Here is a 55,562-nt window from a genome sequence, read left to right as displayed (position 1 = left end):
CCTGCTCCGGCACCCTCACGAGCGCACCAGCCCCCACCCGTCCGAAGGGGACGAACTCGGGCCGCTGGCTCCAGCCGGGGGTGGATGCCCGGCGGGCGGCTCGGCGGCGAGTAGCGCCCGGTACGCCGGAACGGTGGCCAGCAGGTCGGAGTGCCGGCCGGTCGCGGTGATCCGGCCGTCCTCCAGCAGGGCGACCCGGTCGGCCAACGCGATCGTCGACGGCCGGTGCACCACCAGCAGTGCGGTGCTGTCGCGCAGGACCCGCCGTAGCGCCGCTTCGACAAGGGCCTCGGTGTGCACGTCGAGAGCGGAGAGCGGGTCGTCCAGCACCAACACCGCCGGTCTGCCGAGCACGGCCCGCGCCAACGCGAGCCGTTGCCGTTGCCCGCCGGAGAGGGACAACCCCTGCTCGCCCACCCGGGTCGCCAACCCCCAGGGCAGGTCGTACGCGAAGTCGGCCTGGGCCAGCGCGAGGGCCGCGCGGATCTCGTCGTCGCCGGCGTCCGGGCGACCCAGTGTGAGGTTCTCCCGTACCGACATGGAGAAGAGCGTCGGCTCCTCGAACGCCACCCCGACCAACCGGCGCAGCGAGGCCAGCCGCAGCTCGCGCAGGTCGTGCCCGTCCAGCGTGATCCGGCCGGTGGTCACGTCGTGCAGCCGGGGCACCAGGGAGAGCAACGTGCTCTTGCCGGAGCCGGTGGCGCCGACCAGGGCCAACGTCTCGCCCGGCTCGATGGTCAGATCGATCTCGCGCAGCACCCCACTGGTGGCACCCGGGTAGCTGAACGCGACCCGCTCGAAGCGCAGCCGACCGCGCACCGCGCCGCGTGACAGCGCGACCGCGTCGGGAGAGTCGACGATCTGCGGTGGAGTGTCCAGCACTTCCTGGATCCGGTCGGCGGCGGTGGCCGCCTCCTGACCGTTGGCGATGATCCAACCCAGCGACTGCACCGGCCAGATGAGCATCAGTTGGAGGCTGACGAACGCGACCAGTTCACCGATGGTGAGCGTGCCCTGCGCGGCGGCGGCCGCCCCTGCCGCGAGCACCACGCCCAGTGTCACGTTGGGCACCAGGTCGAGCAGCGCCGAGGTGTTCGCCAGCAGCCGCCCCTTGCCGACGCCGGTGTCGTGCAGGCGCCGGGCCGCACCGGCGAAGCGAGCGGCCAGTTCGGGCCCCCGCCCGTACGCCTTCATGGTGCGCAGGCCCTGCGCGGTCTCCTCGACCAGCGTCGCCACGTCGCCCTGCTGATCCTGCATCCGGCGGGACGCGGCGTGGTAGTGCCTGCCGAAGCGGCGGCTGATCAGCAGCAGCGGCACCGCGCTGGCCGCGACCAGCACCCCGAGCGCCGGATGCAGGTTGATCAGCAGCGCCACCACGACCACGTACGTGGTCAGGTTGAGCACCAGGAAGAACACGCCGAAGGAGAGGAACCGGCGGATCACCGACAGGTCGCTGGTGATCCGGGAGAGCAACTGGCCGGACTGCCAGCGGTCGTGGAAGCCGGTCGGCAGCCGTTGCAGGTGGGCGTAGACGTCGGCGCGCAGTGCCGCCTCCATGCCCACCGCCGAGGACGACTGCACCCACCGGCGGATGAAGATGAGCACCGCCTCGACCACGCCGAGCAGCAGCGCCAAGCCACCGAGCTGGAGTAGCCCGGCCGGTTCGTGTCGGGCCACCGGCCCGTCCACTACCCGCTGCACGACCAGTGGCACGGCGATCCCGGCCGCGGTGCCGGCGAGGCCCGCGACGAGCAGCCAGGCGAACTCGGCGGCGTACGGGCGCAGGTAGGGGCGCAGCCGCCAGAGGTTGTGCACGGGGTGGGTGCCCGCGGCGGCCCGGGCGGCCGGGTCGCCGTCGCTCTCCACAGGCACTACCAGACGGTAGCGTCAATGAGTGTCGATGCTCCTGTCAGCTTGTTGTCAAGCGTCGCTCATGACCGAGAAGCCACTTCTTCACGTCCAGCCCCCAGCGGTAGCCACCGAGCGTGCCGTCGGTGCGAAGAACCCGGTGGCAGGGCACGAAGAGAGCCGCCGCATTCCGGGCGCAGGCTGCCGCTGCGGCTCGGACCGCCGGTGGTCGACCGGCCAGCGCGGCGTACCCGGTGTAGGTGACCGGGGTGCCCGGCGGCACCTCGCGCAGCACCTGCCAGGCGTGCGCCATGAACTCTCCACCGGTGCGTTGACGGACCGGCACGGTGTCGATGGCGGCGAGGTCACCGTCCAGGTAGGAGTGGACCGCCGCGCTGACCGGGCCGAGGTCTGCCCGCTCCCGTAGCGGTGCCCGCAGGGCCGGGTGGACCAGGGGCAGCAGCGCCGCCGGGTCCGGTGTGAAGCCGGCCGCCCGTACGTCACCGTCGGGGCCGGCGAGGATGCTCAGTGGGCCGGCCGGTGTGCTCAGTACGGTGCTGTCGATGTTCATGCCGCTCTCCAGAGTCTGATCGTGGCGTAGGACCGCCAGGGCCGCCAGCGCTCGGCGTACCTGTCGAGGGTTGGTGGGGTGTCGGGCAGGCCGAGCGCGGCAGCGCCGCGTCGGACCGCGAGGTCGGAGCTGAGCAGGATGTCGGGGTCGCCGAAGGCGCGCATGGCCAGGTAGTTGGCGGTCCACGGGCCGATGCCGGGCAGCGCGAGCAGCCGCCGAACGGCTTCCTCCCGATCCACTCCAGCGGCGAGGTCGACAGACCCGTCCACAACGGCGCGAGCCAACCCCCGCAGAGCCTCCCGCCGCCCCACCGGCATCCCGAACCCCGAGTCCGGCAGCCCCAAAAGTTCCTCCGCGCTCAAGAACCCCCGCAGCCCACCCGGCGCCCCACCCCGTTGATCATGAAGTTGTTGTCCCGACACGCCGTCGTCAGTGGCAACAACTTCATGATCAACGTGGGCGTGGGCGTGGGCGTGGGCGTGGGCGTGGGCGTGGGCGTGGGTGGTGAGGAGGCGGGTGAGGGTTGTTCTTGCGGACGTTACCGAGACCTGTTGGCCGATGATGGCGCGGACGGCCTGCTCGAAGCCGTCGACGGCGCGGGGGACGCGGATGCCGGGTTCGGCGGCGACCGCCGGGGCCAGCGCCGGATCGGTGGCCAACGTGGCGTCGATGGCCGCCGGGTCCGCGTCCAGGTCGAGCAACCGGCGGCAGCGGGCCACCGCCGGTGCCAGGTCGCGCAGGTCGGCGAGGCGCAACGTCGCCGCCACGTGCCCGTCCACCGGGGTCAGGGCCACCTGGCCGGTGCCGTGCGGCAACCGCAGACCCCTGTGGTACGTCCCGTCGCGGACCGCCTCCACGCCGGGCAACGCCCGCACCGCGAGGAAGTCCAGCAGCGCCCGGGCGTGCAGCGGCGGGCGGTACGCCAGCCGGAGCGCGATGGTCCCCGCCCCGGTCGGCGCCTGCTGGCGACCACGGGCCGTGCGCAGGTCGGACGGGGCGCTCGCGTACACCTCGCGAAGCGTGTCGTTGAACTGCCGCACGCTGCCGAAGCCGGCGGCGAACGCGATCTCGGCCATCGCCAGGTCGGTCGTCTCGATCAGAATCCGGGCGGTCTGGGCGCGTTGGGCCCGGGCCAGCGCGAGCGGCCCGGCACCCATCTCGGCGCTCAGCATCCGGTGCAGGTGCCGCTCGGTGTAGCCCAGCCGGGAGGCCAACCCCGGTACGCCGTCCCGGTCGACCACCCCGTCGGCGATGAGCCGCATCGCCCGACCGACCACGTCCGCGCGGACGTCCCAGAGCGGTGAGCCGGGCGCGGCGTCCGGCCGGCAGCGGCGGCAGGCACGCAGCCCGGCGCCCTGTGCGGCGGCGGCGGACGGAAAGAACCGGACGTTCTGCCGCTTCGGTGTGATCGCCGGGCAGGACGGCCGGCAGTAGATCCCGGTGGACGTCACACCGGTGTAGAACCAGCCGTCGAACCGCTGGTCACGGCTGTCCACGGCCCGGTAACACCGCTCGAAGTCCATCTCCATGCCACCGATGATGCCCCGCCCGACCGGTCGTCGGCTGGCGGGAATCGGACCTGGGTGTGCGCGGGCGCGGGACCGGCCCCGGCGTCAGCGGCGGCGGCGGTGCGGCTGACCGGACCGGCCGGCGCGGGAGCCCTGACCGGTTCGGTCGACCTGGCCGGCACCGTTGGACCGGTTGCCCTGACCGGCGCGGTTGGCCTGGCCGGTCAGCAGGGCCGATCGGAACACCCCGTCCGGGTCGTACCGCTTCCACAGCCGCCGGACCCGCGCTCCGGTCTCGCCCGGGTAGATCCGGGCGAACGCGGCCGGGTCCAGCCGGCTCTCGAAGTTGACGTACGCGCCGTCGGCGCGTGCCCCGGCGGCCCGCCAGGCGGCGTTCAAGGCGGCGTCGGCCTGCGGCGGAAACACCGAGGCCACGATCAGCGTGTCCTGGTGACGATGCGGGTACGCGGTCGCGTCGGAGGCGACGTCGTTGACCGCCCCACCCAACGAGCGGAGCTGGATCACCGCCCGCCCCGGCCCGGTCACCGCTCGCGTCACGGCCCGCGCCCCGGCGTCGTCCAGCGCGGTGAACAGACCGTTCGTGGTCGTGCCGCGCTGCTGCCCGACGTTGGGGTTGAGGTGCGCTGTCGGCACCAGCGTCGGGTAGGGCAGCAGGTCGGTCCGGTGTTCGAGCACCTTGCCGATGGCGAGCAGCGGTTCCACCGCCGGTCGGGCCCGGCGCAGGCTCTCGGCGGCGACCACCGCGGTGATGGACATGAGGACCGATCGACCCTCCGCGTACACCACGGCGGCCGCTGACAACTCCCGTGGCGCCTGCGCGAGGTAGCTCGTCCACTCCCGGACGGTGCGGCCGTCCGGATGCGCCTCGACGACCAGCTGCGCGACACCGACGTTGCGCTGCTCGGCCGCCTCGATCTCGAAGGCCACCACGATGCCCGTGCCAGCCCCGGCCCCGCGGACCAGCCAGAACAGCTCCGGCTCGTGTTCGGCGTCCGCGCGTACCAGCGTCCCGTCCGCCAGCACCACCTCGACGGCGCGGACCCGGTCGATGGTGAGGCCGTGGGCGCGGACCAGCCAGCCGACACCACCGCCGGTGGCCAGGCCGCCGACGCCGACACCGCCGTAGTCACCCGAGCTGATCACCAGCCCGTACGGGGCCAGCGCCTTCGCCACGTTCGCCCAGCGCGCGCCGGCCTCGACCCGGACCAGCCCGGCCCGCTCGTCGATCACCTGAACCCGGTTGAGCATGGAGAGGTCGATGACCACCCCACCGTTGTTGGACGAGGTTCCGGACAGGCCGTGCCCGCCGCTGCGGACCGCGATCGGCAGCCGCTGCTCCCGCGCGTAGCGCAGCGCGTCGACCACCTGCGCGGTGGTCTTCGGCAGTAGGACCGCTGCCGGGGACGCCGACCTGGTGTACGTCGAGCGCAGTTGCGCGTACCGGCGGTCGCCGGGGGTGACGATCTGCCCCCGGAGGGAGTCGGGCACCCGGGCCATGGCGGTGCTCATCGTTGGCCCCGCAGCTCGCACCTCGGGTGTCCGGGATCGGTCATGGCCCAAGAATGAGCGGGCATGTCGGCCTCGACAAATTCGGCGGACCGGTGCCCGCCGGCCGCTGCGACGCGCGACGCTCGCCGGTACGGGGAGCGCCGCGCGAAGGTGACCGGAATCTCCTGGGTTGACCGGTCAGGCCGGGGCGGTTCCGCTCAACGCGCCGGGCTCGGCACGACAGTCGGCCGGCCCGGCACACCGCCCGGGGCGGGCGGAGTCAACGGGGTTGGCGTGACAGTCGGCCGGTCCGGAACACCGGGCGGGCCCGACGGGCTCGGCTTGACAGTCGGTTGGCCCGGTACGCCGGGCGGGCCCGGCGTGATCGACGGGTCCCCGGGCGCGCCCCCGGGGCTCGGTACGACCGTCGGCACCATGCTGGGCGGGGACGGGTTGGGCGCGGGTGGGCTGGGCACGGCCGCCGGGCCAGCCGGGCTGGGCACGGCCGGGGGAGGCTCGTCCGAGCCGGTCGCGGCCAGGGCGATCGGGGTGGCGATCAGGATCGCCGCCAGGGTGCTCACCGCCCCCACCGTCACAGTGGCGCGACGTCTGTTGCGCACCAGCCGTTCCGCTCGGCTCAACTGGTCATGCACGATCGGTGCCTCCTCGGCCAGGTCGGTGAGGGTGGAGCGGATGAGGTGCTCGAAGGGTTCGGTCATCGCCGTACCTCCAGCCTGTCGACGTCCGGCAGCAGGTCACGCAGTCGCTTCACCGCTCGATGGGTACGGCTGCGTACGGTCCCCACCGAGCAGCCCAGCAACTCGGCCACCCGGGCTTCGGGCAGGTCCTCGTAGTAGCGGAGGACCACCACCGCCCGCTGTGTCGGTGGCAGGTGACGCAGCGCGGCCCGCATCGCCAACCGCACGTCGGTGCCGCCGCTCGGGTCGCCGCCGACCGGTTCGTCGCCCGGATTGAGCGGTGTCTCCCGCCACCGGCGGAGTCGCCGCCACCAGCTGATCTGCTCGCGGTACATCACCACCCGCAGATAGCCCTCGGGATCGGCGTGCCGAATGGTTCCCCACTTCGGGATGGTCCGCGCCAACGCCGACTGGAACAGGTCCTCGGCGGCGTTGCGATCTCCGGTCAGCAGGTACGCGACCCGCATCAGCGCCGGAGTCCGGCTGCCGACGAACTCGGCCAGCCGTGCGCGCTCGTCCTCGTCCACCCACCACCCCCGTTTCGTTGTCACAGATACAGACGTCCCAGGTCATCGTCGCTATCCACGATCGGTGGGGTTTTTCGGCCCGAGAGTGTCGGTCGTGCCGGGTAGCGTCCGGCCACCAACTGAAGAAGGGGTGCGGCGGATGACGAGCGTGGCGGGTTGGGCGGCGGCGTCGACACCGGGTGCGTTCCCGCCGCTGCCCCGCGCGGTGGCGCAGTCCTTCTACCGCCGGATGCGGGCCGTCGCGCCGGCGGCCGTGGGCGCCATCGAACGGGACCGGGCGGGCGACCCCGAGCAGAGCTTTCCCGACACGGCCTGCGGCCGGTTGGCCGGCTCCCTGGACGACGCGGGCCTGCGGGCGCTCGGGATGTGGACGCACCACTGGTGCATGCGCTTCTACGACGACGACACGAGTGTTGGCCGGCGGCTGATCCGTGAGATCGCCGCGCGGCCGGGGCTGGGCTGGACGGCCGACGAGGTGCGTTGGATGCTGCGCGAGTCGGTCTCGGTCGGGCCGGCCGCCGCCGACCGGTTCACCCTGCCCCGCGCCGCCGCCGGGCAACTGCCCCCGGCCGACCGTCGGGCCCTGGGCCATTGGCCCGAGGTAGAGGTGCCCCGCCAACGGCGGCCCGACCCGTCGAGTTGATCATGATGTTGGCCGGGCCCGACCGCCACCAGCGAGTGGCGGTCGGGCCCCGCACCGAGCGGGCGGAAGACCGGCTGCGGCAGGATGGACGCCGCACCGCAGTCGACGGAAGGACGCTCCGATGCCCGCCAGCGCACCGACCATCATCGCCACCAGCATGGGCTTCTTTCGGGGCAACCGCGGGCCCTACGACCTGCGTCCCAGCCCGGTCTTCGAGCTGGCGGCCGAGTTGGCCGAGGCCGGTCCGCAGCCGCGGGTCTGCTATCTCGGGCAGGCCGTCGGCGACCAGCCCACCTCGTTGACCGCCGTCTACGGCGCGTTCGCCGACACCCGCTTCCGGCTGTCACACCTCGCCCTGTTCCCGATGCCGAACGTCGAGGACGTCCGCGCCCACCTGCTCGCCCAGGACGTCATCTGGGTCGACGGTGGCAGCGTGGCCAACCTGGTCGCGGTGTGGCGGGTGCACGGGCTCGACGAGATCCTGCACGAGTGCTGGCAGGCCGGCGTGGTGCTGGCCGGCGTCTCCGCCGGCTCGATCTGCTGGCATGTCGGCGGTGCCACCGACAGCTTCGGCCCCCGGCTGCGCGGCTTCACCGAGGGCCTGGCCTGGCTGCCGTACGGCAACGGGGTGCACTACGACAGCGAGGGCCAGCGCCGCCCGCTCATGCACGAGCTGGTCGGTGACGGCACGCTCCCCACCAGCCACTGCACCGACGACGGCGTCGGCCTGGTCTACCGGGGCACCCAGCTCGTCGAGGCAATCGCGGACCGCGACGGCGTCTCGGCGTACGAGGTCAGCCGCGGCGCGGACGGCAGCGTCCGCGAGGCGGTCATCGCCCCCCGCCGGCTCGGCTGAGCGTCACGCCTCCTCGACCGGTTGTCGGCGGCGCAGCACCGCGTCGAAGACCTGGGCCAGTTCGGCGGCGTCCTCCCCGGCGTGGTGCGTGTGCGGCATGTCGTGCAGGCCCAGCTCATGCTTGATCGTGCCCTGGCGGGTTCCGGCCCACTCGCTGCCGGTCAACCCCATCCAGTAGCTGCGGAGATCGACACCGGAGCCGGTCGCACCGAACGGGCTGTGCCCGACGAAGCGGACGAAGTACCAGTGCACGAACATGCCGTCCCAGACGGCCGGGGCGGCCAGGAAGACCGGACGGCCGACCCGGCGGAGCCCGTCGACCCAGGCCGCCGCGGCGGACATCGCCTCCTGCGCGGTGGGCGCCTCCCGCAGCAGCCGGTCCCGGTCCAGGCCGGAGACGGCCAGCGCCGCGGGGACGAACTCGTCGGAGATGGGACGCAACTCGGTGTAGAAGGTGAGGTCCGGGCGGCCGGCCACGGCCATGCCCAGCGAGATCATGCTGTACGGCCCGGGGATCGGCCCGTCCGCCTCCACGTCGACGCCGATGTACAGCTCGGGCAACGTCGAGGTCATCTCACCTCCAGCAGCGGAACATCGAACCGGGAGATTAGCAACGCCTGACAGGACCCGGTGGGAGCAACGATCGACAAGCGGCGAGGCGCCGAATCGGAGCCGCGTGGACCGGCCCGGCCGGGACCGGCGTAAGCTGGCCCGTCGTGAGTCTCACCATCGGCATCGTCGGCCTGCCCAACGTCGGCAAGAGCACGCTTTTCAACGCGTTGACCAAGAACGACGTGCTGGCGGCGAACTACCCGTTCGCCACCATCGAGCCCAACGTCGGCGTGGTCGGGCTGCCCGACGAGCGGCTGGGCAAGCTGGCCGAGATCTTCTCCTCGCAGAAGGTGCTGCCGGCGCCGGTGTCGTTCGTCGACATCGCCGGCCTGGTCCGCGGCGCGTCGAAGGGGCAGGGCCGGGGCAACGCCTTCCTGGCCAACATCCGGGACGCCTCGGCGATCTGCCAGGTCGTCAGGGCCTTCTCCGACCCGAACGTGGTGCACGTCGACGGCAAGATCTCCCCGGCCGACGACATCGAGACGATCAACACCGAGCTGATCCTCGCCGACCTGCAGACCCTCGACAAGGCGCTGCCCCGGTTGGAGAAGGAAGCCAAGCTCCGCAAGGACCGGGCCGCCGCTGTCGCCGCCGCGAAGGCCGCGATCGAGGTGCTCGACGGTGGTACCACCCTCTACTCCGGGGCCGCCGCCGCCAAGATCGAGCTGGAGCACCTGCGCGAGCTGCACCTGCTCACCACCAAGCCCTTCCTGTACGTCTTCAACGTCGACGAGGCCGAGCTGGCCAACGAGACGTTCCTCGACGAACTGCGCGCCCTGGTCGCCCCCGCAGAGGCGATCTTCATGGACGCCAAGATCGAATCTGAGCTGGTGGACCTGCCCGAGGACGAGGCCCGCGAGCTGCTGGAGTCGATCGGGCAGAACGAGCCCGGCCTCAACCAACTCGTCCGGGTCGGCTTCCGCACCCTCGGCCTCCAGACGTACCTCACGGCCGGCCCCAAGGAAGCGCGCGCCTGGACCGTCCCGGTCGGCGCCACCGCGCCGGAGGCCGCGGGTGTCATCCACAGCGACTTCCAGCGCGGCTTCATCAAGGCCGAGGTGGTCTCGTACCACGACCTGGTCGAGCACGGTTCGATGGCGGCGGCCAAGGCGGCGGGCAAGGTCCGCATCGAAGGCAAGGAGTACGTCATGCAGGACGGCGACGTGGTGGAGTTCCGCTTCAACGTCTGACGCTGGCCTGTTAACCCAGGTCAGGCGGTTGAGTCGTTGCCCGGGGGCACATCGGGGGCACAACCCCACGCGTCATCGACCGCGCGGCGGGTGCGTTCTTCCGAGTCCGGCATCAGGTGGCCGTACGTCGACAGGACCAGGGTCGCGTTCTCGTTGCCCCAGCCGCTCGGCGACCACGATGACCGACACGCCCTGCATCAGCAGTACCGAGGCGTAGTGGTGCCGTAGGTAGTGACTCGTGGTGCCCTTCGGTAGCCCGGCCCGCTCGACGGCCGCCGAGAAAATCAGGGAGCCGTAGTAGTCGTGCCGGTATGGGCCGGCGAAGCGGGTGGTGAAGATGGTGCCATCGGCAGCCGGCGGAAACTGCGCCGTGTGCTCGCGGATGGCAATCGCCACGACCTGGGGAGCGGGATGGTTCGGCGCGAGCGGCGGGTCTTCGGCTCAGTGCGGCGTGTCTAGTCCCACCACATGCTTGACGAATCCGTCCCAGCACATGCACGACAGCCGGCCTTGGTTACTCAGTCGTTCTGGTTGCAGTCGGTGACGGTGCGTCGGTAGCCGGTCGTGGTCGTGGTCGTACGTCCGTCTCTGCGGAGACTGATGCGGCATCGCCGCTGGTCGGGCGGGAGACTGTGCGGTATGGAAGCCGCCTGGTCCACCTCAACGCCTTCGGTAGAGTCCTCCCCCGCGTGGGTCGAGTCGATGGGTGGTCCTTTGCTCGCGGTACCGGTTGCGGCGTTGAACGAGTGGGGTGGCTGCACGGCCGCCGGGACGATCGCGGGTACCGGGGACGCCCTGGATGACTACGACCGCGCCTGCGAGGTTGCTGGCCTGGCAGGTGTGATCGCTATCGGTAACAGCGGCCGGCAGGGACTTGTCTTGGCGGACGAACCCGCCAGAACCTGCTATCTGCCGGAGTGGCGGACGTTCGTCCGTTGGCTCGGGGCCGACTCCGAGGCTGAGCTGATCAACGTCGCGAAGTCCATCCTCGACGACCCTGCCGTCGAGTGGGCGCAATGTGGCATCTGGGAGACGGACGGACCGGCGGTGCTTATAGATTCCGTCACCCCTGGAACCGAGCTGACGGTTGCGTACCCCGGTGAAGAGACGGTGCCCGAGCAAGCCCCTATTCCGACACCGGCTGGCCGGTGGGCCGTCCGCGCCGTTCACACCTGGGCGAATGAGGAAACCGCGGTAGGCCTGGTTCAACTCTTGCCCTTACCGCAGAGCTGATCGATTGAGCTGATCCGCCGCGATGCGCGCCTTGTCAGGGACCGTGAAGGCCTCCGCGACGCGTCTTGAGATCATGTCAGGCATCAGGCGGGACGCGAGTGTCAAGCATCTCCCGGGACACGACAGCCGGACTGCCGGCGATGTTGTGCAAAGTTCCTGTACGTCTTCAAGGCGGCCCGAGACGGGCCGCACGCGCCGCCGCCTGGGAGCGCGTCTGACCCCTCCCTTAGCCGGTCGGGGCCAGCCACGCGCAGGTGCATCGTGTTCCGCCGCTTGTGCACGAGTTCATCGACGACTGCCTGGGCTGGCACGCCATGGACCCGTCCAGGCGTCGTTGTCCTCAAAGGTCTTGAAGGGCAGCCACATCATGACCATCCCGACGAGGAGGCCGAGTGCGTAGACGGGGTAGCGGGCACGCCACCAGCTCCGCAAGTTCTGCACGGTGGCCATGGTGGCAGTCGATATCGACGAGCGGCGGTAGGTTGACCGGATGACGGAACAGCTGCTCCGGTCGTCGTTTGGCGCGGCGGCGACCGCGTACGCCGAGCACCGCCCGGATTACGCGCAGGCAGCGGTGCGGTGGGCGTTGGAGCCCGCCCCAGGCCTACGGGTGCTCGACCTGGGCGCTGGCACCGGCAAGCTGTCCGCGACGCTCGTGGCGGTGGGCGCGGACGTCGTGGCGGTCGAGCCCGACCCGGCGATGCTCGCCGAGCTACGCCGTGCGGTGCCGGCCGTCGGTGCCCTGCCGGGTAGCGCCGAGGCCATTCCGTTGCCGGACGGGTCCGTCGATGCCGTGCTCGCCGGCAACGCCCTGCACTGGTTCGACATGGCCGTCGCCGGGGCGGAGATCGCCAGAGTCCTCGCGCCCGGCGGTGTCCTGGCTGGTCTGTGGAACATTCTGGACGACCGGATCGACTGGGTTGCCGGGCTCGAACGGGTCAGCGGGAGTGCGGCCATCGGCCCGCGTGACACGCTGAGCAGTTGGCGAGCGGCGACGGCGGACATGCTCGTTCCGAGGACCGGCCTGGTCGCCCGGTTCGGGTCGGCGGAGCAGGTCGAGTTCCCGCACGGTCAGCGGCGTACCGCCGACTCGCTCGTCGCGACGCTCGCGACGCGGGCCGGGATGCTGGTCATGCCGGAAGAGGAGCGAGAGGATGCCCTCGGTCGGATCCGCTCTTTCCTCGGGAGCCGACCCGAAACGGCACACGGCGAGTTCACGCTGCCGATGCTGACCGGCGTGCTGCGCGCCCGCCGGAGCTGACGGCCGGCGACCCGGCGAACCGACATCGGGGCGGGGCGTTGAAAGCTGTGCTGACAGGCGCCGGGGTGGCGTTGGTGGGCCTGTTCTCGGCGAAGGACAGGGAGTTCGACAGCAAGCTCGATCTGCTCGCCGGCCTGGTGGAAGCCCACGGTGGCCAGGTCGTGGGCCGGCACGTGCAGCGGCGGGGTGTCTCTTCCGGCGGCGCGGACAAGATGGGCGACCCGTTCTCGCGGCGAACGTTGCTCAGCCCCGGTAGGGCCCGCGAAATCGCCGAGGCCTGCCGGCAGCGCGGGGTCGGCGTCGTGGTCTTCGCGAACCCGCTGACCGACCACCAGCGGGCCGTCCTCACTGACATGTTCGGCTGTCTCGTGGTGAGTGGCGAGGACCTCCGACAGGTCAGGGACGGACGGTCTTCTCGCCATGGACGGTTACGTACTCCGCGGCGAGCCAGGACCCAAGGTCGTCGATGAGTTCGCGCAGCACGCCCGGGTGCGGCGAGGGTGTGCGGCCGATGACGGCAGCTCTGCGCATCTGCTCGGCGCGTTCCGGGTAGTAAAGCCCAAACGCGTCGGCGGATTCGGTGAGGTCGCTCGTCCAGCCTCCCCACCGAGGCATGATCAGCGTGAAGCCGGTCCTGACGACGCGACGAGCGATGACCCGGCTGAGGGCCTTCCGTTGCTGGTCGGTGGTCGCTTCGGCTGCCTGGCGGCGCCACCCCGCAAGCGCACGGGACAGGTCACCGTTCGTCTCGCGGGCGAGCAGGGGAGTGGGCCGGTAGCGGGGAAGGTGGTCGGCGAGGTCGTCGCCCAGCAGGGGAGTGCACAGGCAGGCGACGAAGAAGCCGAGGTCGTGCCGCTCAAGCTCGCTGAGCAGCGTACGCGCACTGAACAGCAGGACGCCCACGCCGTCGATCTGCGGAAAGGACCGGTCGAGGTCTTGCTCGATCCGGGTGGCTGCCGCCCGGTCGGCCTCGGTTGGTTCGGTGCGCAGGGCGAGCAGCAGGTCGAGATCGGAGACGCCGAGGACAGCGGTGCCACGCGGGATGCTGCCGTAGAGGTAGGCGCTGTGCAGCAGAGCACCGTCGAACGACTCCGGTATCCGAGCGCGTGCCGCGTCGACAACACCGGCGAACGCGGCCGGGATCCGACTCAGCGCACCCTCGCGCGCAATCCAGCCCTCGGCGTCCAGTCCTCTCCCGGCCATGGGGACACTCTGCCGGAGTTGGCGACGACGATCAGCCTCCGCCCAGGCGACCTCGGCGTCCTACTGCTCGGCCCAGGCGCCCAGCTCGTTACCGCTGGGGTCGGTGAAGTGGAACCGCCGGCCACCGGGGAACTCGTACGGCCCGTTCACCACCTGGCCGCCGGCCTCCTTGACGGCCTGCACCGATCGGTCCAGGTCGCTGGAGTAGAGCAGCACGAGCGGGCCACCCGCCCGAACCTCCCTGTCCACACGGAGACCGCCGACCTCGGGCGCGGCGTCGCCGTGTGGGCTGCGGATGCCGGCGTACTCCGGCCCGTAGTCGTTGAACTGCCAGCCGAAGGCGTCGGCGTAGAACCGCTTGGCCACGGCGAGGTCGGTCACCGTGAGCTCGACGTAGTCGATGGCGTGGTGTCGGTGGGTCGATGGCTCAGACATGCGGCGATCCTGCACCCCGGGTACGACGAAACCACGACACGCAACGAAAGGTTGCGCGATTGCCGCGGGCTGTCGTAGGTTGAGTGCAACCAAAGGTTGCGAAAGGTTGTGGGCATGGAACAGGGAACGATCGAACGCGACATCCACGTCAACGCGTCCCCCGAGGTCGTCTTCGAGGTGGTCAGCCAACCCGAGCACATGCGGGAGTGGTGGCCCGACGACGCGCGGTTCGAGTCGGTCGCCGGTGCGCCCGGCGAGCTGGTCTGGCGCGACGCCGACACCGGCGAGACGAAGACCGTCGCGCTGGCCGTCGTCGAGGTCGACCCGCCGAAGCGGTTCTCCTTCCGGTGGTGCTTCACCGAGCAGGACCGGAGCGGGCAGGCGCTCTTCGTCACCTTCGACCTGGTGCCCAGCGGCGCCGGGACGCTGATCCGGATGACCGAGACCGGGTTCCGCGAGCTGGGTTGGGAGGTCGCTGTCCTGGAAGAGCAGTACCGCGACCACGAGAACGGTTGGGACCACTACATGCCCCGACTGGGCGAGTACGTCGCGCGGCTGGTCGCGACAGCGTGAGCGCGGCGGTCGACGACGAGCTGTGGTCGGCGATCGGCGACCCGATCCGGCGTACGATGATCGATCTTCTTCTCGCTGACGGGCCGGGGACGGCCACCTCGTTGAGCAGGCGGCTACCCGTCACCCGTCAGGCCGTCTCGAAGCACTTGGCGGTCCTCGACCGGGTGGGACTGATCAACGCCGAGCCGGCCGGTCGCGAGCGTCACTACCAGGTGGACGAGGCGCAACTCGCCCGCGCTGTCGCCCAGTTGTCGGCGGTCGGCTCTACCTGGGACGCCCGCCTCCGCCGGATCAAGCGCATCGCCGAGACGATCGAACGCCACCGCACCAACAACCAGGGAGGCTGAAGATGGTGGACATCCTGCACCAGGTCGGCGTCGTCGCTCCGCTTGCCGACGTCTACCGGGCGGTGGCAACCCCCGAGGGCGTCGCCGGCTGGTGGTCGGTCGACACGACCGGCAAGAGTGAGGTCGGCGGGCAGTTGGCCGTCCACTTCGGTGACGAGGGCGGGTTCGACCTGGAGATCCTTGAGCTGGACCCGGATGGCCGGGTGCGGTGGCGGGTCGTCGGTGGGCCCGAGGAGTGGATCGGCACCGAGATCGACTGGCGGCTCGGCCAGCGAGGCCGGTTCACGATCGTCGACTTCACGCACGCGGGTTGGCGCGAGCCGACCGAACTCATGCGCGAGTGCAGCACCAAGTGGGCGGTCTTCCTGATGAGTCTCAAGGAGTTGGTCGAGACGGGGCGCGGCCGGCCGGCGCCGAACGACGTCCAGATCAGCGACGGGCACTGACCTCGATGCCGGTTGGGCTTCCGGGGGATCGCGCGCCTCGCCGCGAGATCGCGATCCCCCCGGCGGCCAGGCCGAGAGCGGCTATCGCCACCGCACAGAGCAGCAGCGTCGGGCGTGCGCCGATGGCGCTCACCAACGGCCCGCCCAGCATGGTGCCCAGGGGCACCGCCAGCACGAGGATGGCGCCGTTCGCGGCGAGCACGGCCGGGAGCTGCGCGGTCGACGTGCTGCGCTGGAACAGCGCCATCGAGGTGGACCGGTACGGTGCCCAGATCACGCCCGCCAGCGCGAAGGCCGGCAGCGACAGGCTGACCGGTGCGCCCAGGCCGAGGGGCAACATGGCCACCCCGAAACCGATGACGATGCCGATGGTGGTGGCGCGCAGCGGCCAGTCGCGAAGGTAGCCGGCGATCACACCCCCGACGAGGCCGCCCAGACCGAACGCGGTGTAGTAGGCGCCGAGCAGCGTCGCGGAGGCGTGCAGGTCGTCGGTGATGTGGATGGGCATCGCCACGTACACCGGTCCGAAGAGGAAGAAGAACCCGAGGCTCAGCACCAGCAGACCCAGCAGGGTGGGGTCGTGGCGGATGACAGCGAAACCGGCCGTCCGCGACGCCCCGCGCTCGGACCGGCGGACGCCGCCGGCGACGGGAAGGGCGAAACGGTACGTGAGGGCCAGCACGGCGAAGGTGACGGCGTCGACAGCCAGCACCCACACCGGGCTCACCCAGCCGATCAGGATGCCCGCCAGCGGCGGGCCGACGATGGTGGCGAACGCGGCGATGGTCGTGAGCAGCGCATTCGCCGGCAGGTGGTGCTGTGGCGGCAGCAACTCGGCGATCAGGGTGAAGCGCCCGGCGGCACCCCACGAGTGCAGCAACGCCGAGGCGGCGAGCAGGAAGACGTACAGCCAGACGGTGAGCACACCGGTGAGGTGCGCGAGGGGGATCGCCCCGAGCGCGCTGGCCCGCAGGATGGCGTCCCACCCGGCGAGTTGCGCGCCGCTTCGCCCACGCAGTAGCCGGCCGAAGACGACAGTCCCGGCCGCGCTGGGCAGCGTGTACGCCGCCATGGCCAGCGCGATCCAGGTGCCCCGCTGATCGTGCGGGGCGAGTTGGATGGCGAGCCACGTCACCGCGACCACCGCCAGGCCGTCGCCCAACGCCGAGACGGCCAGCCCGGGCAGAACGCGCCGGAGCTGAGGGTGACTGACCACCGGCCAGTACGGAGAGGAGCGCGGGAAACGGGAGGCGTCCGGCATGCTGTCAGCTCACCCGGCGCGAGACCCGCTTATCAACACCTACTGCTACCAGCAGAATCAAACCGAGGGTGAAAGCCGGGTCACCGTTGCGGGCCGTCGTTTCCGCGGGCGGCGCCGAAGGACGAGCCGATGCTCGCCACTATCGAACCCACCGAGGCCAGTGACACCGCCACCGTGCCGGCAGTGTCGGCCCCGCCGTCCCCGGTCACCCTGAGGATGATGCCGGTGACCATCAGGACGACCGACAGGGCCAGGACTACCTGGACGGCTCGTTTGCTCATGGCGGCATCTCACCTTTCCGGCGGCGGGAGATCGACTCGGGTTCCATGACGTCGGGGCGATGACACCCCGACTTTCCGAAACCCGAGCCGATCAAACCGCTACTCCGCCCGGTAGACGGAGATGTGCGACGGGCTGTCGGCCTGGAACGGTCGCCGGTGCCAGTCGGCGTACCGCTCGGTGAGCCGGAGCCCGGCCTGCTGCGCCATCTCGTCGATCTGGTGCGGCCAGGCGTACCGCATGGCGAACGGCTTCAGGTGCACACCGTCCGCGTCGAACGTGATCGTCTGCCGGACGAACCGCTGCGCCGGCCTGTCGTACCGGTGCAGGCGGATCGTCGCGGAGTCCTCGGTGACCTCACGCACCTGCACCTGCTCGTCCGAGTCGAAGCTGCGCGGGTCGGGCACGAACGTCTCGATGACGAACGCGCCGCCGGGCGACAGCACCCGTGCGACGTTGCGGAAGCAGTCCGCCTGCCGCTCGGCGTCCACCAGGTTGAACAGGGTGTTGAAGACCAGGTACGCGAGCCGGAACTCACCGGCCACCGGCACGTCCGCCATGTCGGCGACGACCACCGGGATCCGGTCGCCGCCGGGTTTCGCCAGCAGCTGCGCGAGCATCTCCTCGGACGCCTCGACGCCGTGCACGGCGAGGCCGCGTTCGGCCAGCGGCAACGCGACCCGGCCGGTGCCGATCGCCAGTTCGAGAACGGGACCCCCGTCGGCCAGGTCGGCCAGGAAGTCCACCGCCGGCGCGGGGTCGGGGTTACCTGGGGCGTCGTAGTCGGCAGCCCAGAGCCGGCCGAAGAGGCCGGGATCGTCGAAGACCGACATCAGCGGCCTCCGGGGTTGAGATCAGTGGCGCCCAGCAGCGCCAAGGGAACAAACCTGCTCACGAAGTCTCGATTCCTCGGGTCGGACGACTGTTGGTTCGGGGGACTTCGTCGTGTTGGGCATGATGGCTGCTCCCTCCGCCTGGCTGTCGACCCAGGACACCAGAGACGCCGTGGGCCCGGCAAGGCAATTACGCCAGCCGGGCCCACGACGGCACGTGCGCTCAGGAGATGTGGTGCAGGATCACGTTGTGCACGTGGTGGCTCTTCTGCGCGCCACGGAACTCCACCTCGTAGGTGTGCGTACCGACGTGGATGGCGATGGCGCCGGTGGAGAAGAACGAACCACCCCACGACTTGTTGCTGACCACACTCACGCTGGTGATCTTCGAGTACGGGATGCTGGTGATCGCGAACCGCTTGCCGACGAACGACCGGTCCTGAATGATCACGCGACGGTCGGTCAGCCCGATGAACCCGGTGCCGGTGCCGACGGCGTCGTAGACGGCGATGATCTGCTCGCCTTCGAGGAGGCCACTCTCAATCTGCTGGACCTGCTCTTTGCGGTCGTACGCGATGTTCGCCATGTGCTCCAGGCTAGAAAACCGGTGCCAACGTGCCCACCCGGGCGATGACCACGAACTCGCCGTCGCCGTGGCCGACGGGCTCGCCGCGCCAGCCCCCGTGAACGCGGTCCACAATGAAGCCCGCCCTGGTCAGAGAGGTGCGCAGCTCGACCTCGGTGCGGAAACGCAGGCTCGCCGCGCTGAGGAGTTCTTCCCCGTCGTCGAAGTGGTAGTGGTGGGTGAAGTCGACCACTCCGTCGCGTACCCCGGTGACCTCGGTCCATGCGCGGACCTCGCCGCCGTCGGGCAGCATGACCAGCCGGTGCGAATCCACCGGGTTCCACAGCTCCCAGCGACGGTCCGCCGGGTCGCGCGCGTCGAACACCAGCCGACCGCCGGGCACGAGTGCCCGGGCCAGGTCGGCGAGGGTACGCGCCCACTCCGCATCGTTCACGAAGAACTGCGCGACGTGGCTGGTCAGCAGCGCCACGTCGAACGCCCGATCCGGCAGCAGCGCCGAGGTGCCAGCGAGCCAGGTCACCCGCTCACCACAGGGCTTGGCACGGGCGGCGGCCAGTGACGCGTCGGCCGGGTCCACTCCCGTGACGGTGTGACCAGCGGCGGCGAGGGCAACTGTCAGCCGGCCGGTGCCGCAGCCGAGGTCCAGCACCCGGGCAGCCGGGGTCTCGTCGACCACCGCCTGGAAGAAGTCGTCGTCCGGCCCCCACCGGCACTCCGCGTCGTACACCTGGACCAGCCGGTGGTGGCGGAACTCGGCGTGCCTCATCGGGGGTTCGCGTCGGTGGCGGCACTGACGAACTCGCGTACCCGGGTGGTGGTGTTGCTGGGCAGCCAGACCGGCCCTCGTTCGATCGGTGGCGCGTCGTGGATGGGCACGTACGCCACGTCGGGGCGCGGGTAGTAATGCCGCGTGTGCTCGCCCACCGGCAGGACGCCCCGGCCCAGGGCGACTAGGGACAGCATCTCGGAGAAGGTGTTCCCGGCGGGCCCCTTCGGCACCGCCCGGCCGGACGGGGTGCGCTCCGGGGTGCGGTCCCGCTTGAACTCCACCGAGGTCACCGTCGGGTACTGCACCACCGGGTGGTCGGCGAGCACCTCCAACGACACCGACCGCTCCCGGGTAAGTGGGTGACCCGCCGCTACCGCCAGCGCCCGGTCCTCGGAGAGCAGCGCCGTGCCGGTGGCCATCCCGTCGAACGGGTACGAAGCGATCAACACGTCTGTCGAGCCGTCGAGCAACCCCGATCGGGTGGTGGACAACTGCGCCTCGTGCACCTCCACCCGACAGTCGGGGTGCCGTTCACCGAACAGGGCCACCGCCCGGAGCAGTACCGGCGCGGTCCACTCGCCGAGGAACGCCACCCGTAGCGTCCCGGTCACGCCCCGGGCGGCGTCGGTCGCGCGGCGGACGGCCTCGTCCATCTCGGCGACCAGCGGGGCCAGCTCGTCGGCGAGTTGCCGGCCGATCGGGGTGAGCCGGACGACCCGACTGGTGCGGGCGAACAGCGGCGCGCCGATCCGGCGCTCCAGCTTCTTCACGATGTGGCTGACCCGGCCGGTGCTGACTGTCAACCGCTCGGCGGTCCGGCCGAAGTGCAGTTCGTCCGCGAGGGTCAGGAACGTCTCGACCTCGTACCGCTCCAGCACATCGTTCCCATCGTTGACCTGTGGGCAACGATCGTAGCGGCATCGGGTCTTGGTCCACGCCCCTCGTCCGAGGATCGTGAATGGGCCAGCGAAAACCAAGCGAAAGGCTCCGACATGAGCGTTGACGACTACCTGAGCGACCTGCCTGGAGGAGGCGTGAGCGCGATGCGGGTAACCGGTTTCGACCACCTGGTGCTGACCGTCGCCGACGTGGAACGGTCCCTGGACTTCTACTGCGGCCGGCTCGGGCTGGCGCCGGTGCGGGTCGACGAGTGGCGTGCGGGCACCGTCCCGTTCCCGTCGGTGCGGATCAGCCCCGACAGCATCATCGACCTCGTCCACGGTGAGCCGCAGGGCGCGAACGTGGACCACTTCTGCCTGGTGGTGGCACCACTGGACTGGGCGCAGGTGATCGATTCGGGGGTCTTCACGGTGCTGACCGGGCCGGTCAGCCGGTTCGGCGCGCGCGGTTCGGCGACCTCGATCTACGTGCGGGACCCGGACGGCAACTCGGTGGAGCTGCGCTGGTACCCGCAGGACGCCGGATCGGATTCGGAGACGGTCGTCAGGCCTCGGTGACCGCCCGGTAGGCGTCCTCGATGCGGGCGGCCAACAACACCTCGCCCTCGGTCAGCGGGTCGCCGCTGCCGTGCCCGACCCGGATCTGGGTGCTGTCGGCCCGGCGGCTGATCTCGGGCCGCAGATGCAGCGCATCCGCGACGACCTTGACCCGTTCAGTTAGTGCGGCGTGTTGGGTATCGTCGATCACGAGCGTTCGTCGGATCTGCTCGCCCTCGCGCGTCCAACCAGATAGCAAGGTCAACGCGTCGGAAAGGTAGTCGTGCTTGGCCCTGCTGCTGAACAGCACGCGCATCACCGCACCCCCCAAGCGCCGTTGCCGGCTTGTGGCCAAATCGTCGCCATCCCGTGTCTTGTCGGTGTCTCCTAGTCTCTCGCTGCTCGGAGGGGGTGTCCACGCCCACACTTCCGTGTCTTATTGGCCTAGCGGACGGCTACGGTACCCAAACCGCCGATTGATCTGGCACCCTGGACGCCCGTGCGGACCGAACGGGCGAATGATGGCGGGCAGGCCGAACGACGGGACCTGAAGGTGATCGTCGGTGCGGCGATCATCCGGGATGGGCGAGTGCTCGCCTGTGCGCGTTCCGCACCACCCGAGGTAGCGGGCATGTGGGAGTTTCCGGGCGGAAAGGTCGAGCCGGGGGAGGCCGAGACCGACGCGTTGATCCGGGAGTGCGCCGAGGAGTTGGCCGTACGCGTCGAGATCGGCGACCGGGTCGGCCGCAACGTACGGATGGCGCACGGCCGCTCGGTGCTCAAGGTGTACGCGGCCCGCCTGCTCGGCGGCGACCAGCCACAGGCGCTGGAGCACGAGGCGCTCCGCTGGCTCACCGCCGACGAGTTGGACTCGGTCACCTGGCTCCCCGCCGACGCCCCCATCGTGGCCGCCCTCCGCCCCCTCCTGCTCACCTCACGTTGATCATGAAGTTATTGCCACCGGCGGCGGCGTGTCGTGGCAATAACTTCATGATCAACGGGGGCGACGGGGGGTCGGGGGCGACGGGGGGTCGGGGGCGGCGGGGGCCGGGGGCGGACGTGGGGCGGGGGCGGACGTGGGGCGGGGGCGGACGTGGGGCGGGGGCCGTGGCTGTCGCCACGGCCCCCGTCTCTGTTCAGGTGGTTAGTGCTTGTTGTCCTGCTCCGGGTGGGCGAAGTTGAGGTGCTCCGGAGGCAGCGGGAAGGTCACGTCGTCGCCGAACGGCGACGGCGCGGCGGCCCGGTCGAAGGTGAGTTCGGTCAGCGGCAGCTTGCCCCGGTCGTCGACCGCCGGAGCGGTCGGGTGGGGCACCTCCCGGTGCCAGTTGACGCCGCTCTGCGCCTGCGCCTCAGCCCGCGAATCGTGGGAGCCACCCGCGTGCGAGTGCACCCCACCCCGGGCGGAGCCCGGGGTCGCCGAGCCCTGACGGGCGGTGGTCACGCTGGTCTGGGGCGTCTCGCCCCGACGGAAGATCTTGCTACCAAGCCACACAAGGGGATCGTACCTGCGGTCGACGACCCGTTCCTTCATGGGGATGATCCCGTTGTCAGTGATCTTGATGTGCTCGGGGCAGACCTCGGTACAGCACTTGGTGATGTTGCAGAAGCCGAGGCCCTGTTCGGCCTGCGCGTACTCCTTGCGGTCGGTCCGGGCGTCCAGCGGGTGCATGTCCAGCTCGGCCGCCCGGATGAAGTACCGCGGGCCGGAGAACGCCTGCTTGTTCTCCTCGTGATCGCGGATCACGTGGCAGACCGTCTGGCACAGGAAGCACTCGATGCACTTGCGGAACTCCTGCGAGCGCTCCACGTCGACCTGCTGCATCCGGTAGTCACCCGGGGCCACGTCCGCCGGAGGAGCGAACGCCGGGGTCTCCCGAGCCTTCTCGTAGTTGAACGAGACGTCGGTGACCAGGTCCCGGATGATCGGGAAGGTGCGCAGCGGGGTGACAGTGACGGTCTCGTCGTCGCCGAAGGTCGACATCCGCGTCATGCAACCCAGCCGCGGCTTGCCGTTGATCTCCATGGAGCAGGAGCCGCACTTGCCGGCCTTGCAGTTCCACCGGCAGGCCAGGTCGGGCGCGTCGGTGGCCTGCAGGCGGTGGATGACGTCGAGGACGACCTCGCCCTCGTTCACCTCCACCATGTAGTCCTGGAGGTCACCGCCGCTCTCGTCGCCCCGCCAGATCCGGAACTGACGCTTCCCGCTCATCGGTTGTCCGCCTCTCCAGCGTCGGCAACGAGGGCGTCGAAGTCGGCGATCTCCTCGTCGGTGAGGTACTTGGCCAGCTCGGCCCGGTCGAAGAGGCCGATCAGCTCCGGCCGCATCTTCGGCAGCGGCTTGCGGGTCAGCTGCACTGTGTCGCCGTCCAGCGCGCAGACCAGGTTGACCTGCCGCCACTTCGGCTCCATCGCCGGGTAGTCCTCCCGGGTGTGCCCGCCGCGCGACTCCTGCCGCTCCAGCGCCGCCTTCGCCGTGCACTCCGAGACCACCAGCATGTTGCGCAGGTCCAGCGCGAGGTGCCAGCCCGGGTTGTAGCGTCGGCCGCCGGCCGCGCTCACCTTGGCCACCCGCTCACGCAGCTCGGCGAGCCGGACCAGCGCGTCGGCCAGCTCACCCTCCCGGCGGATGATGCCCACCAGGTCACCCATGACCGCCTGGAGGTCCTGCTGAAGGGTGTACGGGTTCTCGCCGGTGTCCCGTTGCAGCGGCGCGAGGGCGGTCTCCACGGCCGCCTCGACCTCGTTCACCGCCACCTTCGGCCGGGCGGTCAGCCCGTCGGCGTAGCTGGCCGCGTGCCCGCCCGCCCGCTTGCCGAAGACCAGCAGGTCGGACAGGGAGTTACCACCGAGTCGGTTGGAGCCGTGCATGCCACCGGAGACCTCACCGGCGGCGAACAGCCCGCGTACGTGGCCGAAGGCGGCACCCGAATCCGGGTCGACCTCGACGCCGCCCATCACGTAGTGGCAGGTCGGCCCGACCTCCATCGGCTCGGCCGTGATGTCGACGTCGGCCAGCTCCTTGAACTGGTGGTACATCGACGGCAGCCGGCGGCGGATCTCGTCGGCCGAACGTCGGCTCGCGATGTCCAGGAAGACGCCACCGGCGGGGGAACCCCGGCCGGCCTTGACCTCGCTGTTGATGGCGCGGGCCACCTCGTCGCGGGGCAGCAGCTCCGGCGGGCGTCGGTTGTTGTCCGGGTCGGTGTACCAGCGGTCCGCCTCCTCCTCGGTCTCCGCGTACTGCTTGCGGAAGACGTCGGGGACGTAGTCGAACATGAACCGCTTGCCGTCGGAGTTCTTCAGGACGCCACCGTCACCACGCACCGACTCGGTGACCAGGATGCCCTTCACCGAGGGCGGCCAGACCATGCCGGTCGGGTGGAACTGGAGGAACTCCATGTTGATCAGCGTCGCCCCGGCGCGCAGCGCCAACGCGTGCCCGTCCCCGGTGTACTCCCAGGAGTTCGAGGTGACCTTGTAGGAGCGTCCGACGCCGCCGGTGGCCAACACGACCGCCGGCGCCTCGAAGAGGATGAACTCGCCCGACTCGCGGTAGTAGCCGAACGCGCCGGCCACCCGGTCACCGTCGAGCAGCAGCTCGGTGATGGTCGTCTCGGAGAACACCCTGATCCGGGCGTCGTACGAGCCGAACTCCCGCTGGTCCTCCTGCTGAAGCGAGACGATCTTCTGCTGGAGGGTGCGGATCAGCTCCAGGCCGGTCCGGTCGCCCACGTGCGCCAGGCGCGGGTACTCGTGGCCACCGAAGTTGCGCTGCGAGATCTTGCCGTCCTTGGTGCGGTCGAAGAGCGCACCGTACGTCTCCAGCTCCCAGATCCGCTGCGGCGACTCCTTCGCGTGCAGCTCGGCCATCCGGAAGTTGTTGAGGAACTTGCCGCCGCGCATGGTGTCGCGGAAGTGCACCTGCCAGTTGTCCCGGCTGTTCACATTGCCCATCGCGGCGGCCGCGCCGCCCTCGGCCATCACCGTGTGCGCCTTGCCGAACAGCGACTTGGAGATGATCGCGGTCTTCTTGCCGGCCAGCCGGGCCTCGATCGCCGCGCGCAGACCGGCGCCGCCGGCCCCGATGACGACGACGTCGTAGTGGTGTCGTTCGATGCGAGTGGTTGTGGTCATGTCAGGGGCCCTTTAGTTGATGAACCGCAGGTCGGAGAACCAGCCGGCCGCGAGCGCCATGATGTAGAAATCGGCCAGCGCCAGGGTGCCGAGGGTGATCCAGGCGAGCTGCATGTGCCGGACGTTCAACGCCGAGACGAACGTCCAGGCCTTGTACCGCACCGGGTGCTTGGAGAAGTGCTTGAGCCGGCCGCCGATGATGTGCCGGCAGGAGTGGCAGGAAATCGTGTACGCCCAGAGCATCACCACGTTGAGCAGCAGGATGATGTTGCCCAGCCCGAAGCCGAAGCCCTTCGGCGAGTGGAAGGCGAGGATCGCGTCCCAGGTGTTGATCAGCGAGATGATCGCGGCGGCGTAGAAGAAGTAGCGGTGCAGGTTCTGCCCGAGCAGCGGGAAACGAGTCTCACCGCCGTACTCCTTGTGCCCGTCCGGGACGGCGCAGGCCGGCGGCGACAGCCAGAACGACCGGTAGTACGCCTTGCGGTAGTAGTAGCAGGTGAGCCGGAACAGCAGCAGGAACGGCAGGGTCAGCGCGGCGTCCGGGATGATCCACCAGCCGGGCAGGAACCGGCCGAAGTGCGAGGCTTCCTCGACACACCGGTCGGTCACGCACGGGGAGTAGAACGGGGTCAGGTAGTGGAACTGGTCCACCCAGTACCACTTGTGCATGAAGACCCGGACGGTCGCGTACGCGACCCAGGCGCTGAGCCCGATCACGGTGATCAGCGGGGCGAACCACCATCGGTCGGTACGCAACGTCTTCGCCGCGATGGCGGCGCGCGCCCGCGCCCCCCTCGGCCTCGTTGCCGTTGAAGTCATTCGAGTCGTCTCCTCGACGGGCCCGTACGGGCGGGCTGGTCTCTCTCCGGTCGGCACGCGGACCGGCGAACCCGCACCCGCTGCCACGTCATGCGCACACCAACGACCACGCCGGATCGACCGACGCAGCTAAGTGACACACGTTACGCCGATCTCCGCGAGCCGTCCGCGCAAGGGAGTGGTCCGTGTGTCTGGCCTGCGGAAAAGCCCTCGACGCGCCGGTTTGGCGCCCCCGGTCGAGAACGTCAGCCGGAGGCTCCTCCGGTGAAGTGCCAGGACGCCAGCCGCAGCGACGGCGCCGCCCACCAGGCACCGTCCACCCGGTCCGGTTGGCGCACCGCTCGCGCCCCCAGCCCGAGCACCGCCCCCGGCCCGAGCGCCCGCGGGTACGACTCGGTGAACCGCAGGTCACGGACCGCCCGGACGACAGTGCCGTCCTCGATCAGCCAGACGCCGTTGCGGGTCAACCCGGTGACGACGAGGCTCTTCGGGTCGAGCACCCGGGTGTACCAGAGGTCGGTGACCAGCAGCCCTCGGCGTACGCCGGCCACCAACGCGGCGGTGTCCGCGTCGACGACAGCCCCGGCCGCCGCGCCGGTGGTGCTCCGGCCCACCGCACTGGCCGGACCCGCCACCGCGCCGGTGAGCCGCAGGTTGCGCGGCATCGGGCCCCAGGTGGCACCGCCCGCGACCGCGTGCCCGGTGGACTCCACGCCCGCCTCGGCGGCGGTGCGGCGATCGTGCGCCACCGCGCGGGTGGTGCCCGCCTCGACCAGCGTCAGCGCCCGCCGGCCGGTGCCCTCCGCGTCGAAGGGCAACCCGGACCCGCCCAGCGGGTCGTCCACCACTGTCACCGCCCGGTCGAACTGGGCGGCGCCCGGCTCGGCGAACGACTGCCGCTCGGCGTACCGCTTGCCGTTGAAGCCGTAGAAGGACAGGTTCTGCAGGAGGTCCGCCACGGCGGCCGGCTCGAACACCACCTCGTAGTGCCCCGGCGGCAGCTCGACCGGGTCGGCCGCCGCCTGCGCCTTGGCGGCCGCCTGCGCGCCCAACTCGGCGCCGTCGAGGTCGGACAGCCGGTCGGCGCTGCGCCGGGCCACCCCGTCCGCGCCATCGCGGCGGGCGATGCCGTCCATCGCCGCCTCCACCGAGCGCCCGTACGCCGAGTGCCCGGCCGAGTTGGCGAACGCCGACGAGCGGTGCGCGGTGCGGCAGTAACCGGCGGTGCTCAGGCCCCCGGCGGCGGCCACGAACGCCCCCACCCGATCGGCCCGCTGATCCGGCTCGGCGTGCGCGGTGGCCTCGTCGACGGGCGGGGCGTCCGGCGTGGGCATGGGCGGGGTCAGCCCCGGCCAACCCGCGTCGGGCGGGCAGAGCCGCGCCGCGGCCAGGGTGCGCTCCACCAGGGCGGACAACCCGTCGGCGGTGACCACGCTGCCGCCACCGGCAGCCGTCCGTCCGTCGACGTGAACCCGCAGCCGGACCCCGACGGTCGACTCGGAGACGTTCTGGTGGATGCCCGAGTTGGCGAACCGGGTCAGCGCCAGGTCCGCCCGCGTCACCACCGCCTCGGCCTGCGCGGCCGGCCCGCCAAGACGCCGAACCAGCTCCACGACCTGCCCCGCCAGCTCGACCTCGCTCCTCGCGCTCACGCTGCGCCGCCTTTCGTTCGCGACTGCGGGGCTCGCAAGCCCGGCTCGCTCCTCGCGCTCACGCTGCGCCGCCTTTCGTTCGCGACTGCGGGGCTCGCAAACCCGGCTCACTCCTCGCGCTCACGCTGCGCCGCCTTTCGTTCGCGACTGCGGGGCTCGCAAGCCCGGCTCGCTCCTCGCGCTCACGCTGACACCCCCACACGGACGTTGCGGAAACGGGCCGGCGCGGCCGGGTGGCCGGTGTGCCCGACCTGGCCGGGTTGGCCCTTGCCGCAGTTGGGCGTCCCCCAGGAGACCGTCTCGCTGGAGAGCATGTCCATCGAACGCCAGAACAGCGGGCCGATCCCGGTGTACGTGGGGTTGCGCAGCATCCGCCCCCGCCGCCCCTTCTTGATCTCCCAGCCGACCTCGCAGCCGAACTGGAAGTTGAGCCGCTTGTCGTCGATCGACCAGGACCGGTTGAGGTCCATCAACACGCCGTCGTCGGTGGCCGCGATGATCTCCTCCAGCGTGTGTGGGCCGGGTTCCAGGCCGACGTTCGTCATCCGCACCATCGGCAGGCGGGCCCACCCGTCGGCTCGTACGCTGCCGCCGTAGTCGAGGCTGGCCATGGCGGCGGAATCCCGGCCGGCGAGCACACCCACCCACCGACCGTCGCGGACCGCGTCCCGCTTGACCGCCGGGGAGCCCTCGTCGTCGAAACCGAAGCTGCCCAGCGCCCCCGGGATCGTCGGGTCGATGGTGATGTTCATCAGCTCCGAGCCGTACCGCAGCGAGCCGAGTTGGGCCAGGTCCAGCCAGGACGTGCCGGCGAACGCCGCCTCCCAGCCGAGGATCCGGTCCAGTTCGATGGCGTGCCCGACCGACTCGTGAATCTGCAGGGCCAACTGCTCGCCGCCGAGGATCAGATCCGTCTCGCCGGCCGGGCAGACCGGCGCGGTGAGCAGCGCCCGGGACTCCTCGGCGATCTGCGCGGCGTGCGCGGCCAGATCCAGCGACTCGACCAGCTCCCACCCCGTGGTGCCGTACTGGCCGCGGTAGCTCGGCCAGGAGCGACGCTGCGTCTCGCCGTCGCCGATCGAGGTGGCCGAGATGCCGCCGCCGCACTCGCGGATGCGCTGGTCGATCCGGTGGCCCTCGCTGGAGACGAACCACTTCGCGGTGTCCCAGATCTGGTACAGGCCCTCGGCCAGGTCAGCGCCGTGCTCGGCCATCGTCCGGGTCGCGTCGACAAGCAGATCGCCCTTGTCCGACAGGGGCACCCCGAGTGGATCGATCTGGCAGCCGGAGGCCCAACTCGCGGTGACCGCCTGGACTGGCACCAGGTCGACCGAGGGGCCCGGCACCCGTGCGCTCGCCATGGCGGTCCGCGTCGCGCGCCGGCCGGCGTCGCGGGCGGCGGCGTCCGACAGATCGGGTACGGCGTGGAAGCCCCAACTCGCCCCGACCAACGCTCGGACCCCGAGCCCGATGCTCTCGTCCTGGGTCAGCTCCTCCACGTCACCGTTGCGCGCGGTCATCGACTCGTAGCGGCGGTGCATCACCCGGGCGTCGGCGTACCGGGCGCCCGCGTCGAGGGCGGCCTGGACGGCGGCGGTGGCCGCGTCGAACTCGGTCATGGACCGACCCTAGGCCAGCCGACCGACACCCGTCAGGCCAGCAGATCCTCCGGTCGAATGGTGCCCCGCACCGGATCCGTCGCCCCGCCGCTTCGGAACCGCAAGATCGCGCAACATCCTGGTTGTAGTGGTCTCGGCGCGTCGGCGATGCCACTAGATCCTGGTTCGAGCGTGACCTTGGTGGCGGCGGGCGCACCAAACCCCACTCCTACTCGCGGGGGCGGTGTTCGTCGTCAAGATCCGCGCAATATCGGAGATGTTGCTGTCTCCTCGCGTGTCGGCGGCAGCAACATCGGGGAAGTTGCGGAGATCTTGGCGCGGTGCGCGGTGCGCGGTGCGCGGTGCGCGGTGCGCGGTGCGCGGTGCGCGGTGCGCGGTGCGCGGTGCGCGGTGCGCGGGGCGCGACATGAATGGGTGTGGATGGCGAGGTGACGGGGGTGCGGCGCCGATGCCGACTCGTTACGCTCGGGCCCGCTGACACGTGCCGGCTTTGTAGCTTATTTTCACCCTCGGGACTTTGCTGTAAGTTCTCTTCGTCACTGAGGGAGGTGGCCGTGGACAGCTCGGAACCCTCGCCGTCCGGGGACCCGGACGACCGTCCCGCCGTGCCGGCGCAGCGCTCCGACCAGGACGCCTACCTGCGGGTGCGTGATCTGCGGGTCCGGTTCGACACCGAGGACGGCGTGGTGCGCGCTGTCGACGGGGTGTCGTTCGCCGTCGAGCGGGGCCGCACCCTGGGCATCGTCGGTGAGTCCGGCTCCGGCAAGAGCGTCACCTCGCTGGCGATTCTCGGCCTCCACGATCCGAAACGGACCACCATCAGCGGGGAGATCTCCGTGGGTGGCCGGCAGGTGGTCGGCCTCGCGGACGATGAGGTACGCCGACTACGTGGCCGGGACATGGCGATGATCTTCCAGGATCCACTGTCGGCGCTGCACCCGTACTACACGGTGGGCCGGCAGATCGCCGAGGCGTACCGGGTGCACCACCCGAAGGCCAACCGGCGCGAGGCCCGTCAGCGGGCGGTCGACATGCTGGACCGGGTCGGCATTCCGCAGCCGGCGCGCCGCTTCGACCAGTACCCGCACGAATTCTCCGGCGGCATGCGCCAGCGGGCGATGATCGCGATGTCCCTGGTCAACGACCCGGCGCTGCTGATCGCCGACGAGCCGACCACCGCGTTGGACGTCACGGTGCAGGCGCAGATCCTGGACCTGCTCGCCGACCTGCAGGCCGAGTTCCACTCCGCGATCATCCTGATCACCCACGACCTTGGCGTGGTCGGCCAGGTCGCCGATGACGTGCTGGTCATGTACGGCGGGCGGGCCGTCGAGCGGGGCAGCGTCGAGCAGGTGCTCCGGGCGCCGCAGCATCCGTACACCTGGGGGTTGCTCTCCAGCGTGCCGTCGCTGCACGGCGACGCGGACGCGGACCTGGTGCCCATTCCCGGCAACCCGCCCAGCCTGATCAACCTGCCGTCGGGCTGCGCGTTCCACCCCCGCTGCCGGTACGCGGACCGCGCCGGCAGCCGCTCCCGCACCGAGGTGCCCGAGCTGCGCCCGGCGGGGGAGGGCGATTCGACCGGCCACCTCGTCGCCTGTCACCTGAGCGCCGAGGAACGCGCCACGTTCTACGCCGAGGAGGTCGCACGAGTGGGGGTGGCTGTGTGAGGGCGAGGAACGCAGCGCAGCGGAGTACCGCAGTCCCGAACGGAGGACCGTGGAGATGACCGATGAACCACTGCTGCGGGTACGCGGCCTGAGCAAGCACTTCCCGGTACGCCAGGGGCTGCGCGCCGCCGGCCTGGTGCGAGCGGTCGACGGGCTCGACTTCGACGTGCGCCCGGGCGAGACGCTCGGCCTGGTGGGGGAGTCGGGCTGCGGCAAGACCACCACCGGTCGGATGCTGGTGCGGCTGCTGGAGCCGACGAGCGGCAGCATCGAGTTCGACGGGCGGGACATCACGCACGCCGGCCGCCGGGAGTTGCGCCCGCTGCGCCAGGAATTCCAGATCATCTTCCAGGACCCGTACGCCTCGCTGAACCCTCGGCACACTGTGGGCCGGATCGTGGCGATGCCGCTACAGGTCAACGGGATCAAGCCGCAGGGTGGGATCAAGGCCCGCGTGCAGGAGTTGCTGGAGCTGGTCGGGCTGAACCCGGAGCACTACAACAGGTACCCGCACGAGTTCTCGGGTGGTCAGCGTCAGCGCATCGGCATCGCCCGCGCGTTGGCCCTGCGGCCGAAGCTGATCGTCGCGGACGAGCCGGTGAGCGCGCTGGACGTCTCGATCCAGGCGCAGGTCGTCAACCTGCTGCGCGACCTGCAACGGGAGCTTGGCCTGGCCTTCGTGTTCATCGCGCACGACCTGGCCGTGGTCCGGCACTTCTGCCAGCGGGTCGCTGTCATGTACCTGGGTCGGATCGTGGAGATCGGCGACCGGGCGGACATCTACGAGCGCCCGCAGCACCCGTACACCCGGGCGTTGCTCTCGGCGATCCCGGACGTCACCCAGCTCGGCCCGGCGGGGCGGATCCGGCTGACCGGTGACGTGCCCACCCCGCTGGACCCGCCGTCGGGCTGCCGGTTCCGTACCCGCTGCTGGAAGGCGCAGGACATCTGCGCCACCGAGGAGCCCGCGTTGATCCCGCGCGACGGCGGTTCGCAGGCCACCGCGTGTCACTTCCCCGAAGGGGAAGCGGCCGGCACGGGCCCCGAAGGGGAAGCGGCCAGCGCGAGTCCCGAAGGGGAGGCGGCCAGCACGAGTCCGGGGTCGGCGGAGTCGACTGCGGCGGTCGAGGAGGTGTCGTCGTGAGCCTGTCCCCGGTGGAGGGTGTCGCGCTGGCCGAGATCGAGTCCGGTGGCGACGAGGGCGGAGCCGCGACCAAGGGCGTCGTCGGACGCTCACCCGGTCAGCTCGCCTGGCTGCGGCTGCGCCGTGACCGGACGGCGATGGTCAGCGGCGTACTCCTGGTGTTCTTCATGCTGTTGGGGTTGGCTGCCCCGCTGATCGAGATGGTCTACGGGATCGGCCCGCGGGAGCAGTTCCAGAACATGCTGGACGGCTTCGGCATGCCGCTGGGGTACGCCGGCGGGGTCAGCGGCGAGCACTGGTTCGGTCTGGAGCCGGGGCTGGGCCGGGACATCTTCATCCGGCTGATCTACGGGCTGCGGACCTCGCTGTTCATCGCGTTCGCGGCGGCTCTGATCACCGCGACGATCGGGATCGTGCTGGGCGCGCTCGCCGGTTACCTCGGCGGCTGGCTCGACGCGGTGATCAACTGGATCACCGACCTGACCCTGGCCATGCCATTCCTGATCATCGCGCTGGCGCTCACACCCACCATCACGCTGCGCTTCTACGGTGAGCGGGGGCAGGTGTCGTCCGCCTTCGGGGTGGGGGTGCTGATCGCCGTCTTCGCCATCTTCGGCTGGACCAGCACGGCCCGCCTGGTCCGGGGGCAGGTGATCGCTCTGCGCGAGCGGGAGTTCGTGGAGGCGGCCAAGGCCAGTGGCGCCGGGCTGGGGCACATCATCTTCCGGCAACTGCTGCCGAACATCTGGGCGCCGATCCTGGTGTCGTTCTCCCTGGCGGTGCCGCAATTCATCACCAGCGAGGCGGCGCTGTCGTTCATCGGCGTCGGCCTCAGCGACGAGACGCCCAGCTTCGGCCGAATGATCTACCGCAGTCTGGACTTCCTCCAGACCGACCCGGCGTACGTGTTCTTCCCGGGCATCACGATCTTCGCGCTGGTGTTCGCCTTCAACCTCTTCGGCGACGCGTTGCGGGACGCGCTCGACCCGAAGTCGTCCCGGTAGGGGTCAAAATCATGGCGCGGTTTCTGCTCAAGCGACTCTTCTCCGCCACGCTGACCCTGTTCGCGGTGAGCGTGTTGACCTTCCTGATGTTCTTCGCCCTGCCGCGCGACCCGGTCAGCAGCATCTGCTCCAAGAACTGCAACCCGGAGCGGCTGGAGCGGGTCCGCGACGACCTGGGCCTGAACGACCCGCTGATCAGCCAGTACGCCGGCTACATGAAGGGCATCGTGACCGGTCGGGACCTGGGCAGCGCCCAGGGTGGCCGGTGCGACGCGCCCTGCCTGGGCTGGTCGTACGTCACCAACGAGGCCGTCTCGGACACCATCGCCCGGGTGCTGCCGGTGACGCTGAGCATCGTGATCCCGGCGGCCATCCTCTGGTTGCTGCTCGGCGTGGGGCTCGGCATGGTGTCCGCGCTGCGTCGGGGTACCTGGCTGGACCGGCTGGCGATCGGCTTCTCGCTGACCGGCGCGTCGTTGCAGCTGTACTTCGTGGGTGCGGTGCTGCTGCTGGTGTTCGTCTACAACCTGCGGCTGCTGCCGGTGCCGAGCTATACGTCCCTCTTCGACAATCCGGCGAAGTGGGCCAGTGGGCTGGTGCTCGCCTGGGTGGCGCTGGCCTTCCTCTTCTCGGCCATCTACGCCCGGTTGTCGCGGGCCCAGATGTTGGAGACGTTGTCGGAGGACTTCGTCCGGACCGCGCGGGCCAAGGGCCTGGCCAAACCCAAGGTCTACGGGCGACACGCGCTGCGCGCGGCGATCACTCCGGTGGTGACCATCGCCGGGTTAGACGTGGGCGGGGCGCTGGGCGGGACGGTGATCACCGAGACGACGTTCGGCATCCAGGGGTTGGGGCGTACGGCGGTGGACGCGGTGCGCTCGGGCGACCTGCCGACAATCATGGCCACAGTGCTGATCGCCGCCGTCTTCGTGGTGGTGGCGAACGTGCTGGTGGACCTGCTCTACGCGGCCATCGACCCCCGGGTGCGGCTGCGCTGACCTGTCAAGGTCCAGCGTGTGACCGGCCGCTGGGCTGTGGCGAAATTTATCGACAACTGTTACACAACTCGTAGGTTTTCTTCCTTACGATCCTCGGGACGTCGGCGGTTCTCGCCCCGACGAAATCGCACGGCACATGGGTGGAGGGGGTACTTCATGAGACCACGCGTGGCGGTTGCCGCAGGCGGCGCGATCGCACTGGTTGTGGCATTGGGTGCGTGCTCGAAGAACACGGGCGAGGGCACCACTGTCGACACCGAACGGCAGCAGACCGGGGTCATCGCTACCGACCCCAAGGACTCGCAGGGGCCGGCGGCCGAGGTGAGCGGCGCCGCGAAGGGTGGCACCTTCACCATCATCCGGGAGTCGCCGATCTCCCACCTCGACCCGCAGCGGACGTACTCGTTCGCCGGTCTGATGGCCAACCCGCTCTTCGCCCGCTACCTGACCACCTGGAAGGACGACGGCAAGGGTGGCCTGGTGCTGGTGGGCGACCTGGCCGAGACGCCGGGCAAGAACGTCAACAACGACTGCAAGGTCTGGGAATTCACCGTCAAGGACGGGGTGAAGTTCGAGGACGGTCGACCGATCACCTCCAAGGAGATCGCGTACGGCATCGCCCGGTCCTTCGACCCGGACCTGTCCGGCGGCCCGACCTACATCCAGGAGTGGCTGGCCGACACCCCACAGTTCGACACCAAGTGGGACTTCAAGAAGAACAAGACGTCGCTGCCGCCCGGTCTGAGCACGCCGGACGCCAAGACGCTGCGCTTCGAGTTCGCCAAGCCCCGCTGTGACCTGCCGTTCGCGGTCTCGCTGCCGACCACCGCGCCGCTGCCGGCCGACAAGGACACCGGCGTCGACCTGGACAAGCAGCCGTTCTCGTCCGGCCCGTACAAGGTCGCCAAGAACCAGGTCGGCGTGCAGATCACCCTGGACCGCAACACCAACTGGGACCCGAACACCGACCCGGTCCGGCACCAGTACCCGGACCAGTTCGTCTGGAGCTTCGGCCCGACCGCGGACGCCGCCAACAACCGGGTGATCGCCGACAACGGCGCCGACCAGAGCGCGCTCGCCTTCAACACAGTGCCCGCCTCGCTGGTCGCCAAGGTGGCCGGGGACGCCACGCTCAAGTCGCGCAGCATCCTCTCCCCGACCCCGAGCGCCAACCAGCTCGTGATCAACAACCAGCGGGTCACCGACCTGAAGGTCCGTCAGGCGCTCAACTACGCCATCGACCGCGAGGGCTTCATCAAGGCGATGGGCGGGCAGACCGTCGCCGCGCCGCTGACCACGCTGATGCCGCCGGCCACCATCGGCTACAAGGCGTACGACGCGTACCCGGCGGGCGCCAACGGCAACGTCGACAAGGCCAAGGAGTTGCTCGGCGGAAAGACTCCGGAGCTGGTCCTCGGCGTCGCCGACAACTCCACCGAGCAGCAGCAGGGCGCCCAGCTCAAGGCCAACCTGGAGCGGGCCGGCTTCAAGATCACGCTGCGGAACATCTCCGACGACGCGAAGCTCGACGAGATCAAGAAGAAGAACAACCCCTGGGACCTGTACATCGGCAACTGGGCGGCTGACTGGCCGAGCGGAGCCTCGATCCTGCCGGTGCTCTACGACGGCCGCACCATCAAGGCCGAGGGCAACAGCAACCAGGCCTACTTCAACGACCCGGCGATCAACACCGAGATGGATCGCATCTCGGCGCTTCCCGCAGCCGAGCAGGGCCCGGAGTGGGCCAAGCTCGACGAGCGGATCATGAAGGAGCACGCGCCGGTGGTGCCGCTCTTCGTCGACGTGGCCTACAACGTGCACGGGTCCAAGGCGGGCGGGGTGTTCATCTCCAGCGTCTTCGGCTACCCGTCGTTCGTGAACGCGCACGTCAAGCCGTAAGTCACACCGCAGACCAGGAGGGTCCCCTCCCGACAGCGCCGTCGGGAGGGGACCCTTCTGTCATGGACTGGTATCCGCCCATCGAGCCGTACGACTCCGGGATGCTCAGCGTCGGCCACGGTAATGAGCTCTACTGGGAACTGTGCGGGAACCCCGGCGGCAAACCCGCTGTGTTCCTGCACGGCGGCCCCGGCGGTGGCCTGCTCCCGGACAATCGGCGGTACTTCGACCCGTCCGGCTACCGGATCGTGCTGTTCGACCAGCGAAACTGCGGTCGCAGCCGGCCCTTCGCGGGCGACCCGAAGACGTCACTGGAACACAACACCACCCCGCACCTGGTGGCGGACATCGAGCGGCTACGCGATCACCTGGGGATCGAGCGTTGGCTCGTCTTCGGCGGCAGTTGGGGCAGCACCCTCGGCCTGGCCTACGCGCAGGCCCATCCCAAACGGGTCACCGAACTCGTGCTTCGTGGCGTGTGGCTGGTTCGCAGGTCAGACGAGGCATGGGCCTTCACCCCGGCGGGCGCGGCGCACCTGTTCCCCGCCGAGTGGGCGGCGTTTCGTGCTGCGATCCCCGTGACGGAACAGGACGACCTAGTCGGCGCCTATGGCCGCCGCATCTCCGACCCCGACCCCGCGGTCCACGGCCCGGCGGCTCGCGCCTGGATGGGCTGGGAGCTCTCGGCCAACACCCTGCTGCCGATGACGCCGCCCGCCATCGACGACACCAGCCTGCTGGCGTTCGCCCGCATCACACACCACTACATCAGCAACGGCGGCTTCCTCCCGCCGGAAGGTCTCCTGGCGGGCGTCGACCGCATTCGACACATCCCGACGGTCATCGTGAACGGCCGTTACGACATCAAGACGCCGCCGAGCCAAGCCTGGGACCTGCATCGGGTCTGGCCTGAGGCGAAGTTCCACATCGTGGAGGACGCGGGCCACAGCGGCTCCGAACCTGGCACCCGCAGTCTGCTCATCGAAGCCACCACCCAGTTCCTCGAGGGCCGGCGGTGACCGTCCGTCACCTCCGTCCGGGCGGATTCGGTGTTGAGCGGTATACCTCAAAGTCATATTCATACCTCTGAGGTATACGGCTCAACAGCACATCGACATGGGTGCCAGCCGAGGCGCACGCTGGAGGGTGCGCTCCCGGTGAGGCTCATCGCGCACCCCGTCGAGATCCACCACGTTGTCATGCGTTCCAGCCTCGGCGCTGGCGGCGGCACGGACATACGTGCCGGGTCGCGGATCGGCGATCAGGACGCCGGTACGGCGGACGCGCGCAGCGCGTCGGCCAGCCACTCGTACGGGAACCGTTCCGGCGGCGCGTCGTTCACCGTGCTTACCAACTCCATGTACCTGTCGAACGGTCCCTCCTGCTCCGGCGGCGTGCGGTCCCACTCCGCGCCCTTGCGCATCTGGTCGGCCGCCTGGATCCGGAACTCGGGCGTGTCCGGGATCCCGGGGCTGTCCGGCGTCGCGAAGATGCCGGTCAGCCACCCGATCCACTGGTCGGCGATCTCCCGGCCCCGGGGCGAGCCCGGCGGCACCTGCTCGCGCGCCGCGTCCATCACCGGCTGACCGATCGCCGCGCCCTCCTCCAGGGCGTCCAGCATCGGCGACGAGGTCATCAGCGGCCCGGCCCCGGTGGTGCACGCCTCGTGCAGCTCACGGCGTACGGCCTGCCGGACCTCGGTGTCCCGGACCAGCTCGGCCAGCTCGATCCACGCCTCCAACTGGGCTGCTGTGGGATGGTCGGGCAGCTCCGGTCGGGCCGCCCGCCACCACTCGACCATCCGCTCCGGCGGCTCCCAGCCGGCGGACACCTCGGTCCAGAACTCGTCGATCAGCCGGTCGCGTTCCTCGTCCGACAGGCCGACCAGTCTGTGCATCAGCGTGACCTGCTCGGCAGTGGAGTCCTGCCGCAGGATGGCCGACAGCACCGCGCGCCGGCTGCGCAGCCGTGCCTCCTGCCGTTCCAGCACTGCCAGGTGGGTGGCGGCCAGCTCGCGCAGCGTCGCCTCGCCGGCCAGCACCCGCCGGATCTCGTCCAGGCCGGCGTCGAGTTCCCGTAACGTCCGGACCAGTTCCAGCCGGGCAATGGCCGACACGTCGTACAGGCGGTGGCCGGCCGGGGTGCTGGCGGCCGGCGTGACGACACCGGCGTCCGCGTAGTACCGGACGGCGCTGACGCTCAGGCCGGTCCGCCGGGCGACATCTCCGATGGCGTACAGCTCGTCTCTGTCCACGGCACCCACTATGCGATCTCGAGCGGCTTGAGATACAAGCCCCTCATCGAGCTTTCGCGGCGGCGGATCAGGGGACGATCACCACGCCGCCGCGCACGCCGCCTCGGGCCAGCCGCTCGTGGGCGGCCTTGTTGCGCTCGGGCCGTATTCGGGTGTGGCGGAACGGCATCGTGAGGCGGGATCGCGCCAAGGTCACGCTCGATCCTGGATCGAGTGGCCACCTTGCGCCGGGATACCACTAGATCCTGGATCGAGCGCGATCTTGGGGGCGCGGGGTGTGAGAGTGCGGGGCGCGGGGTGCGGGCGGACTGGCCGAGCGGTGTTTGCGGTCAGGAACGGCCGATGGAGCGGTCCAGGAAATCGTGGATCATCGGCGCAGCCACGTCGAGCTTGTCTTCCAGCAGGAAGTGGCCGGTGTCGAGCAGATGAAACTCGGCCGACGGCAGGTCGCGCCGATAGGGGTGGGCACCATCGGGCGGGAAGATGGAGTCGTTCTGGCCCCAGATGATCAGCGTCGGTGGCTGGTGGTCGCGGAAGAAGGCGTGGAATTCCGGGTACAACGTGACGTTGCTGCCGTAGTCGTAGAACAGATCCAGTTGAATGTCCGCGTTGCCGGGGCGGGCGAGCTGCGCGTCGTCGTGGATCCACATGTCGGGGTCGAGCCGGGTGAGGTCCTGCACCCCCTGCGTGTACTGCAACTTCACCGTTTCGGGCTTGAGGATGAACGCGATGGCCTGGCGGTGCTCGTCGGTCTTCTCCGCCCAGTAGGCCTTGATCGGATCCCAGAACGGGCTCAGGCCCTCTTCGTACGCGTTGCCGTTCTGCACGATGAGCGCGCTGATCCGCTCTGGCCCCTTGAGAGCCATCCGGAAACCGGTCGGTGCCCCGTAGTCGAAGCAGTAGAGCGCGTACTGATCCACGCCGAGCTGGCTGAGCAGGCCGTCCATCAGGTCGGCGAAGTTGGCGAACGTGTAGTCGAACGTCGACCGGTCCGGGCTGGCGCTGTGGCCGAAACCCGGGAAGTCCGGCGCGATCACCCGGTAGCGGTCCGCGAGCAGGGGGATCAGGTGCCGGAACTGCGCGGACGACGTGGGGAATCCGTGCAGGAGCAGGACTGCGGGCCCGTCGGCCGGTCCGGCTTCGCGGTAGAAGATGTCGATCCCGTTCACTGTCGCCGTGCGGAAGTGCGTGACCGGAAGTTCGCCTTCCTGGACGGCGGCGACCGAGGGTTTCTGCGCGATGCCAACCATCCTGGAGTCCTTTCGGCACAAGGGAAAGCGGTGTATCGCCGGGGTAACCCACGCCGCCGGGTGCCGCTTCGGCCAGCATGGCATTCGGCAGGGGGCTCGGTGTGCCGAACCCACTTATCGAATGCCGCTTACAGCAGGTGGGTACGGAGGAAGTCGAGCTCCAGGGGGAGTAGCCGCTCGGCGGTGCCGTTCGCGGCCATGTGGGTGGCCCCGGTCAGCGGCAGCACGGCGTGCGGCCGGCCGGTGCTCAGCAGGGCAGCGGAGAGCCGGAGCGTGTGTGCGGCCACCACGTTGTCGTCCGCCATGCCGTGCACCAGCAGCAACGGCCGGGCCTGGTCCGGGCTGGTGACCGGCTCGGCGGCCAACTCGACGAGCGAGTGGTGCGCGTAGATGTCCTGGCCGTCCTCCGGCAACCCCAGATAACGCTCGGTGTACGCGGTGTCGTACAGCGCCCAGTCGGTCACCGGGGCGCCCGCGATCCCGCACCGGAACAGCTCCGGGTGGCGCAGCACCGCCAAGCCGGCCAGCCACCCGCCGAACGACCAACCACGCACCCCGACCCGCCCCAGGTCCAGGTCCGGGTGCTTGCCGGCGAGCGCGGTGAGCGCGTCGATCTGGTCGGTCAGGATCACGTCGGCGACCCGCCGGTGGATCGCCTTCTCGAACGACGGCGCCACGCCCGGCGTACCCCGGTTGTCGATGGTGACCACAGCGAACCCGGCGTCGGCCCACCACTGCCGCTCCAGCCACGCGGCCCGCGCCGCCACGACCTCCTGGTGCCCCGGGCCGCCGTAGATGTCCAGCAGCACCGGCAGCCGCCGACCCGTCACGTGGTTGTCGGGGTAGAGCACCGCCGCCGGCAGCCGCCGGTCGGTCACCCGTTCCAGCAGTGGCAGCGGAGAGTACGGCGGGGTGGCGGCGAACGAGCGCAGCGCGGCGATCTCCTGATCGCCGCGGCGCACCGTCCAGCGCACTCCGGCGTGGTCCAGCGACGCGACGCCGACGGCCAGCACGTCCCCGCCCACCGCGGCGGTGTACCAGCCGGAATCGGTGGTGAGTCGGCGCGCGTCCACCCCACCGCCGATGGTGGTGCGGACCCGGAACAGGTGCCGCTCGCTCGGCTCGCCGTCGCTCGCCTCCACCAGCAGGTCGGCCGGGCCGGTGGCGGCCGGAAGCCGACCCACCACCCGTCGTACGTACAGCGACGGCGGGGTGAGCAGGGTGCCGTCCGCGAAGAGACACCGGGCGTCGTACCCGTCGTGGGCCAACTCCCCGCCGACCAGCACCCGGCCGTCCGGCAGGTGGGCGGGGGTGCCGGCGATCGGCTCGACCCAGCGTGGATCGGCCAGCTCGGCGTGCACCTGCGTCTCACCCGTGCGCGGGTCCACCGCCAGCACCAGCCCGTGCTGCTGCGACCGGCGCAGCACGGTGATCAACGGACTGCCCTCACCCCAGCTGACCCCGGTCAGGTACGGGTAGGTCTCCCGGTCCCAGTGCACGTCGACCCAGCCGTCGTCCAGGTCCAGCAGGTGCAGGCTGACCTCCGCGTTGGGGCCGCCGGCCCGGGGGTACGCGACGGCGGTCGGGGGGCTCGCCGGCTCGGCCGGGTCGTGCAGGTGCCACCGCTCCAGGCGGGACTCGTCGACCCGGGCGGCGAGCACCGACCGGCCGTCGGGCGCCCACCAGTACCCCCGGAACCGGCCGAACTCCTCCGCCGCGATGTGCTCGGCCAACCCCCAGCTCACGCCGGCGTCCTCGCCGGCCAGCAGGGTGTCGGTGCCGTCGGGGTCGATCACCCGCAGCTCACCCCGGCGCACGTCCTCGGCCGCGTCCGTCACGTATGCCAGCCGCTGCCCGGTCGGGTCCGGACGAGGGTCCAACACCGGGCCGACGGCCGCCACCTCCACCACGTCGCCGTGCACCAGATCGGCCCGGAACAACCGCCCGGCAAGCGCGAACACCGCAACCCGGCCGGCCGCGTCCAGCGCGTACGAGCCGATGCCGGCGGCACTGAGCCGCAGCCGCTCGCGGAGCGCGCGTTCACCGGCGGAGAGGGAGCGGACATCCCCGCCCTCGCCGAGCAGGGTGGCCGGGTCGGCGACCAGCCGCTCCTCGCCGGTGGCCACGTCCAACAGCCAGAGCGCGTCCGCCGGGTCCTCGGGGCCGGCGGAGCGCAGAAAGATCACCCGGGAGCCGTCCTCAGCCACCGAGACAGCGCGCGGCGCGCCGTGGCTGAACCGGCGGGTGCGGGCGGCCAGCTCCGGAAAGTCCACAGCCCAAATCGTAGAGCGGGAGCGGGGGTGATGTGGCCGACCTGGGCGGACGCGTCAGCGTCGGCCGGGGAAGAACTGCCAGTTAGAGTGACCGTCGTGACGATGCTGCCCGACCGCCGCCTGCTGCTGGTCCACGCGCACCCCGACGACGAGTCGATCGGCACCGGCTCGACGATGGCCCACTACGCCGCGGACGGCGCGCACGTCACGCTGGTGACCTGCACGCTCGGCGAGGAGGGCGAGATCCACGTGCCCGCGCTGGCGCAGCTCGCCGCCGCCGAGGCCGACCAGCTCGGCGGGTACCGCGTGGCCGAGCTGGCCGCCGCGTGCGCCGCGCTCGGCGTCAGCGACCACCGTTTCCTCGGTGGCGCCGGCCGCTACCGCGACTCCGGGATGATGGGGCTCGCGACGAACGAGCACCCCCGGGCCTTCTGGCAGGCCGACCTCGACGAGGCCGCCGGGCACCTCGTGGAGATCCTGCGAGAGGTACGCCCGCAAGTGCTCGTCACGTACGACCCGAACGGCTTCTACGGCCACCCCGACCACATCCAGGCGCACCGGGTGGCCATGCGCGCCGTCGAGTTGGCCACCGCCGAGGGCTGCGCCCCGCTCAAGGTCTACTGGACGGCCATGCCGCTCAGCGTCCTGGAAGCCGGAATGACGCATTTCGCCGAGTCGTCCGACAACCCGTTCGGCGGCATCGAGGACATCGCCGACCTGCCCTTCGGCACCCCGGACGCTCAGATCGCCGCCCGGATCGACGGCACCGACCAGCACACCGCGAAGGAGGCCGCGATGCGGGCGCACGCCACCCAAATCCCGGCCAACTCGTGGCTCTACTCGATCGCCGGCAACTTCGGTGGCGAGTTCATGGGCGTGGAGTTCTTCACCCTCGCGGTCGGTGAGAAGGGCCCGGGCACCGGGCCGTACGGCTGGGAGGACGACCTCTTCGCCGGCCTGCCCGCGGAGACCGCCCCGGACCGGTCCCCGGTCGCGGCGGCGGGTCTCCGGTGACAGTGCCGGCCGCACCGATGACGGTCGTGGAGGACCAGGAAGCCCCGCCGCCGGCGGGGCCGCCGCCGCGACTGCTGGACCTGGGCGTCCGGCTGGTCGGTGGGATCGTCGTGGTCCTCGCCGGTGTGCTGACCGGCGTACTGGAGCTGCTGCTCGCCACGCTCCGCGTCGGCGGGCAACTGATCGGCGTGTCGGTGCTCCTCGCCATCGGCGCCAACATCGTGCTGAGCTGGTTCGCGTACGAGGCGGTCGGCCGTCGCTGGGCGGTGGCCTTGCCGGCGGTGCCGTGGTTCGCGCTGATGGCGGTCGCCGCCATCCGGACCAACGAGGGTGACCTGTTGCTGGCCGGCGACAACTGGGTCGGGCTGGCCATGATCGTGGCCGGCGCGATGACCTTCGCGGTGATGGGCTTCCGGCAGATCCTCGCCCCACAGCCGCCCATGCTCGGCAGCTGACGTCGGGCTGGTTCTGGGTTGCTGCCGGGTGGTGACGTCTCCCAGGAAAGGGTGGTAGATATTCCTGCCAGGGATGCGAACCCCGCGACGGGGCGTACGGCAGGAGGGTCCGGCGATGGACAAGCGGTGGCGTGACATCGGGGTGCTCGCAGCGGCACTCTTCGCGGTCAACGTGGTCGCCCGACTGATCATCCGGTTCGGCTTCGAGGGTGACGACATCGCCGCCGACCGGGTGTCGTTGGCGATGTTCGTGGTGATCGGGCTGATCCTCGCCGTGGTCGCCTTCCGCTGGGGTCGTCGCCGGCCGCTGGCGGGCTGGGCCGCCGACTTGGCCCTCGTGGTGCCGGTGGCGATGCTGCTGACCGTGCTGGTAGGGCCCCTGCTGGTCGGTCACAACCCGTTCGACGGCGGCGCGGCGACGTTCTTCGCCCAGATCTGGCTCTACCTGCTCGCCACCGGCGCCGGGTTGCTGATCGGCTACCTGGTGCTCACCGCGCTCGGCCGTGACTACCGCTCTCAGCAGCTCAAGCGGTACGCCGAGGTCAAGGCCGCCAAGCCCCGCCGCGTCGTCCGCCGCTGATCACCGCCCAGCCCGGTCAAGCACCGCCCGGCCGCCTCGCGGGTCAGTTCGGGGCGACCCGGGTCAGGTAGGTGTGGTGGGTGACGAGGCCGAGCCGCTGATAGAGCGCGACCGCCGCCGTGTTGCGCTGCTCGACCTGGAGGAACGCGTGCGTCGCGCCTCCGGACGCGCCCCAACTGGCCAGTTCGTGGATCACGCGGCGGGCCAACCCCTGGCGGCGGGCCGCCGGTAGGACCTCGATCAGGCTGAGGCCCAACCAGCGCCCCTGGCCGGTCACCGTGCCACGGCCGACGGCCACCAGGGCGTTGTCGACGTACACGTGGGCGAAGCGGACCTGGTCCACGGCGGTGAGGACGTGCCGGGCGGCGTCCGGCAGGCCGCCCTTGCGGCCGGCGGCGATGGCCAGCCACTCGTCGCTGGGCGCGGTGGTCAGCTCGACCACCGCACTGGCCCACCCGTCGGCCCGGCCGGTGGAGGGCGTCGGCTCCGGCAGGGGCAGCGGCGCGGTCTGCACCAGCGTCGGCGGGCGGGTGCCCCAGCCGCGGGCGTCCAACTCGGCGCCGACCGGTGCGGCGAGGGGCAGCGGGGTGTTGATCAGCGCGGGTTGCCCCAGCTCGGCGTACCAGCGCTCCACCGCGTCGACAGCGGCGGCCAGCGGTCGGTCGGGATCGCCGATCGGCAGCGCCGAGTTGGCGCGCCCGGTCCAGCCCTCGGCCGAACGGAGCAGCCAGTCACCGAGTCGGCCCCGGGTCGGTGCCGGCCAGGCCTCGTCGGCGGCCCGCTCCAGCGCCACGACCGCCGCGGCGGTCGGCCGACGGGTCGGCGGAACGCGCTTGGCGCGGTGGACCTGCGCCACCGGCACCCGAAGCGGCCCCTGAGCGGTGGCCAGCGTGAGATGAGTCTCGCTCAGCTCTACCAGCTCGCCGAGGGCATCGGAAAATTGCGGGCGGCCTTCGCGAATCCCCACAATCCGGCGGACCACTATCCGGTGTCCCACATCCTGCTGTCGGAGCACGATCGACCCCCTCCCCGGCGAGATACTAGGCTCTTAGCGTCGCGGGAGATCGCGGCGAGTCTTGCGGAGGAGAAGACCGGTGACCTACATCATCGCCGAGCCGTGCGTAGATGTGCTCGACAAGGCATGCATCGAGGAGTGCCCGGTCGACTGCATTTACGAGGGCAATCGGATGCTCTACATCCACCCCGACGAGTGCGTCGACTGTGGTGCCTGTGAGCCCGTCTGCCCCGTGGAGGCGATCTTCTACGAGGACGACGTCCCGGAGCAGTGGAAGGACTACACCGGCGCGAACTACGAGTTCTTCGAGGACCTGGGCTCGCCCGGTGGCGCCTCGAAGGTCGGCAAGGTGGAGAAGGACGCCACCTTCGTCGCCGCGCAGCCGCCGCGCGGCGAGGGCCACTGAACCGGCCCGCGCCGGTCTCGTCGCGGCTGCCCGAGTTCACCTGGGACACCCTGGACGCCGCGGCCACGTTGGCCGCGGCGCATCCGGAGGGCCTGATCAACCTCTCCATGGGTACCCCGGTCGACCCGGTGCCCGAGGTGATCCGGCGGGCGTTGGCTGACGCGTCCGATGCTCCCGGTTACCCGCTGACCGCCGGCACCCCGACGCTGCGGGCCGCGATCGCGGCGTGGGTGTCCCGAGCCTGTGGCGCTGGCGTCGACGGTCTCGGTGTGCTGCCGACCATCGGCTCGAAGGAGCTGGTGGCCTGGCTGCCCACGCTGCTCGGCATCGGCCCGGGTGACGTGGTGGTGGTGCCGTCGATCGCGTACCCCACCTACGAGGACGGCGCCCGGCTGGCCGGTGCCACAGTCGTTCGTACCGACTCGCTCACCTCGCTCGGGCCGACCCCGCGGGTCCGGTTGGTCTGGGTCAACTCGCCCGGTAACCCGACCGGCCGGGTGTTGCCCGCGGCGCACCTGCGCAAGGTGGTCGACTGGGCCCGTGAACGTGGCGCTGTGGTCGCGAGCGACGAGTGCTACCTGCCGCTGGGCTGGTCGGCCGACCCGGTCTCGGTGTTGTCTCCGCAGGTGAGCGGGGGCAGCTATGCCGGGGTGCTGGCCGTGCACTCGCTCTCCAAGCGGTCCAACCTCGCCGGCTACCGGGCCGGCTTCGTCGCCGGCGACCCGGCGCTCGTCGCCGAGCTGCTCAAGGTCCGCAAGCACGCCGGCATGATCGTGCCCGCGCCGGTGCAGGCGGCGATGGTGGCCGCGCTGGAGGACGAGCGACACGCCGAGGAGCAGCGGGAGCGTTACCGCGCCCGGCGGGAGGTGCTCGCCGCGGCGTTCACCGGTGCCGGGTTCACCGTCGAGCACTCCGAGGCGGGCCTGTACCTCTGGCTGACCAGGGGCGAGGACTGCTGGCAGACGGTCGACTGGCTGGCCCGGCGCGGCATCCTGGTCGCGGCCGGCGTCTTCTACGGCCCGACGGCCGGGCAACATGTCCGGGTCGCGCTGACCGAGTCCGACGAGCACATCGCCGGCGTCGCGGCGCGTCTCGCCTGATCGCGGCTCGGGGCGGTCGAGCATGGTGGACAGGCCAGGTGCGCGGGTGCGGGCGGCGGTCGTCGGCACCGGCCTGATCGGTGGCTCGGTGCTGCTCCGGATGGTCGCCGCCGGCATCGACGTGGTCGGGTGGGACCCGGACGAGGCCACCCGGCGGGAGACCCGCCGGGTGGGCGTACCCGCGCCCGACCGCCTGGTCGAAGCGGTGACCGACCGCGACGTGGTCTTCCTGTGCGGGCCGTTGCCCACCCTGCCGGCGACGCTGGTCGAGGTGGCGGCGATGACCGGTGAGCGTTGTGTGCTGACCGACGTCGGTAGCACCAAGGAGCGGGTGGCGACGTTCGCGGCCGCGCAGGGGCTGACGCACCGGTTCGTGCCCGGACACCCGATGGCGGGCACCGACCGGGCGGGCTTGACGGCCGCGCGACCGGACCTGCTCACCGGCGCGGCCTGGGTGCTCTGTCCGGCGCCCGGGCGTGCCACCACCGCGTTCCGTTGGCTGGCCGAGCTGCTGGTGGAGGTCTTCGAGGCCCGGGTGGTGCCGATGTCCGCCACGGAGCACGACTCGGCCGCCGCGCTCGCCTCACACGTGCCGCACCTGCTCGCCGGCGCGCTGGCCGGCGCCGTGCAACGCGCACCGCTGCGCGACGCGATCCTCGCGCTCGCCGCCGGTAGTTTCTCCGACGGCACCCGGGTCGCCGGAACCCCTGCCGATCGGACCGCCAACATGCTGCTCGGCAACCGGGACCGGGTGCTGCGTGAGCTGGCCGAGGTCACCGCGTTCCTGGACGATCTGGCCGCCGCGCTGCGCGCCGACGACGCCCAGGCGCTCACCGCACGCTACGACGAGGCGCGGGCCTCCCGGGTGGCGCTGCGCGACCGGCGGTTCGACGCGTACGACAGGCAGTTCCCGGCTGGCGGTGACCACGCCGGGGAGGTGTCCTGGTTGCGCGAACTGGGGGTGGCCGGCGGCTACCTGACCGGCCTGCACGTCGACGCGGACACCGTCTCCTACGCGGCGCGGCGCCCCGTCGCTGACTAGGCTGAGGGGCATGGCGGTGGACGGTCCGGTGGTGCAGGTGCGCGGCGAGGCGTACCGGGAGGTGCCTCCCGAGCTGGCCCGGTTCGCGGTCACCGCGACAGCCCGCGACCGGGACCGGGAGGCGACGCTGACCCGGTTGGCCGAGCGGGCCGCGGCGATCCGGGTGCTGCTGGACGGTTCTGGGCCGACGGTGGCGCGGCGGGAGACCGGCGACCTGCGGGTGCGGCCGGAGACCCGGCGCTCGGGTGAGCGGGTGGTCGCCTGGCACGGCAGTGTCACCACCACAGTCACTGTCACCGATTTCACCGCGCTGGGTGAGCTGATGCTCCGGCTCGCCGACCAGGACCAGGTCGAGGTGGCCGGCCCGTGGTGGGAGCTTCGTCCGGACAGCCCGGCCCATCGCGCGGCCCGGCATGCCGCGATCAGCGACGCGCTGCTGCGGGCCCGTGAGTACGCGGAGGCGCTTGGTGCTCGGGTCACCTCGTTGATCGAGCTGGCCGACGCGGGCCCCGCCGACCGGCCGATGTTCGCTCGTGCGGCCTTCGCCGGTAGCGCTGGCGCGGGCGGTGGTCCGCCGGAGCTCGAGCTGGACCCGCAGCCGCAGACCGTGCAGGCGGCGGTGCAGGCGCGGTTCACCATCAGCGACCCGGTTCTGGGCTGATGCCGCCGGCCCGGGTGCTGTCCGCCGACGAGTTGGTGGCGCGGGCGTTGGTGCTCGCCGAGGCCGGCCCGCGACAACTGCTCGGCATCGCCGGCGCGCCGGGTGCCGGGAAGTCCACACTGGCGGAGCGGATCGTCGCCGAGGTCGGGTCGGCCGCCTGCCTGGTGCCGATGGACGGCTTCCACCTGGCGCAGTCGCAACTGGTTCGCCTGGGTCGCGCCGATCGCAAGGGCGCCGTGGACACCTTCGACGCCAACGGGTACGTCTCGCTGCTGCGCCGGTTGCGCCGGTTGGAGCCGACGTCGGTCTTCGCGCCGGAGTTCCGCCGGGAGCTCGAGGAGCCGGTGGCCGGCGCGATCGAGGTGGCGCCGTCGGTCCGGCTGGTGGTGACCGAGGGCAACTATCTGCTGTTGCCGGACTTCCCCTGGCAGGAGATCCGACCGCTGCTGCACGAGGCGTGGTTTCTCGACCTGGACGCCGAGGTGCGGCACCGCCGGCTGACCGCCCGGCACGAGGCGTTCGGTCGGTCTCCGGAGCAGGCACGGGCGTGGGCGCTGGGCAGCGACGAGTCGAACGCCGCCCTGATCACCCCCACCGCCGACCGGGCCGACCTGGTGGTCCGCCTGTCGGATCCGCCGACGGTCTAGCCGAGTTCGCGGACCGGCCGGGCCGGGTTGCCGACGGCCACCACGTTGGCGGGCAGGTCCCGGGTGACGACAGCGCCCGCGCCGACGACGGTGTCCGCGCCGATCGTCACGCCGGCCAGCACGATCGCGCCACCGCCGAGCCACACGTTGTCGCCAATGGTGATCGGCTTGGCCGCCTCCCACTTGTCCCGTCGCGGGCCGGGCTCGACCGGATGCGTCGGGGTGAGTAGCTGCACGTTAGGGCCGACCTGGACGTCCGCGCCGAGGGTGATCCGAGCGACGTCGAGGAAGACAGCGTTGTAGTTGACGAAGCTGCGCGGGCCGATCCGGATCTGCCAGCCGTAGTCGCAGTAGAACGGTGGGCGGATCCAGGTGTCCTCGCCCAGTTCGCCGAGGAGTTCACGCAGGGCCGCGATCCGGGCCTGCGGATCGGCCGCGGGACTGGTGTTGAAGCGCTCCATCAGCCGGGCGGCCCGGTCCAGGTCGGCGATGATCTCGGGATCGTCGGCGATGTATGGCTCACCGGCGAGCATCTTGTCCTTCATGGAGGTCACCGCCCGATCATGCCGGCCCGGTTCGTCGGCTCGTGGCGGGTCCGTCATTTTTTGGCCTTCATTTTACATACCCGGTATGCAATTCTGGGTTGTCAATGTGACTCCATCCATCAAGACGCTTGACGAGGAGGATCCGTTGCACCAGGGAAGAAAATTGGCCGCTCTCGGCCTCGTGTTCGCGCTGGCGCTCTCCGCGCCGGCTCCCGCCTCAGCCACGGCCGCCGTGCCCGCCCCACCGGGCGACGCCGACCAACAGTCCACTCCGGGTGGACACCCGACCAACCGCTCGACCACTGTCACGCTGATCACCGGTGACCGGGTCACCGTCACCGCGTCCGGTGCCTCGGTCCGGCCCGGCGCCGGCCGCGAGGACGTGCAGTTCCTGGTCCAGCGCGAGCGCGGCCGCCTCACCGTGACGCCGACGGACGCGGTGCCGTTGCTGCGCTCCGGTCGGGTGGACCGGCGACTTTTCGACGTCACCGGGCTGGTCGAGGCAGGTTACGACGACGCCAACCGCAACACCCTGCCGCTGCTGGTGGAGTACGGCTCGACGGGTACCGCCAAGCGTGCCTCGGCCGCTCTGCCCGGCACGCGGCTGACCCGCGACCTGCCGTTGATTCGCGGTGCCGCCCTGAACAGCGAGAAGTCCTCCCTCGGCGCGGTGTGGGAGACGGTCGTCACCGGTCCCGCTGGGGCCCGGCTCGACGCGGCGGGGGGCGTCGAGCGGATCTGGCTGGACGGTCATCGACGGGTGACCCTCGACCACAGCGTGCCGCAGATCGGCGCGCCCGCCGCCTGGGCGGCCGGGTTCACCGGCACGGGGGTGTCCGTCGCGGTGCTGGACACCGGCGTCGACGCCACCCACCCGGACCTGGCCGGCAAGGTGGCCGAGGCGCGCAACTTCACCGAGGTCGCCGACGCTCGGGACACTGTCGGCCACGGCACCCACGTGGCCTCGACCATCGCGGGCAGCGGCGCCGCCTCCGGTGGCAAGTACCGGGGTGTGGCGCCGGACGCGACGCTGCTGGACGGCAAGGTCTGTGAGGACGCGGGCTGCACCGATTCGGCGATCCTCGCCGGGATGCAGTGGGCCGCCGTGGAGAAGAAGGCCGCAGTGGTCAACCTGAGCCTCGGCGGCTGGGACACCCCGGAGGTCGACCCGGTCGAGGAGGCCGTGCAGACCCTCACCGCCCAGACCGGCACCCTGTTCGTCATCGCCGCCGGCAACGACGGCTCGGACGGTTCGGTCGGCTCCCCGGCCTCCGCTGACGCCGCGCTCGCCGTGGGCGCTGTGGACCGCGACGACGAGCTGGCCGAATTCTCCAGCCGGGGACCGCGAGTCGGCGACGACGCGCTGAAGCCGGAAATCACCGCGCCCGGCGTCGACATCGTCGCCGCGCGGTCCGCCACCGGCGTCATCGGCGATCCGGTGGGGGACCGCTACGTCACGCTCTCCGGCACCTCGATGGCGACCCCGCACGTGGCCGGGTCGGCCGCGCTGCTGGCCCAGCAGCACCCGGGATGGCGGGCCGACCGGCTCAAGGCCACCCTGATGGCCGCCGCCAAGCCGCACCCGGACCAGACCGCCTACCAGCAGGGTGCCGGGCGGGTCGACGTCGCACACGCGATCACCCAGCAGATCACCACCGACCCGGTGAGCGTCTCGTTCGGGCGTACGCTCTGGCCGCACGCCGACGACGCCCCGATCACCCGTACGGTGACCTGGCGCAACGACGGCCCGGCAGCGGTCACAGTGGACCTGAGCATCGAGGGCGCGGGCCCCGGCGGTCGGGCGCTACCGGCCGGCCTGTTCGTTCTGGGTGCCAGCCAACTCACAGTGCCCGCGGGCGGCACGGCCGCCACTACCGTCACCACTGACACCCGGCTCGGCGGCGCCGACGGTTACTGGACCGGTCGGATCGTGGCCCGCTCCGGTGCGGCGGTCGCTGTCACTCCACTGGCGGTGCACCGGGAGGTCGAGAGCTACACGCTCACAGTGGAGCACCTGAACCGGGCCGGCGCTCGCACGGCGGACCACTGGACGTCCCTGGTCGGGCTGGACACCTACAGCTTCTGGGACCTCGTCAGTTCCGACGGAGTGGCCACAGTGCGGGTGCCCAAGGGGCACTACGGCCTGACCGGCCTCGTCTTCGAGCCCGGCCCGGAGGATGAGCAGCGCGGGATGTCCCTGCTGGCACAGCCCGAACTGACTGTCGATCAGGACACCCGGATCGTCGTGGACGCTCGCCGGGCCAAGCCGGTACGGACGACAGTGCCGGACCGGACCGCCGTCCCGCAACTGATCGACCTCAGCGCCAACTTCACCGCCGACGACGGCAGCGGGTACGGCGTCGGGCTCTGGGCGGAGACGTTCACCGGCCTGACCAGCGGTCAGCTCGGCAAGCCGGTCTCCGCCGACAAGTTCGTCGCCACCGTCAGCAGCAACTGGACCACGCCGGACTCGGCCAACAGTCCGTACCTGTACGCGCTGGCCGAGGCGATCCCGGGCCGAATGCCCACCGGGTTCGTGCGTGACTACGCCCGACGGGACCTGGCCACCGTCGTGCACCAGTTCCGCGGTGGCTACCCGGGCATGGAGGCCGAGCGGATCGTGCTCCCCGAGTTGGAGTACAACGTCGGCTACTCGGCCGTGATCCTGCCCACCGTCGTGCCCGGCCAGCGGGTCGAGTACTACAACACCAAGGGCGTGAAGTGGGAATCCGAAATCCTCTTCGGAACTGTGGACGAGGAAGGGTGGTTGATCCCGAAGGCAGCGCTCGTCTCCACCTCCACCGCGTACCGGGCCGGGCGGACGGTCCAGGAGATCTGGAACCAGGCGCCCTACGGACCGTCCTTCCCGAACCCGCGCTGGCCGCAGCAGAGCGTCACCCGGGTCGGCGACACCATCCTGGTCGACGTGCCGATCTTCAGTGACGCGGCCGGGCACCCGGGCTTCTCGCTGAGCGACAGTGAGCACACCAAGCTCTGGCGCAACGGCAAGCTGGTCGGCGAGAGCGAGTACGCCGGCTACGGGGAGTTCACGGTGCCACCGGGTGCGGCGGACTACCGGCTCGTCACGTCGTCGAAGCGGAGCTTCACCGACCTGAGCACCGAGGTGGAGTCCAGCTGGACCTTCCGGTCGAGGCACGTCGCCGGTGAGACGCCGGCCCGACTGCCGCTGTCGGCGGTGCGCTTCGCGCCGCCACTGCGGGTCGACAACAGCGCACCGGCCGGTCAGGGCTTCGTCGTACCGGTACGGGTGCAGCGGCAGCCCGGCTCGCCGGCCACCCGGGTGGAGAAGCTCACCGTCGACGTCTCGTACGACGGCGGAAAGACCTGGGGCAAGGCGAAGCTGGTCCGCACCTCGGCCGACGGCTGGTCGGCAGTGTTGCGGCATCCGGCCGGTGCCGGCCACGTGTCGCTGCGGGCCACCGCACGGGACACCGCCGGCAACACGGTGACCCAACGGATCATCCAGGCGTACCGGTTGCGCTGAGGCGTACCCCGTCCGGGTCCGCGGCCGAGCGCCGCGGACCCGGCGGGGCCGTCAGTCGTTGGCGTGCAGGGCGGCGTTCAGCTCGATGCCCCGGCCGGTGCGCGGCCGGGCCTCCAGCGCGCCGGTGACCGAGTTGCGCCAGAACAGCAGGCCGTCGACGCCGGACAGCTCCCGGCCCTTGACCACCCGGCCGTCGGGGAGCGTGATCTTCGACGCGGCGGTGATGTAGCAGCCGGCCTCGACCACGCAGTCGTCGCCGAGTGAGATCCCGACGCCGGCGTTCGCGCCGACCAGGCTCCGCTCACCAATGCTGATCTTGTCGGTGCCGCCGCCGGAGAGGGTGCCCATGATGGAGGCGCCGCCGCCGATGTCGGAGCCGTCGCCGACCAGCACACCCTGCACGATTCGCCCCTCGACCATCGAGGTGCCGACGGTGCCGGCGTTGAAGTTGACGAAGCCCTCGTGCATCACAGTGGTGCCGGCGGCCAGGTGCGCGCCGAGGCGCACCCGGTCGGCGTCGGCGATCCGCACACCGGAGGGCACCACGTAGTCGGTCATCCGGGGGAACTTGTCGACCCCGTACACCGCCAGGTGCCGGCCGGCGGCCCGCTCGATCACCCGCAGCTCGTCCACCCGCTCCGGGGGGCACGGCCCGGCCGACGTCCAGGCCACGTTTGCCAGCTTGCCGAAGATGCCGTCCAGGTTGAGCTGGTTGGGTCGCACCAGGCGGTGCGAGAGTAGGTGCAACCGGAGGTACGCGTCGGACGCGTCCTTGATCGGGTCGTCCAACGAACCGATCACGGTCACCACCTGCACGGTACGCAGGCCAGGCAGGGACCGGTCACCGAGCGCGGCCGGCGGCAGGTCGAGCACGTCCGCCTTGTCCTCGCCGGCGACCAGCGGCAGCTCGCCCAGGCCCAGCTTGCCGGTCGGGTACCAGGTATCGAGCACCTGCTCGTCGGCGGTGACCGTAGCCAGGCCGATGCCCCAGGCGGAATCTGCGGACGTCACTGTTACACCTCTCGGTCACGGCCGGGCTGACCTCGGCTCGCTCCTCGCGCTGACAGACCTGAAGGTACCGTGCGAACCATGGAGAACCCGCTGACCCCCGAGGTCCTCGCCGATCCGGTGCAGCTGACCCGCGCTCTGGTCGACATAGAGTCCGTGTCCCTCAACGAGAAGGCGATCGCCGACTGTGTCGAAGAGGTGCTGCGGGGCGTACCGCACCTGACCACCCACCGGCACGGCAACACGGTGATGGCACGTACCGACCTCGGTCGGTCGCAGCGTGTCGTGCTCGCCGGGCACCTCGACACGGTGCCGTTGAACAACAACTTTCCGTCGACGATGCGCGGCGACCTGATGTACGGCTGCGGCACCTCCGACATGAAGTCCGGCACCGCGTACGCGCTGCACCTGGCGGTGACGTTGCCCGAGCCGCGCTACGACGTGACGTACTTCTTCTACGAGGCCGAGGAGATCGAGTCGCGGTACAACGGGCTCAACCTCGTCGCCCAGGCGCTCCCGGAGTGGTTGCGGGCGGACTTCGCGGTGCTGCTGGAGCCGACGTACGGCATCGTCGAGGCGGGCTGCCAGGGCACCATGCGCTCGGTGGTCACCACGACCGGCGTACGCGCCCACTCGGCGCGCTCCTGGCACGGGGTCAACGCCATCCACGCCGCCGGCGAGGTGCTGCGACGCCTCCAGACGTACGAGGCGCGCCGAGTCACCATTGACGGCTGCGACTACCGCGAGGGCATGAACGCGGTGCGGATCAACGGTGGGGTGGCCGGCAACGTGGTTCCCGACCTCTGTGAGGTCGAGGTCAACTACCGGTTCGCCCCGGACCGCACCCCGGCCGAGGCGGAGGCGCACCTGCGTGAGGTGTTCGCCGGCTTCGAGGTGACAGTCACCGACACGGCTGCCGGTGCCGCGCCGGGCCTCGACGCGGCACCCGCGAAGGAGTTCCTGGCGGCGGTCGGCGCCGCGCCGATCGGCAAGCTGGGCTGGACGGACGTAGCCCGGTTCGCGGCGATGGGCATCCCCGCGCTGAACTTCGGCCCGGGCGACCCGAACCTCGCCCACCACCCCGACGAGCACGTCGAGATCAGCAAGATCCGCGACGGTGCGGCAACCCTGCACCGCTGGCTGGCCCCGGCCTGACCCTGGTCGCCCCGTCACGTCCGGTCGCACCGGTGATCAAGAGGTTTGCGTCAGCCTGGCCCGTTGTCGGCGACGCAAACCTCTTGATCGGCTCCGGATGGGGTGGGGGAGACGGGGATTGGGTTCTGCTGACGGATGCGGCGGCGTTCGGCCACCACGTCTCGGATCCGTCGCTGCATCTGGCGACGGATCCGGATCATCTCGCTGTTACTGATCACGCTGTCTCCTCCCCCGAAGGCGCGCGCCGGGGCATACCCGGTATGTGAATAGTAAGACGTACGGGAGCGCCGAATAGTTGCCCATGATCCCGAACAATTTCTCGGCGTCCCCGCCCCGCGCACCCGGCCGGTGCTGCTCCACTACGGTTGCCCCATGAGCCAGAGCAACGGGCGGGAGGCCGGTCGCGGTCCGGGACAGGAGCGGCATCGCGGTGCGGTCACCCTGCGCAGAGGGGCGATCCCGAGCAGCACCGCCGACCAGCGACTCCTGGATTCACGGGGGCGGGGTGACTGGAAGACCAAGGACGCCTGGCGCGCGCTGCGCATCCTCGCCGAGTTCGTCGAGGGTTTCGACACCCTCGCCGACGTGCCGTCAGCGGTCAGCGTCTTCGGCTCCGCGCGCAGCGCGCCGGACAGCGCCGAGTGCCAGTTGGCCGAGCAGTTGGGCGGTGCACTGGCCCGAGCCGGCTACGCGGTGATCACCGGAGGTGGGCCCGGCGTGATGGAGGCCGCCAACCGCGGCGCCAGCGAGGCCGGTGGGCTCTCCGTGGGGCTCGGCATCGAGCTTCCGTTCGAGCAGGGCATCAACGACTGGGTCGACCTGGCCATCGACTTCCGCTACTTCTTCGCCCGCAAGACGATGTTCGTCAAGTACGCCCAGGCGTTCGTCGTGCTGCCGGGCGGGTTCGGCACCATGGACGAGTTGTTCGAGGCGCTCACACTGGTGCAGACCGGCAAGGTCACCCGGTTCCCGGTGGTGCTCATGGGCGTCGCCTACTGGCAGGGCCTGCTGGACTGGCTGCGCGGCACGATGGCCGCCACCGGCAAGATCGGGCCGGTCGACCTGGACCTGATCTGCCTCACCGACGAC

General features: G+C 70.8%; 59 protein-coding genes (2 of these 59 only partly in view). 28 read left to right on the top strand and 31 right to left on the bottom strand.

Going from position 1 to position 55,562, the window contains the following annotated elements:
- From OHB44_RS29860 to OHB44_RS29830, 7 genes are all read right to left on the bottom strand, one after another.
- Nucleotides 1-19: the 5' end (the start) of an ABC transporter ATP-binding protein gene (locus tag OHB44_RS29860; RefSeq protein ID WP_238687736.1), read on the bottom strand. It extends 1,865 nt beyond the left edge of the window; the window shows 19 of its 1,884 coding nt (coding positions 1-19); the start codon lies at nt 17-19; its stop codon lies off the left edge, out of view.
- The gene (locus OHB44_RS29855) at nt 16-1,872 is read right to left on the bottom strand and encodes an ABC transporter ATP-binding protein (protein WP_266304451.1); all 1,857 of its coding nucleotides are present in this window, start codon (nt 1,870-1,872) and stop codon (nt 16-18) included. The genes OHB44_RS29860 and OHB44_RS29855 overlap by 4 nt, the downstream gene beginning before the upstream one ends.
- A 37-nt stretch (nt 1,873-1,909) precedes the next feature.
- Nucleotides 1,910-2,419: a methylated-DNA--[protein]-cysteine S-methyltransferase gene (locus OHB44_RS29850; protein WP_238687734.1), complete on the bottom strand. Its 510-nt coding sequence runs from the start codon at nt 2,417-2,419 to the stop codon at nt 1,910-1,912.
- Nucleotides 2,416-3,948: a DNA-3-methyladenine glycosylase 2 family protein gene (locus OHB44_RS29845; protein ID WP_330438947.1), complete on the bottom strand. Its 1,533-nt coding sequence runs from the start codon at nt 3,946-3,948 to the stop codon at nt 2,416-2,418. The genes OHB44_RS29850 and OHB44_RS29845 overlap by 4 nt, the downstream gene beginning before the upstream one ends.
- Before the next feature lie 84 nt (nt 3,949-4,032).
- Complete coding sequence (locus OHB44_RS29840) at nt 4,033-5,457, bottom strand: FAD-binding oxidoreductase (RefSeq protein ID WP_330438946.1); 1,425 nt, start codon at nt 5,455-5,457, stop codon at nt 4,033-4,035.
- 197 nt (nt 5,458-5,654) lie between these two features.
- A complete protein-coding gene (locus OHB44_RS29835; RefSeq protein ID WP_330438945.1) occupies nt 5,655-6,155 on the bottom strand; it encodes a hypothetical protein in 501 nt (166 codons plus the stop codon).
- A complete protein-coding gene (locus tag OHB44_RS29830; protein WP_238687730.1) occupies nt 6,152-6,661 on the bottom strand; it encodes a SigE family RNA polymerase sigma factor in 510 nt (169 codons plus the stop codon). Before OHB44_RS29830 ends, OHB44_RS29835 begins: the two co-directional genes overlap by 4 nt.
- Nucleotides 6,662-6,800: 139 nt before the next feature.
- On the opposite strand from OHB44_RS29830, the gene OHB44_RS29825 reads away from it, so the two are divergent.
- Nucleotides 6,801-7,304 carry a hypothetical protein gene (locus OHB44_RS29825; protein ID WP_238687729.1) on the top strand — a complete coding sequence of 168 codons (504 nt, stop codon included), beginning with the start codon at nt 6,801-6,803 and terminating at the stop codon, nt 7,302-7,304.
- Between the two features lie 121 nt (nt 7,305-7,425).
- On the top strand, nt 7,426-8,160 hold the full coding sequence (locus OHB44_RS29820) for a peptidase E (protein WP_238687728.1): 735 nt from the start codon (nt 7,426-7,428) through the stop codon (nt 8,158-8,160).
- A 3-nt stretch (nt 8,161-8,163) separates the two neighbouring features.
- Here the strand turns inward: OHB44_RS29820 and OHB44_RS29815 are convergent, their stop codons facing one another.
- Nucleotides 8,164-8,733, bottom strand: coding sequence for an exonuclease (locus OHB44_RS29815; RefSeq protein ID WP_330438944.1), 570 nt, complete (start codon nt 8,731-8,733; stop codon nt 8,164-8,166).
- Between the two features lie 143 nt (nt 8,734-8,876).
- Between OHB44_RS29815 and ychF the strand changes: the two genes are divergently transcribed.
- Nucleotides 8,877-9,962 (top strand): redox-regulated ATPase YchF, encoded by a 1,086-nt coding sequence (ychF, locus tag OHB44_RS29810; RefSeq protein ID WP_112670729.1) that lies wholly within the window; start codon nt 8,877-8,879, stop codon nt 9,960-9,962.
- 72 nt (nt 9,963-10,034) lie between these two features.
- On the opposite strand, the gene OHB44_RS29805 is transcribed toward ychF, so the two are convergent.
- The gene (locus OHB44_RS29805) at nt 10,035-10,358 is read right to left on the bottom strand and encodes a hypothetical protein (protein ID WP_330438943.1); all 324 of its coding nucleotides are present in this window, start codon (nt 10,356-10,358) and stop codon (nt 10,035-10,037) included.
- 243 nt (nt 10,359-10,601) lie between these two features.
- On the opposite strand from OHB44_RS29805, the gene OHB44_RS29800 reads away from it, so the two are divergent.
- The 3 genes from OHB44_RS29800 (at nt 10,602) to OHB44_RS33560 (ending at nt 12,926) form a co-directional block, all read left to right on the top strand.
- The gene (locus OHB44_RS29800) at nt 10,602-11,195 is read left to right on the top strand and encodes an Imm21 family immunity protein (RefSeq protein WP_330438942.1); all 594 of its coding nucleotides are present in this window, start codon (nt 10,602-10,604) and stop codon (nt 11,193-11,195) included.
- Between the two features lie 490 nt (nt 11,196-11,685).
- Nucleotides 11,686-12,456, top strand: coding sequence for a class I SAM-dependent methyltransferase (locus OHB44_RS29795; RefSeq protein WP_330438941.1), 771 nt, complete (start codon nt 11,686-11,688; stop codon nt 12,454-12,456).
- A 47-nt stretch (nt 12,457-12,503) separates the two neighbouring features.
- A complete protein-coding gene (locus OHB44_RS33560; RefSeq protein WP_442932635.1) occupies nt 12,504-12,926 on the top strand; it encodes a hypothetical protein in 423 nt (140 codons plus the stop codon).
- Here OHB44_RS33560 and OHB44_RS29790 read toward each other — a convergent pair.
- Both OHB44_RS29790 and OHB44_RS29785 read right to left on the bottom strand, forming a co-directional pair.
- Nucleotides 12,853-13,659, bottom strand: coding sequence for a nucleotidyltransferase domain-containing protein (locus OHB44_RS29790; RefSeq protein ID WP_330438940.1), 807 nt, complete (start codon nt 13,657-13,659; stop codon nt 12,853-12,855). The two genes, OHB44_RS33560 and OHB44_RS29790, sit on opposite strands and share 74 nt — an antisense overlap.
- Nucleotides 13,660-13,719: 60 nt before the next feature.
- Nucleotides 13,720-14,094: a VOC family protein gene (locus tag OHB44_RS29785; protein WP_330438939.1), complete on the bottom strand. Its 375-nt coding sequence runs from the start codon at nt 14,092-14,094 to the stop codon at nt 13,720-13,722.
- 114 nt (nt 14,095-14,208) lie between these two features.
- Here OHB44_RS29785 and OHB44_RS29780 point away from each other — a divergent pair, with 114 nt between their 5' ends.
- The 3 genes from OHB44_RS29780 to OHB44_RS29770 are packed head-to-tail and all read left to right on the top strand — an operon-like array spanning nt 14,209 to nt 15,460.
- Nucleotides 14,209-14,667 (top strand): SRPBCC domain-containing protein, encoded by a 459-nt coding sequence (locus OHB44_RS29780; RefSeq protein WP_330438938.1) that lies wholly within the window; start codon nt 14,209-14,211, stop codon nt 14,665-14,667.
- A complete protein-coding gene (locus OHB44_RS29775; protein WP_330438937.1) occupies nt 14,664-15,014 on the top strand; it encodes an ArsR/SmtB family transcription factor in 351 nt (116 codons plus the stop codon). The genes OHB44_RS29780 and OHB44_RS29775 overlap by 4 nt, the downstream gene beginning before the upstream one ends.
- 2 nt (nt 15,015-15,016) lie before the next feature.
- Nucleotides 15,017-15,460, top strand: a complete 444-nt coding sequence (locus OHB44_RS29770; protein ID WP_330438936.1) for an SRPBCC family protein — start codon at nt 15,017-15,019, stop codon at nt 15,458-15,460.
- Here OHB44_RS29770 and OHB44_RS29765 read toward each other — a convergent pair.
- The 6 genes from OHB44_RS29765 to OHB44_RS29740 all read right to left on the bottom strand — a co-directional run bounded on the left by OHB44_RS29765 (nt 15,444) and on the right by OHB44_RS29740 (nt 20,066).
- Nucleotides 15,444-16,721 (bottom strand): MFS transporter, encoded by a 1,278-nt coding sequence (locus OHB44_RS29765; RefSeq protein ID WP_330438935.1) that lies wholly within the window; start codon nt 16,719-16,721, stop codon nt 15,444-15,446. The genes OHB44_RS29770 and OHB44_RS29765 overlap by 17 nt on opposite strands.
- Before the next feature lie 80 nt (nt 16,722-16,801).
- Nucleotides 16,802-17,002, bottom strand: a complete 201-nt coding sequence (locus OHB44_RS29760; RefSeq protein WP_238687717.1) for a hypothetical protein — start codon at nt 17,000-17,002, stop codon at nt 16,802-16,804.
- 99 nt (nt 17,003-17,101) lie between these two features.
- Complete coding sequence (locus OHB44_RS29755; RefSeq protein WP_238687716.1) at nt 17,102-17,833, bottom strand: class I SAM-dependent methyltransferase; 732 nt, start codon at nt 17,831-17,833, stop codon at nt 17,102-17,104.
- Nucleotides 17,834-18,056: 223 nt separating this feature from the next.
- A complete protein-coding gene (locus OHB44_RS29750) occupies nt 18,057-18,419 on the bottom strand; it encodes a PH domain-containing protein (RefSeq protein ID WP_030337500.1) in 363 nt (120 codons plus the stop codon).
- Nucleotides 18,420-18,429: 10 nt separating this feature from the next.
- Nucleotides 18,430-19,185 (bottom strand): class I SAM-dependent methyltransferase, encoded by a 756-nt coding sequence (locus OHB44_RS29745; protein ID WP_330438934.1) that lies wholly within the window; start codon nt 19,183-19,185, stop codon nt 18,430-18,432.
- Nucleotides 19,182-20,066, bottom strand: coding sequence for a LysR family transcriptional regulator (locus tag OHB44_RS29740; protein WP_238687714.1), 885 nt, complete (start codon nt 20,064-20,066; stop codon nt 19,182-19,184). Before OHB44_RS29740 ends, OHB44_RS29745 begins: the two co-directional genes overlap by 4 nt.
- A gap of 114 nt (nt 20,067-20,180) precedes the next feature.
- Here OHB44_RS29740 and OHB44_RS29735 point away from each other — a divergent pair, with 114 nt between their 5' ends.
- On the top strand, nt 20,181-20,645 hold the full coding sequence (locus OHB44_RS29735; protein ID WP_330438933.1) for a VOC family protein: 465 nt from the start codon (nt 20,181-20,183) through the stop codon (nt 20,643-20,645).
- Here the strand turns inward: OHB44_RS29735 and OHB44_RS29730 are convergent.
- The gene (locus tag OHB44_RS29730; RefSeq protein ID WP_238687712.1) at nt 20,632-20,940 is read right to left on the bottom strand and encodes a 4a-hydroxytetrahydrobiopterin dehydratase; all 309 of its coding nucleotides are present in this window, start codon (nt 20,938-20,940) and stop codon (nt 20,632-20,634) included. The two genes, OHB44_RS29735 and OHB44_RS29730, sit on opposite strands and share 14 nt — an antisense overlap.
- 183 nt (nt 20,941-21,123) lie before the next feature.
- On the opposite strand from OHB44_RS29730, the gene OHB44_RS29725 reads away from it, so the two are divergent.
- A complete protein-coding gene (locus tag OHB44_RS29725; protein WP_238687711.1) occupies nt 21,124-21,567 on the top strand; it encodes a (deoxy)nucleoside triphosphate pyrophosphohydrolase in 444 nt (147 codons plus the stop codon).
- 201 nt (nt 21,568-21,768) lie between these two features.
- Here the strand turns inward: OHB44_RS29725 and OHB44_RS29720 are convergent, their stop codons facing one another.
- The 5 genes from OHB44_RS29720 to OHB44_RS29700 form a co-directional block, all read right to left on the bottom strand.
- Nucleotides 21,769-22,833: a succinate dehydrogenase/fumarate reductase iron-sulfur subunit gene (locus OHB44_RS29720; protein WP_238687710.1), complete on the bottom strand. Its 1,065-nt coding sequence runs from the start codon at nt 22,831-22,833 to the stop codon at nt 21,769-21,771.
- Nucleotides 22,830-24,758, bottom strand: a complete 1,929-nt coding sequence (locus OHB44_RS29715) for a fumarate reductase/succinate dehydrogenase flavoprotein subunit (RefSeq protein WP_238687709.1) — start codon at nt 24,756-24,758, stop codon at nt 22,830-22,832. The genes OHB44_RS29720 and OHB44_RS29715 overlap by 4 nt, the downstream gene beginning before the upstream one ends.
- A gap of 12 nt (nt 24,759-24,770) precedes the next feature.
- A complete protein-coding gene (locus OHB44_RS29710; RefSeq protein ID WP_112583731.1) occupies nt 24,771-25,577 on the bottom strand; it encodes a hypothetical protein in 807 nt (268 codons plus the stop codon).
- A gap of 245 nt (nt 25,578-25,822) precedes the next feature.
- Nucleotides 25,823-27,229 (bottom strand): TldD/PmbA family protein, encoded by a 1,407-nt coding sequence (locus OHB44_RS29705; protein WP_442932634.1) that lies wholly within the window; start codon nt 27,227-27,229, stop codon nt 25,823-25,825.
- Between the two features lie 182 nt (nt 27,230-27,411).
- Nucleotides 27,412-28,848 (bottom strand): TldD/PmbA family protein, encoded by a 1,437-nt coding sequence (locus OHB44_RS29700; protein ID WP_330438932.1) that lies wholly within the window; start codon nt 28,846-28,848, stop codon nt 27,412-27,414.
- Between the two features lie 605 nt (nt 28,849-29,453).
- Between OHB44_RS29700 and OHB44_RS29695 the strand changes: the two genes are divergently transcribed.
- From OHB44_RS29695 to pip, 6 genes are all read left to right on the top strand, one after another.
- The gene (locus OHB44_RS29695) at nt 29,454-30,518 is read left to right on the top strand and encodes an ABC transporter ATP-binding protein (protein ID WP_330441293.1); all 1,065 of its coding nucleotides are present in this window, start codon (nt 29,454-29,456) and stop codon (nt 30,516-30,518) included.
- Between the two features lie 55 nt (nt 30,519-30,573).
- On the top strand, nt 30,574-31,662 hold the full coding sequence (locus OHB44_RS29690; protein ID WP_330438931.1) for an ABC transporter ATP-binding protein: 1,089 nt from the start codon (nt 30,574-30,576) through the stop codon (nt 31,660-31,662).
- Nucleotides 31,659-32,666, top strand: a complete 1,008-nt coding sequence (locus tag OHB44_RS29685) for an ABC transporter permease (RefSeq protein WP_238686719.1) — start codon at nt 31,659-31,661, stop codon at nt 32,664-32,666. The genes OHB44_RS29690 and OHB44_RS29685 overlap by 4 nt, the downstream gene beginning before the upstream one ends.
- An 11-nt stretch (nt 32,667-32,677) precedes the next feature.
- Nucleotides 32,678-33,664 carry an ABC transporter permease gene (locus OHB44_RS29680; protein ID WP_238686720.1) on the top strand — a complete coding sequence of 329 codons (987 nt, stop codon included), beginning with the start codon at nt 32,678-32,680 and terminating at the stop codon, nt 33,662-33,664.
- Nucleotides 33,665-33,820: 156 nt separating this feature from the next.
- Nucleotides 33,821-35,563 (top strand): ABC transporter substrate-binding protein, encoded by a 1,743-nt coding sequence (locus OHB44_RS29675; RefSeq protein WP_238686721.1) that lies wholly within the window; start codon nt 33,821-33,823, stop codon nt 35,561-35,563.
- 62 nt (nt 35,564-35,625) lie between these two features.
- The gene (gene pip, locus OHB44_RS29670; RefSeq protein WP_238686722.1) at nt 35,626-36,582 is read left to right on the top strand and encodes a prolyl aminopeptidase; all 957 of its coding nucleotides are present in this window, start codon (nt 35,626-35,628) and stop codon (nt 36,580-36,582) included.
- 242 nt (nt 36,583-36,824) lie between these two features.
- Here pip and OHB44_RS29665 read toward each other — a convergent pair whose 3' ends face one another.
- The 4 genes from OHB44_RS29665 to OHB44_RS29650 form a co-directional block, all read right to left on the bottom strand.
- Nucleotides 36,825-37,817 carry a MerR family transcriptional regulator gene (locus OHB44_RS29665; protein WP_238686723.1) on the bottom strand — a complete coding sequence of 331 codons (993 nt, stop codon included), beginning with the start codon at nt 37,815-37,817 and terminating at the stop codon, nt 36,825-36,827.
- Between the two features lie 67 nt (nt 37,818-37,884).
- On the bottom strand, nt 37,885-38,013 hold the full coding sequence (locus OHB44_RS29660; RefSeq protein ID WP_266304468.1) for a hypothetical protein: 129 nt from the start codon (nt 38,011-38,013) through the stop codon (nt 37,885-37,887).
- A 133-nt stretch (nt 38,014-38,146) separates the two neighbouring features.
- Nucleotides 38,147-39,067, bottom strand: a complete 921-nt coding sequence (locus tag OHB44_RS29655) for an alpha/beta fold hydrolase (protein WP_238686724.1) — start codon at nt 39,065-39,067, stop codon at nt 38,147-38,149.
- 128 nt (nt 39,068-39,195) lie between these two features.
- On the bottom strand, nt 39,196-41,340 hold the full coding sequence (locus tag OHB44_RS29650) for a S9 family peptidase (RefSeq protein ID WP_238686725.1): 2,145 nt from the start codon (nt 41,338-41,340) through the stop codon (nt 39,196-39,198).
- Between the two features lie 87 nt (nt 41,341-41,427).
- On the opposite strand from OHB44_RS29650, the gene mshB reads away from it, so the two are divergent.
- From mshB to OHB44_RS29635, 3 genes are all read left to right on the top strand, one after another.
- Nucleotides 41,428-42,354, top strand: coding sequence for an N-acetyl-1-D-myo-inositol-2-amino-2-deoxy-alpha-D-glucopyranoside deacetylase (mshB, locus tag OHB44_RS29645; protein WP_330438930.1), 927 nt, complete (start codon nt 41,428-41,430; stop codon nt 42,352-42,354).
- Between the two features lie 17 nt (nt 42,355-42,371).
- Nucleotides 42,372-42,809 (top strand): hypothetical protein, encoded by a 438-nt coding sequence (locus OHB44_RS29640; protein ID WP_238686727.1) that lies wholly within the window; start codon nt 42,372-42,374, stop codon nt 42,807-42,809.
- Nucleotides 42,810-42,924: 115 nt separating this feature from the next.
- Complete coding sequence (locus OHB44_RS29635; RefSeq protein ID WP_330438929.1) at nt 42,925-43,389, top strand: hypothetical protein; 465 nt, start codon at nt 42,925-42,927, stop codon at nt 43,387-43,389.
- A 43-nt stretch (nt 43,390-43,432) separates the two neighbouring features.
- Here the strand turns inward: OHB44_RS29635 and OHB44_RS29630 are convergent, their stop codons facing one another.
- Entirely contained in the window at nt 43,433-44,404 is a 972-nt protein-coding gene (locus OHB44_RS29630) for a GNAT family N-acetyltransferase (RefSeq protein WP_330438928.1), read from the bottom strand.
- A gap of 79 nt (nt 44,405-44,483) precedes the next feature.
- Between OHB44_RS29630 and fdxA the strand changes: the two genes are divergently transcribed.
- From fdxA to OHB44_RS29605, 5 genes are read left to right on the top strand one after another with little or no spacing between them, the layout of a single operon-like run.
- Entirely contained in the window at nt 44,484-44,810 is a 327-nt protein-coding gene (gene fdxA, locus OHB44_RS29625) for a ferredoxin (protein WP_030490464.1), read from the top strand.
- On the top strand, nt 44,807-45,910 hold the full coding sequence (gene dapC, locus OHB44_RS29620) for a succinyldiaminopimelate transaminase (protein WP_274531635.1): 1,104 nt from the start codon (nt 44,807-44,809) through the stop codon (nt 45,908-45,910). The genes fdxA and dapC overlap by 4 nt, the downstream gene beginning before the upstream one ends.
- 22 nt (nt 45,911-45,932) lie before the next feature.
- Nucleotides 45,933-46,952: a prephenate dehydrogenase gene (locus OHB44_RS29615; RefSeq protein WP_330438927.1), complete on the top strand. Its 1,020-nt coding sequence runs from the start codon at nt 45,933-45,935 to the stop codon at nt 46,950-46,952.
- Between the two features lie 10 nt (nt 46,953-46,962).
- Nucleotides 46,963-47,613: an SIMPL domain-containing protein gene (locus tag OHB44_RS29610; protein ID WP_266304471.1), complete on the top strand. Its 651-nt coding sequence runs from the start codon at nt 46,963-46,965 to the stop codon at nt 47,611-47,613.
- Nucleotides 47,613-48,260, top strand: coding sequence for a nucleoside/nucleotide kinase family protein (locus OHB44_RS29605; RefSeq protein WP_330438926.1), 648 nt, complete (start codon nt 47,613-47,615; stop codon nt 48,258-48,260). Before OHB44_RS29610 ends, OHB44_RS29605 begins: the two co-directional genes overlap by 1 nt.
- On the opposite strand, the gene OHB44_RS29600 is transcribed toward OHB44_RS29605, so the two are convergent.
- Entirely contained in the window at nt 48,257-48,814 is a 558-nt protein-coding gene (locus tag OHB44_RS29600; protein WP_330438925.1) for a sugar O-acetyltransferase, read from the bottom strand. The two genes, OHB44_RS29605 and OHB44_RS29600, sit on opposite strands and share 4 nt — an antisense overlap.
- A 76-nt stretch (nt 48,815-48,890) precedes the next feature.
- On the opposite strand from OHB44_RS29600, the gene OHB44_RS29595 reads away from it, so the two are divergent.
- The gene (locus OHB44_RS29595) at nt 48,891-52,310 is read left to right on the top strand and encodes a S8 family serine peptidase (RefSeq protein ID WP_442932633.1); all 3,420 of its coding nucleotides are present in this window, start codon (nt 48,891-48,893) and stop codon (nt 52,308-52,310) included.
- Nucleotides 52,311-52,361: 51 nt separating this feature from the next.
- On the opposite strand, the gene dapD is transcribed toward OHB44_RS29595, so the two are convergent.
- Nucleotides 52,362-53,321: a 2,3,4,5-tetrahydropyridine-2,6-dicarboxylate N-succinyltransferase gene (dapD, locus tag OHB44_RS29590; RefSeq protein ID WP_238686734.1), complete on the bottom strand. Its 960-nt coding sequence runs from the start codon at nt 53,319-53,321 to the stop codon at nt 52,362-52,364.
- 78 nt (nt 53,322-53,399) lie between these two features.
- On the opposite strand from dapD, the gene dapE reads away from it, so the two are divergent.
- Nucleotides 53,400-54,473: a succinyl-diaminopimelate desuccinylase gene (dapE, locus tag OHB44_RS29585; protein WP_330438923.1), complete on the top strand. Its 1,074-nt coding sequence runs from the start codon at nt 53,400-53,402 to the stop codon at nt 54,471-54,473.
- A gap of 50 nt (nt 54,474-54,523) precedes the next feature.
- Here the strand turns inward: dapE and OHB44_RS29580 are convergent, their stop codons facing one another.
- Nucleotides 54,524-54,691, bottom strand: coding sequence for a hypothetical protein (locus OHB44_RS29580; RefSeq protein WP_238686736.1), 168 nt, complete (start codon nt 54,689-54,691; stop codon nt 54,524-54,526).
- Between the two features lie 154 nt (nt 54,692-54,845).
- Between OHB44_RS29580 and OHB44_RS29575 the strand changes: the two genes are divergently transcribed.
- On the top strand, nt 54,846-55,562 hold the 5' portion of the coding sequence (locus tag OHB44_RS29575) for a TIGR00730 family Rossman fold protein (protein ID WP_238686737.1). The gene runs 138 nt beyond the window's last position; 717 of the gene's 855 nt are visible here — the first part of the coding sequence; the start codon lies at nt 54,846-54,848; its stop codon lies beyond the right edge, outside the window.

This window comes from Micromonospora sp. NBC_00821 (assembly GCF_036347035.1).
In the GTDB taxonomy this organism is placed as follows: Bacteria; Actinomycetota; Actinomycetes; order Mycobacteriales; family Micromonosporaceae; genus Micromonospora; species Micromonospora hortensis.
The sequence above is the reverse complement of the archived record's forward strand: the minus strand, read 5'-3'. Positions and strand labels throughout refer to the sequence as shown.

Bases quoted from the DNA above. Each gene is read 5' to 3' on its own strand.
- OHB44_RS29730 (WP_238687712.1), bottom strand. From the start codon at position 20,940: ATGCGCGTGCTGTTCAGCAGCAGGGCCAAGCACGACTACCTTTCCGAC.
- OHB44_RS29655 (WP_238686724.1), bottom strand. From the start codon at position 39,067: ATGGTTGGCATCGCGCAGAAACCCTCGGTCGCCGCCGTCCAGGAAGGC.
- OHB44_RS29795 (WP_330438941.1), top strand. From the start codon at position 11,686: ATGACGGAACAGCTGCTCCGGTCGTCGTTTGGCGCGGCGGCGACCGCG.
- OHB44_RS29735 (WP_330438933.1), top strand. From the start codon at position 20,181: ATGAGCGTTGACGACTACCTGAGCGACCTGCCTGGAGGAGGCGTGAGC.
- dapE (WP_330438923.1), top strand. From the start codon at position 53,400: ATGGAGAACCCGCTGACCCCCGAGGTCCTCGCCGATCCGGTGCAGCTG.
- pip (WP_238686722.1), top strand. From the start codon at position 35,626: ATGGACTGGTATCCGCCCATCGAGCCGTACGACTCCGGGATGCTCAGC.
- OHB44_RS29845 (WP_330438947.1), bottom strand. From the start codon at position 3,948: ATGGAGATGGACTTCGAGCGGTGTTACCGGGCCGTGGACAGCCGTGAC.
- OHB44_RS29680 (WP_238686720.1), top strand. From the start codon at position 32,678: ATGGCGCGGTTTCTGCTCAAGCGACTCTTCTCCGCCACGCTGACCCTG.
- OHB44_RS29720 (WP_238687710.1), bottom strand. From the start codon at position 22,833: ATGAGCGGGAAGCGTCAGTTCCGGATCTGGCGGGGCGACGAGAGCGGC.
- OHB44_RS29770 (WP_330438936.1), top strand. From the start codon at position 15,017: ATGGTGGACATCCTGCACCAGGTCGGCGTCGTCGCTCCGCTTGCCGAC.
- OHB44_RS29815 (WP_330438944.1), bottom strand. From the start codon at position 8,733: ATGACCTCGACGTTGCCCGAGCTGTACATCGGCGTCGACGTGGAGGCG.
- OHB44_RS29835 (WP_330438945.1), bottom strand. From the start codon at position 6,155: ATGACCGAACCCTTCGAGCACCTCATCCGCTCCACCCTCACCGACCTG.
- OHB44_RS29840 (WP_330438946.1), bottom strand. From the start codon at position 5,457: ATGAGCACCGCCATGGCCCGGGTGCCCGACTCCCTCCGGGGGCAGATC.
- OHB44_RS29750 (WP_030337500.1), bottom strand. From the start codon at position 18,419: ATGGCGAACATCGCGTACGACCGCAAAGAGCAGGTCCAGCAGATTGAG.
- OHB44_RS29635 (WP_330438929.1), top strand. From the start codon at position 42,925: ATGGACAAGCGGTGGCGTGACATCGGGGTGCTCGCAGCGGCACTCTTC.
- OHB44_RS29700 (WP_330438932.1), bottom strand. From the start codon at position 28,848: ATGACCGAGTTCGACGCGGCCACCGCCGCCGTCCAGGCCGCCCTCGAC.
- OHB44_RS29710 (WP_112583731.1), bottom strand. From the start codon at position 25,577: ATGACTTCAACGGCAACGAGGCCGAGGGGGGCGCGGGCGCGCGCCGCC.
- OHB44_RS29615 (WP_330438927.1), top strand. From the start codon at position 45,933: ATGGTGGACAGGCCAGGTGCGCGGGTGCGGGCGGCGGTCGTCGGCACC.
- OHB44_RS29800 (WP_330438942.1), top strand. From the start codon at position 10,602: ATGGAAGCCGCCTGGTCCACCTCAACGCCTTCGGTAGAGTCCTCCCCC.
- OHB44_RS29765 (WP_330438935.1), bottom strand. From the start codon at position 16,721: ATGCCGGACGCCTCCCGTTTCCCGCGCTCCTCTCCGTACTGGCCGGTG.
- OHB44_RS29690 (WP_330438931.1), top strand. From the start codon at position 30,574: ATGACCGATGAACCACTGCTGCGGGTACGCGGCCTGAGCAAGCACTTC.
- OHB44_RS29780 (WP_330438938.1), top strand. From the start codon at position 14,209: ATGGAACAGGGAACGATCGAACGCGACATCCACGTCAACGCGTCCCCC.
- OHB44_RS29850 (WP_238687734.1), bottom strand. From the start codon at position 2,419: ATGAACATCGACAGCACCGTACTGAGCACACCGGCCGGCCCACTGAGC.
- OHB44_RS29605 (WP_330438926.1), top strand. From the start codon at position 47,613: ATGCCGCCGGCCCGGGTGCTGTCCGCCGACGAGTTGGTGGCGCGGGCG.
- OHB44_RS29825 (WP_238687729.1), top strand. From the start codon at position 6,801: ATGACGAGCGTGGCGGGTTGGGCGGCGGCGTCGACACCGGGTGCGTTC.
- OHB44_RS29745 (WP_330438934.1), bottom strand. From the start codon at position 19,185: ATGAGGCACGCCGAGTTCCGCCACCACCGGCTGGTCCAGGTGTACGAC.
- OHB44_RS29595 (WP_442932633.1), top strand. From the start codon at position 48,891: ATGCAATTCTGGGTTGTCAATGTGACTCCATCCATCAAGACGCTTGAC.
- OHB44_RS29785 (WP_330438939.1), bottom strand. From the start codon at position 14,094: ATGTCTGAGCCATCGACCCACCGACACCACGCCATCGACTACGTCGAG.
- OHB44_RS29755 (WP_238687716.1), bottom strand. From the start codon at position 17,833: ATGTCGGTCTTCGACGATCCCGGCCTCTTCGGCCGGCTCTGGGCTGCC.
- OHB44_RS29790 (WP_330438940.1), bottom strand. From the start codon at position 13,659: ATGGCCGGGAGAGGACTGGACGCCGAGGGCTGGATTGCGCGCGAGGGT.
- OHB44_RS29640 (WP_238686727.1), top strand. From the start codon at position 42,372: ATGACGGTCGTGGAGGACCAGGAAGCCCCGCCGCCGGCGGGGCCGCCG.
- OHB44_RS29715 (WP_238687709.1), bottom strand. From the start codon at position 24,758: ATGACCACAACCACTCGCATCGAACGACACCACTACGACGTCGTCGTC.
- OHB44_RS29675 (WP_238686721.1), top strand. From the start codon at position 33,821: ATGAGACCACGCGTGGCGGTTGCCGCAGGCGGCGCGATCGCACTGGTT.
- OHB44_RS29820 (WP_238687728.1), top strand. From the start codon at position 7,426: ATGCCCGCCAGCGCACCGACCATCATCGCCACCAGCATGGGCTTCTTT.
- OHB44_RS29760 (WP_238687717.1), bottom strand. From the start codon at position 17,002: ATGAGCAAACGAGCCGTCCAGGTAGTCCTGGCCCTGTCGGTCGTCCTG.
- OHB44_RS29610 (WP_266304471.1), top strand. From the start codon at position 46,963: ATGGCGGTGGACGGTCCGGTGGTGCAGGTGCGCGGCGAGGCGTACCGG.